The sequence below is a fragment of the Paenibacillus dauci genome, from assembly GCF_000971985.1.
Taxonomy (GTDB): Bacteria; Bacillota; Bacilli; order Paenibacillales; family Paenibacillaceae; genus Saccharibacillus; species Saccharibacillus dauci.
In genome coordinates this window covers 403,701-461,371 of record NZ_KQ040798.1, presented here as the reverse complement: position 1 = coordinate 461,371, position 57,671 = coordinate 403,701, and the positions used below count along the sequence as shown (strand labels likewise).

The following is a 57,671-nucleotide window of genomic DNA, read 5'->3' as shown; positions in this document are numbered from 1 at the left end:
AACGTCGCCTATACCGAAGAAGTCGCCATAAATTTTGATTTCGTGGATATGACCTTCTTTGATATTCATGCGGATATCAATAATGCCGGCCGGGAATTTTTTGGCGTGTTTGATATTGGATTCCGGTGACTGACCATAGTTCCAGTCCCAGTTCCGATAACGTTCTGCAGAGATTTCGTGGATTTTGGCCCAGTCTTCCTCGGTCAGTACGTATTGGGGAACATCCGCAGGTTCTACGCCGAAAATATGACGCAGAATATCATCACGGAATTGCTCCATCGTCATCGGCGCATTCAGGAATTCGGAGATATTGGCAACCCGGCTGCGTACCGACTTGGTACTCTTGGATTTGAATTTCTCCGGATTTACTTTGAGTGCAGACTGTACATTGTCCAGTTCGGAGTTGAACATCAACGTACCATGGCTGAACATACGGCCGCGTGTAGAGAACTGTGCATTGCCGGATATTTTCTGCTCACCTACCTGCAGATCATTACGACCGGACAGCTCGGCATTTACACCAAGCTGCTGCAGCGCTTCGACTACAGGCTGGGTGAATTTGCGGAAATTATGGAACGATTGTCCGTCATCTTTGGTCAGGAAGCTGAAGCTGAGATTGCCGAGATCATGATACACAGCTCCGCCACCGGACAGACGGCGTACGACGTGAATATTATTGGCTTTTACATATTCGGCGTTGATCTCTTCGATTGTATTTTGATGCTTGCCGATAATGATGGATGGCTCGTTGATATAGAACAGCAGATAGCTGTCATCCATCGGCAGATGCTTGAGCACGAATTCTTCAATAGCCAGATTGATCGTTGGATCGGTAATGCCTTTGTTATCGATAAAGAGCATGGTCTTTCCTCCATTTATGTTCACCTTACCGGCATGGTCTCTGCGGAGGCGAGTACAACTGCTGGCCGGCAAAACAGAGCCTTATCTGCTTGACCGGACAGTCCGCGGGACTGAAATGTCCGCAAATCTGCCTGCTTTCTTATTGTAAACCAAAGATATACCAAAACCAATTGAATTATGCAAAATGATAGTATTGTTCATCCATCTGATCGTAGTGACAGATTACTGGATCGATCCCTGATTATGCGTTTAGCTGCAAAAACAGACGGGTAATAGCTGGTAACGCTTGCTACAAGGAGGCATACAACGATGAGTGATCAAGCCAAAGATTTGCTGCAAAGTAAGCAGGAAAAAGACCAGCATAATCAAGACATGAAAAATTTCGTGGATGGTAAAGAGAAATCACCGGATATCGATCAAGGGGTGTCCGATCAAAGTCGTGTACCGGATGAGCAGCATCATATGAAAGATCAGGAGAACCGCAGAATATAACCATATAACCAAAGAATGGCCGCCGGGCTGCTTGACTATATAAGCGGCTCGGCGGTTTCTTCTGTGTATAAATGCTGAGCGCATAAACGATCAGCGACCAGGAATCCACATCTTAATTTTATTGAGATTGCTGTATCAGCTATAGTAATGTAAATACATATGCGCAGAATTGCAGCAGTATGCCTGCTGCCAGATCTAGACAGTGCGGGAAGGCATATGACGAGGATCAGGAGGGAAAGCAGCAGTATGATTGAAGTTTATGGACATGGAGGCGACCGTACGACAGCAGCAGAGCAGTTTGGCAGGCCGATAGCGGAAATGATGGATTACAGTGCCAATATGAATGCAGCGGGTCCACCCCCGGGTTTGCTCGATTATCTGGCAGAATGTCTGCCGCAAATCATTCATTATCCGGACCCGGTACATCGTCGGCTGCGAGGACTGCTCGCCGGGCGGAATCGATGCAGTAATGAGCAGCTGGTTATTGGCAATGGAGCAGCAGAATGTATGGCTTTGCTGTTGCTGGCACTGCGTCCGGCTGTTGTCGGACTGGTGGAACCGTGTTTCTCTGAATACGCGCAGCTATCCAGCCAGTATGGGAGTAAGATTATACGCATTTATGGTCGACAGGAATTGGATTACCGGGCAGATGTGGCAGAGATCTGTCAGCTGATTCCACAGGTGGATCTTCTTTTTCTCGGACAGCCGAATAATCCGAATGGTGTGCAGTATATACGCGAAGATCTGAAGCGCATCGCCGATACAGCGAGAACTCATGGAGTGACACTGGTAATCGACGAGGCTTTTACAGATTTTATTCCTGCTGGGCAGCGCATATCGCTGCAGAACGAGTTGGAGCAGTATCCGAATATGATTATTGTGCGCTCGATGACCAAGTTCTATGCAATTCCCGGTCTGCGTCTTGGTTATACAATCAGCTCGCTGGAGTTGGCTGCCCGTCTGCGTAGTCAGCAGGTAACCTGGAGTGTCAATACACTGGCACAGGCTGCCGGTGAATGGTGTCTGGAACACGCTGATGATACGGATTATGAACAGCAGACGATCTTGCATAATATCCAGCGACGGGAACATCTACGGGAGCAGCTTATACAAATGGGATGCAGGGTCTGTCCGGGAGAGGCGAATTATTTGCTGGTTGAGCTGCCTGAGCCATGGGAAGCAGAAACGTTCCAGATGGCCATGGGACACAAGGGAATCCTGATCCGCAGCTGTTCCATGTATCCGGGCCTTGGCAGTCGGCATATTCGCGTTGCGGTCAAGGATGAGAAACATAACGTACAGCTGCTTGCAGGTTGGAAGCAGATTATTACCGGTCAGCAGAAGAGTGAACAGCAGTGAGTCTGTTGTACTGGCAGTATGATGCTCTCTGGGCAGGCGGAATATGGATACCTATGGCTGCTTATCTACTGGACCGGATTATAGGCGATCCGCGCTGGCTACCGCATCCGGTGATCGGCATGGGGCAAGCCATTCACAGGGTAGAGCGTATGATTCGGCGATGGTCACTGCCTGAGCATCGATTGCGTGCAGCAGGAATTCTGCTGCCGCTGCTGATTGTAGGCGGAGCGTGGCTCATCACGTGGTTAGTTCTGCTGATGGCCCATTGGATTCATCCTTACCTTGGTGCAGGGCTGGAGATTCTGCTAATCGCTACCACCATAGCTTCCAAAGGGCTCAAGCAGGCAGGCATGGAGGTCTATCGGGAACTGATTCGGCAGGATTGGCAGGCTGCTCGGCGCTCACTCGGCATGATCGTGGGACGGGATACAGATCAGCTGGATGAACCGGAGATTATTCGCGGGACGGTAGAGACGATTGCCGAAAATATAGTGGATGCCGTCATTTCGCCGCTGATCTATGCACTGCTTGGCGGAGCACCGCTGGCGATGGCTTATCGCGCCGTGAATACACTGGATTCCATGGTCGGTTACAAAAATGATAAGTATCTGCATCTCGGCTGGGCTTCTGCCCGGCTGGATGATATCGCCAACTATATTCCTGCAAGGTTAACCGCTATCCTACTGATTGTACTAAGCGGATGCTTGCGATTAAATGCGGCCGGTGCATGGCAAACGGTAGTACGTGATGCTTCCGGTCATCCGAGTCCCAACAGCGGCTACCCGGAAGCTGCTGTCGCCGGCGCGCTGGGTATCCGTCTCGGAGGACAGAACCGTTATCATGGAGTACTGTCGCATCGAGCATATATGGGTGCAGCCCGGCGCCATATGGTGCCGGATGATATTGTTCAGACCGCCCGGCTAATGTACTGGACAGGCAGTGTGACTATAGTCTGTGCGACAGTGCTGGCGATAGGAATCAGGATAGGAGGCAGCGGATAAGGATGAGCGTACATATATTGCTGCTGCGCCATGGCACTACACAGTGGAACAGGGAGAAGAGGTATCTTGGACATACGGATGTGCCTTTGCTTACTGAATCTTATCAGGAATTGGAGCCTGTCCGGCGGGCACTATCTGCCTGGCAGTGGGATGAGATCTATTGCAGTGATCTTCTGCGCTGCCGGGAGTCGCTTGATTATGTACTCCCTGTAAAGAGGAGAAAGGGAGCGAAAATAACCTATGATCCAGCGCTTCGCGAGCTGGATTTTGGAGAGTGGGAAGGTTGTACCTACAGCGATTTGTGTGACCAGGCGATGTACAGGCGCTGGATTGATGATCCTGCGTCGATTTGTCCACCCCATGGAGAGTCCTTGCAGCATTTCAGCAGTCGGTTGAACCATTTTGCGTGTACATTATTACCTGAATTACAACCTAACCCTGCCGGATTATGTGCATCTTCGCTAGATGTGTCCCCGTCGGTCATAGCCGGACTTGATGCAGTTCAATCATTGGAAAAGAAAGCTGAGAAAACGCGGCAGATCCTGATCATGACGCATGGTGGAGTGATCCGGCAGCTGGTTACGCTATGGTGTCCGGAGATTCCATTCTGGGATCTGGTGATTCCGCCTGCTGGAGGCTATTTGCTCAAATGGGCTGAGGCCGATTGTGAGGTAATGTCTTTTCCCCTATAATCAGAAGGTTAATGTCAAAGATGCTTATAACAAAGGAGAACAAATAATGAATACGAACAGATACACTTCCAGATGGGCAATGTTCATCATGACCCTATCGCTTGCGCTACTGCTCGCTTCCTGCGCACCTGCTCAGGAAAAAGCTCCAACTGCAGTCCAGCAGCCGGCCGGCACTAACGAACAGAGCAGCACGGCTACCGGGCAGACAGTCTATCCACTGACTGTCCAAGATGCCACCGGCAAGTCATTTACCTTTGAGCAGGCGCCGCAGCGGATTGTGTCGATCTCTCCGGCAGAGACAGAAGCTTTGTTTGCTCTGGGGCTGGACCAGCAGATTGTCGGGGTCTCGGAATATGATGATTATCCCGAACAGATTAAGACCAAAGCCAAAATTGGCGGCATCACCGAGCCGAATGTAGAGACAATTATCGCCCAGAACCCGGATATTGTGTTCACGGGCATCTCTTCCAGTGAAGAGCTGGTACAGAAACTGCGTACAGCAGGTATTAACATTTTCAAAACGACTCCCAAAACGGTAAATGATGTTATGAGCAATATTGAACTGTATGGCAAAATTACCAATCGTCAGGCTGAAGCCAAAAAAGTAACGGATCATATGAAGCAGCAAGTACAGATGGTTAAGGATGCAGTTGCTTCGGTAACACCAGAGCAAAAGAAAAAAGTATATATCGAGTTCTCTCCGGGATGGACCGTCGGCAAAGGAGAATTCATGGATGAACTGATCACCCTCGCAGGCGGTATCAATATCGCCGGAGATACCGAAGGCTGGAATGAGATTAATGAAGAAAATATTGTCGCAGCGGATCCGGATGTAATTCTTTATTCCAAAGAAAGCGTCGACAACAAAACCAAGCAAACGCTGGATCAGATTATTCGTGCCCGCAGCGGCTGGAACAAAATCAAAGCTATTCAGAACGATCAGCTATTTGGTCTGAACGATGATCTTGTGAGTCGTCCAGGACCTCGTGTGACAGATGGATTGGTCGAGATTGCCCATGCGATCTATCCGGATCTGGTCAAGAAATGAGCCGCAAAGCGACACTGCCGGTACTGCTGTTTGTCGCTTTGCTGGTAATTAGTCTGGTACTGACGACCGGAATCGGTTCGGTCTATATTTCGGCAGGACAGATTATACGTATTCTGCTGTATCATCTACCTTTTATGCAGCACTGGATTGTACCGGATTGGAGTGGAGCCTCCGAGCAAATTATGCTGCGAATTCGTATGCCGCGTGTCGTGCTGGCTATGCTGGTGGGAGCAGCGCTGGGTGTTGCCGGCGCTGCTTTTCAGGGAGTGCTGCGCAATCCGCTGGCCGATCCGTTTACACTGGGGGTCTCGTCAGGGGCATCGGTAGGAGCAGCAGTGCTTATTTTTACAGGATATGAATACTCGCTGTTTGGTAGCTGGACGTTGCCGCTGGTTGCTTTTGTTACAGGGATGATCACGCTGTATGGGGTATTGATGCTGGCACGTGAACAGGGGAGGATTCCGACGAACAGCCTGATTTTGTCAGGCGTGGTGATGCAGTCTTTTCTCGGCGCGATTGTTTCCTTTCTGGCATCCATGTCCGAGGGAAGCGTGAATGAGATTATATTCTGGACGATGGGCAGTCTGAGCCTGCGCGGATGGCCGTATGTGGTCGTTATGCTGCCATATGTATTGATCGGTATTCTATTTCTGTGGACACAGTCGCGGGCGATGAATCTGCTGGCTCTCGGGGAAAAGGAAGCGGCCCATCTGGGCCTCACGGTAGATCGTACCAAAACGCTCGTATTGATTGTAGCTACATTGATCACGGCGGCAGCCGTCTCGGTATCCGGTGTGATTGCGTTTGTCGGACTGGTCGTGCCGCATATGATTCGTCTGCTGATTGGTTCCGATTATCGTCTGCTGATTCCGCTGTCAGCGCTGGGAGGAGGCATTTTCCTGATGTGGGCCGATACGGTTGCACGTACGGTGTTGTCACCGACCGAGATTCCGCTGGGTGTCGTAACGGCTTTTGTCGGGGCGCCATTTTTTGCCTATTTGCTGCATCGCTACAAAAAGCAGCGGACCGATTAATGGATACACAGCAATCTGTATGCCGGGGCATAAAGTAGCACATAGCCATAAGAGAGAGCATACTAGCAGACAGCGGAAAGGAAGATTCCAATGACACCGATGAGAACGCAGCAGGATCAACATATCCAGAATGCAGCCCCTGTTATAGAGCTTCGTCAGGCTGGGAAAGCTTATTCGCATAAGCCCGTACTCCAGGATATTAATTGGCAGGTGCAGACAGGGGAATACTGGGGGATTATCGGTCCCAATGGCAGCGGCAAAACAACGATGCTCCAGTTAATCTCCGGTATGGAGAGGACGGACACGGGTACGGTACTACTGGAAGGCAGGGATATTAGCAGCTACAGCAGGCGGCGTATTGCCCGGTTCACAGCTGTACTGGGTCAGGAAGGACTTGCTCCGCTGCATTACCCGGTACGCGAAGTATTAACTATGGGCAGATACCCGTATCAGAGCTGGCTGGGCCGGGATGAACTGGATACGGCCGATGAGCTGATTGATCAGATTATGGAGCGTCTGGATCTGCGTTCGCTGGCTGACCGTCCACTGGATCAGCTGAGTGGTGGACAGCGTCAGCGAGTTGCTTTTGGCAAAGTAATGGCACAGCAGCCCAAACTGCTGCTGCTGGATGAACCAACGACGTATCTGGATATCGCCTATCAGATTCATTTTATGGAATGGTTGGATGAATGGCGGCGTGAATCGGGGATTACTATTATTGCTGTACTGCACGATCTGAATCTGGCTGCGCGTTATTGTGATCGTCTGCTGGCGCTGAATGAAGGACGAATGATCCAGACAGGCACTCCGCAGCAGCTAATGCAGGAAGAGACAATTCGTAGTCTGTTTCAGGTAGAGCCGGCGATTGTTCATCACCCGGATATTCATGTACCGCAGCTGCTACTGAAGCGTCAATAGCAGGGCAGCCCGATCATTATTTTCATAAGTAATGTCATCTTATTATATCAATGTAAATATGAAAGTCTGCGGTATTTCTATGGACTGGGATACCAGTGAATCATTGAAATGAGAGCAAACACAAGCAGGAGGAGAAGCATCATGGAACAGTTTATTCGAGAAGTATCTGAACGTATCCAACCTGTCCGTCTGGAGGTGGGCCGGGCAGCACAGCTGCATTTGGATCAACTAACCAAGCCGCCCGGAAGCCTCGGAATGCTGGAGAATCTGGCGGTACAGCTGGCATGTATTACGGGAGATGTCAAATCGGTCATACAGCACAAGACCGTAATTGTGATGGCCGCGGATCATGGGGTATGCGAAGAGGGAGTCAGTGCTTTTCCGCAGGAGGTTACCCAGCAGATGCTGCTCAATATGCTGTCCGGTGGAGCTGCGATTAATGTACTGTCTCGTCAGGCGGGAGCCGATGTGCTATGTGTAGATATCGGGGTGAAAGGCAATGTAGAGCATCCCGAACTGCTTAACCACAAAATTCGCCAGGGCACCGGCAATATGGCGCGGGAACAGGTGATGACACGCGAACAAGCGGTGCAAGCGATCGTAACCGGAATGAATATCGCTATCGAAGCAGCAGATCGCGGCAGTCAGTTATTTGTTACTGGTGAAATGGGAATCGGCAATACAACAGCCAGCAGTGCGATGCTGTGTGCCTTATCCGGCTTATCACCGGAAGAAGTAACCGGCCGTGGAACCGGACTGACAGATAGCGGACTTAAACGCAAAGCCAGCATTATCAGAGACGCGCTAGCTCTGCATCAGCCGGATGGCAAGGATGCGATAGACGTATTGATCAAAGTGGGTGGTCTGGAGATTGCCGGCCTGGTGGGTGTCATTCTGGGAGCAGCTTCCCAGGGCTGTCCGGTAGTACTGGATGGCTTCATCTCTACAGTAGCTGCTGTAGCTGCCTATACGATGGCTCCGCAGGTCAAAGGTTATCTGATCGGCTCACATATGTCTGCGGAGAAAGGTCATCGTCTTGCTCTCAAAGTGCTGGGAATACGTCCGCTGCTACAGCTGGATATGCGGCTTGGAGAAGGAACCGGCGGTGTGATCGTGCTGCATATGATTGATGCAGTCAGTCATCTGATGAACGAGATGTCTACTTTCACCAGTGCAAGGGTGTCCGGCGGTTCCGGGAATATGTCCTGATGAGCATATATCGCCATAACAAAGTGCTCGTTACCGGTGGGGCCCGCAGCGGCAAAAGTACATTTGCAGAACGTCTATGCGCTGCCGAACATTCACAAGCATGGTATATTGCGACTGCACAGGCTGCCGATGATGAAATGCGGGAGCGTGTACGTCTTCATCGTCAGCAGCGGCAGGAGAGCGGATATGCCTGGGAAATAGATGAGGAACCGATGAATCTGGCTGGTCTGCTGCGCCGCCGGGCCGAAGAAGATAATGCACCTGCACTGCTGATCGATTGCCTGACTCTATGGCTCTCCAATGTGCTGCTGCATTATGAGCATGATCCTAATGTACAGGAACAGGTGATGCGGCAGGTCGATGAGCTGGTTACTGCGATCGAAGCCTATCCGGGAGCCATCATTCTGGTGACCAATGAGGTGGGCGACGGAATTGTGCCCGCCTATCCGCTAGGCCGCTTGTACCGGGATCTGGCAGGTATAGCCAATCGCCGGATCGCTGAGGTCTGCTCGCGTGTATTTCTGGTGACGGCAGGTATCCCTATAGAACTCAAAAGCAGGGAATACCGATTATGAACAGGGAATTGGAAGCTGTTGCAGCTGCTTTTCAGTTTCTATCGCGTATTCCGGTACGGCTGGAGCTGGATTTTGGCAATGAGCTGCTGCGACGTAGTGTAAAATACTTTCCACTCGTCGGTTTGGTGATTGGAATATGTACTGCTGCCGGGGCATTGCTGTTTCAGTGGCTTCTGCCGACGGCACCTGCTGCTGTGCTAACTCTTTGTCTATGGATTGGCTTAACAGGCGCACTGCATCTGGATGGCTGGATGGACAGTGCGGATGGATTACTTAGTCACCGTTCGAGAGAACGGATGTTGGAAATCATGAAAGACAGTCGGGTAGGAGCCATGGGTGTAATCGCCTGTATCCTGCTGCTTGCCCTGAAAGGATCACTGCTGTATGCGCTGATGGCTACCAGCAGTAAGGATTCTACATATACCGTTTATATCGTTATGATTCTGCCGATGATCTGGAGCCGCTGGTATATGGTTAAAGCAATAGCCAGCTGGCCTTCAGCCAGGCAGCAGGAAGGATTGGCAGCTCTGTTCTCGGGTACCGGCCGCATGGAACGCAATCATGCGAGCTGGATCGCGATTGGGTGTACAGCTGCCGTAGCTGTAATCCTGTGGATGATACTTTCTCCGTCAGGCGAATGGATAGTCGATAATCATCTATCCGTATATGATGCCCATATGCACCTTGTTTTGACCGCTTCACTGCTCAGCTGTCTGCTCAGTCCAATCTGTGCCTGGCTCACCGGTGAATGGATGGCTCGCCGTGCAGCCAGACGGCTCGGTGGGTTGACTGGCGATATTTATGGTGCATTAAATGAAGGTGTGGAACTGATCGTTCTGCTGTTGATCACTATGATCTGGTATCAGTTCGGACTGCTGGGATAATGGCAAATCAAAAGGAGGCTGCAGGATGCGAAGGTCAATTATTATGCTGCAGGGCACAGCATCAGATGTAGGGAAAAGTGTAATCACTACCGCGCTCTGCCGTATCTTTACACAGGATGGCTGGAATACGGCCCCTTTCAAATCGCAGAACATGGCGAACAATTCCTATGTGACCCCGGATGGGAGAGAAATTGGGCGCGCCCAGGGCGTACAGGCCGAAGCCTGCGGCAAATGCGCAACGACCGATATGAATCCAATTCTGATTAAGCCTGTCCGGGATATGCATTCGCAGATTGTGGTGCATGGACAGCCTTATGCCCAGATGAGTGCGTGGGACTACCGGCAGGACTTTTTGCCACAGGCTCGTCCGCTGGTGATGGAGGCGCTGAACCGGCTGCGGGATCAGCATGATATGGTTGTGATGGAGGGAGCTGGCAGTCCCGCCGAGATTAATCTAAAAGATCGAGATATCGTCAATATGAATCTGGCAGGCTGGGCAGATGCTCCGGTGCTGCTCGTAGCGGATATTGACCGCGGCGGTGTATTCGCTGCAATCGTCGGTACGCTCGAACTGTTGGAATCCCATGAACGTGAACGGGTCAAAGGATTCATTATCAATAAATTCCGGGGTGATCTGGCGTTGCTTCAGCCTGGACTTGATTGGCTTCAGCAGCGTACCGGGATTCCGGTGATTGGAGTGCTGCCATACGAAGAGAATCTTCATCTCGAAGCCGAAGATTCCGTAGCCCTCCAGCGCAAATCCAGTGTTCCTCTGCCGGATCGTGAACTCGATATCGTCATTATTCACTACCCGCGAATATCCAACTTTACAGATTTTGATCTGCTGGAAGCAGAACCCGATGTATCTGTACGTTACGTCGATCATCCCGATCAGCTGGGAACGCCTGATGTTATTATTTTGCCTGGAACCAAGGATACCCTTGGTGATCTGGAATTTCTGCAGAACCGCGGTCTGGCTAGTTGTATCAAAAAGCAGCACACCCGGCGCTCTGTACAGTTGGTCGGCATATGTGGTGGCTATCAAATGCTCGGTAGGCATCTGCATGATCCGGCTGGCCATGATTCACCCTCTCCTCGAATGGCCGAGGGACTGGGTCTGCTTCCGGTCTCGACCGTATTTGCCTCGGCCAAGACAACGGTACAGGCAGAAGGTCACCTGAATACGGAATCTCCATGGTTCCAGCAGATGAAGACGCTGGCACCACCACTTTCTGTCAAAGGATATGAAATCCACATGGGTACTACAACGGTAGAGAACGGAGCCGATGTGCAATCCATGTTCCATCTACACCGGTTATCCGGTAAAGAAGGTAACCCTGCCACGATTGAAGACGGATGTATCTTGTCCGATGGCTCTGCCTGGGGAACCTACCTGCATGGAGTATTCGATAATGATCAGCTGCGCCGCAGTTGGCTGAATTTTCTCCGCCAGCGTAAAGGACTGGAGCCGCTGATCCAAAGCATACACGGTCAGACTCGTCGCGAAGAAGCTTTTGACCGCTTGGCTGATACGGTGCGCAAACATCTGGATATGAAGCGCATTTATGAAATTGCATCCGGACAATAACAATTGCCTATACATCTAGGTGAAAAGAATGCCAAAACATAGAACGCCACAAAATAAGAGCAATGAACGATTACACAGAATAGATACAAAAAGCAGCCACTTCCTTGGGAGAAGGGCTGCTTTTTATATTGTAGTTATCCACAACGTTATGATCGATCTTATTTATTTCTGTAAAGGTACCTTAGCTTACTTTGAACTTGCTGACTGCTTCCTGCAGAGAAACTGCCTGTTCGTTTAGCTCCTGCATAACTGCTGCATAAGCGAACATCTCCGAAGACTGGCGTTCCGTATTTTTAGCAATGCCTTTAATATTACCGAGTGCTTTCTGGGTAATCTCGGCAGTCTCATCCACCGAAGCACTCACTTGTTCAGAACTTGCAGACATCTCCTGGGTAGCCGCAGATGTGGATTGAACCGTCATGTTAACCTGCTGCATCAGCTCAACGAGCTGATTGAATGCTTCACCTGCCTGATGCACTAGCTGTGTACCGGATTGTACTTCCTGGCTGACCCGGTTCATGGATTCGGTAGATTTCAGGGATTCTTCACGAATTGATTGCAGAGCGGATTCGATCTGCTGCGCTGCGCCGCGTGATTGGTCCGCCAGATTGCGTACTTCAGCAGCAACGACAGCGAATCCGCGTCCATGCTCACCCGCACGGGCTGCTTCAATCGACGCGTTCAGCGACAGCATTTGAATCTGTTTGGTGATCTCGCCGATCGAGAGCAGGATCTGGCTAATCGCTTCGGAGCTGTCGATCAGGGTCTGTACGGACTGGCGTGTATCGGTAACAACCTGCTCGACCGAGCTCATCTGCTGGATAGCATTCTGGGCCATATTATTCCCGGTAACTGCACTGTCCGAGGCCTGTCCGATCTGGTCGGAAATATCAGCGGTGGACGAAGCGATATGCTGGATGCCATTGGTTATCTCTTCCATGGCACGGGCATTTTCGGTAGAAGAAGTCGCGATCATCGTACTGCCGCCTTCTATAGTACTGATGGACTCCACCGAACTATCGACCATTCGGTGCATTTTATTAATACGGGATGTGAGAGCTTCTGTCCCCATGGATACTTTCTCCGAGCTGTCGAGCACATGATTGACCATAGCGCGCAGATTCTCGGTCATCAGTCGGAAGCCGCGTGCCAGTTGGGCGATCTCGTCGCTTCCGGTCATTTTGATATCCTGCTGCAGATTACCTTCCGCTACGAGCCGTGTATGACGAACGAGTCTGGCGAGCGGCAGGGTGATTTTACGGCTGAAGCGGTAGGCAATCCATAGACATACGGCGACCGATACAATTGCCATAAGCAGTGTCATCAGTACCAGATTACGGGTGATACTATCAACGAAGCTTGCATCCATACTGGCAGCCACAAGAATCGAACTGCCCGGTATATGATAGTAATAAGTCACATGAGAACCGGCATCGGTTGTATACAGATCTGTTAACAGTTTTCCGTCTTTCATTGCTTGCTGAATATTATCGCTTAATTCTACGCTCTGTTCTTTTTTGAAATTTTTGGAGGCATTGGACAGTGCAGTAACAACGGCTTTGTCTTTGTCGACCCGGAGTACGTACAGATTATCCAGCTCATAAGCTTTGAGCTGGGAATCCAGATACGTCTCCAGCTTCATTGTCTCGCCGCTGTTGCCCTGGGCAGACTGCATGACCTGTGTATTATCGAGTCCTTTTAGAATCCCGTCCATCGCAATATTAAGCACCTGACGGAACTGTGGAACGACATTGTTATTGACCACTCCCCGGGTCATAACATAAAAGAAAATACTCATAACCAGACACACTGCAATAATCAGCAGGGCAAAGGTCACCATAATTTTACGGCTGATCGATTGATTAATTCGAAACATGCTGAATCCCCTCTCCATACCTAACAAGTCTGCAATTCGATACTGAAATTCATTTTGGATAATTAATATCCCTGAATTGATCCCCCGACGTGATAATAACTAACGCGACTTTTTACGATACATACTCCTAAGAAGTATAAAGACAGGCTGCCATTCATATGTATGCTGTGTGAGTATCTAGTCCTGGTTTTATTTGACTCCTTTCGACAATATATTGAGCTTATAACGATAAGATATTCTATAAAACTATGAAAAATGAACATTATAAGCAGATTGAACTATGATAAAAGGCATAAATAATTTCTTATTCTATATCAATTGACCATAGTTTGAATAGGTATTTTTGCGTATAAGTATTCAAAAATCTAAAATAAATATCAAAATAAGCAAAAATAAGGCGAAAAATAAAGATTAGGTATCACAGAATTAACACTACTTGTTTACTCGGGATTATGTTAGAATAAAAACGAAAATAGACAGATAAAGGGGAGAACATAATGCATGTATTTCTAGTTATACTTAACGTACTCATTCTGGCAGTACTGATCGGCGTGCTGATCTGGATGCAGAAGAAACATATTTCCTTTACGAAACGGGTATTTACCGGTCTGCTGCTGGGTATCGTATTCGGTGCCTTTCTTCAATTGATCTATACACCGGATTCCGAAGTGGTGTCGGATTCGATGGAATGGTTTAGCCTGGTCGGTAACGGCTATGTAGGTCTGCTGCAAATGGTCGTTATTCCACTGATTATGGTCTCGATCATCATGGCTATTCTCAAGTTGAGCGGCCGTCAGAATCTGGGTAAAATCAGCGGCTCGATCCTGGCTGTACTGCTGCTGACGACAGCGATTGCTTCCGCAGTAGGCATCGCATCTGCACTCAGTTTCCATCTGACAGCAGAAGGTATGCCGATTGGTCAGGTAGAACAAGAACGCGGAGCAGCTCTTCAGGAGCGTCTCGGTGAAGTGCAGGATAAATCATTGCCGGCACAGCTGCTGGAATTTATCCCGACGAATCCATTTGAAGATATGACTGGAGCACGTCAATCCTCCACACTGGCTGTTGTTATTTTCTCGGCTTTTGTTGGTGTAGCGGCTCTTGGCTTTATGCGTAAAAACCCTGCTCAGGGTGAAATATTCCGTAATTTGATGGAATCCATCTATGGTGTAGTTATGCGTATGGTAACGCTGATTCTGCGTCTGACTCCTTATGGAATCCTGGCACTTATTACCAAAATGGTTGCAACGACAAGTGGTCATGATATTCTGAATCTGTTCAAATTCGTAGTCGCTTCTTATGTAGCGCTGATTGCGATGTTCGTGATTCATATGATCATTCTGGCTATTAATGGACTCAATCCGGTCCAGTATGTGAAGAAGATTATTCCTACGCTGACTTTTGCATTCACTTCTCGCTCCAGTGCAGCGACGATTCCACTAAACGTAGAGACACAGACCCGCAAACTGGGCGTATCCGAAGGGATTGCCAATCTATCTGCAAGCTTTGGTGCGACCATTGGACAAAATGGCTGCGCCGGGATCTATCCATCCATGCTGGCGATTATGATTGCACCAACAGTGGGCATTAATCCGCTGGATTGGCAGTTTATCCTGACGCTGATCGCAGTAGTCACAATCAGCTCGCTTGGTGTTGCAGGTGTCGGCGGTGGAGCTACGTTTGCTGCACTGATCGTTCTGTCCACGATGAATATGCCGGTAGCACTGGCAGGTCTGCTGATCTCCGTAGAACCGCTGATCGATATGGGACGTACTGCTCTGAATGTGAGCGGGTCCATGACAGCCGGTCTGGTGAGCAGCCGGGTACTCAAGGAACATGACAAAGACGTCTACAATCATGAAGATCGCGATCTGGATACAGCTGAAGCTTCCTGATTGCAGAATTGATCTTGCTTAAGATCCGGTAGAATACAAGGCAAAGCGGCAGGCTGATGTGCCTGTCAATTATTCCTTTGTTGAATACTGCATTGTACGCGCCAATGCTAAACCGAGCAGGCATGCCATACGCATCCGAGGATGCAGCAGGCATGCCTGTTTTTTATCATGATACAGGGTTGTTAAGTAGGGAAAATTAATGCAGAACCGGGCTATCTACAATGTTGTTCAAAGGAACTGTTTTCCATAATATGTTGGCAATGTCGTATTCCTGTGATAAAGTAGAACAGGTTTTCCACAAAATTCCGCGGTTCGTAACCATCCCGCGTTATCAAAACTAGGGGGAAAGAGTAGTGCTCAACAATATAGAGTGGGGTATTTTGTTTGTTATTGTGAATTATGCGTTATTTACGATCTGTTATCGATTGTTTGGGATCAAGGGATTATACGGATGGATAGCAATTGCTGCTATTCTGGCGAATATCCAGGTCGTCAAAACGATCGAGCTGCTGGGAATTGTTACTACACTGGGTAACACGATGTATGTCAGTATGTATCTGGCAAGCGATCTGCTGAATGAACGATTTGGACCACGTGTAGCACGCAAAGCAGTCTGGTTCGGATTTTTCACTCTGATTGTAACGACGATTGTTATGCGGATGGCTATTCATTTTGATCCGGCAGTGGGAGTGGATGTCTCCCAGGAAGCGCTGGAATTGATTTTTGGTCCTCTGTCAACGCTGTTGATTGCCAGTTTGACGGCTTATCTGGTCAGTCAGTTCCTCGATGTTCGATTGTATAAATGGCTGCGCCGCCGTTTCCCGGCTCCGCATCAGCTGTGGATTCGCAATAACGGCAGTACAATGATCAGTTCGTTTATTGATACACTGATCTTTTGCAGTATTGCCTTTTTGGGGATGTATGAATGGTCAGTCTGGATCGAGATTTTCCTGACAACTTATATACTCAAATTCCTGCTTACTGCTGCAGGAACGCCTTTCCTTTATCTGGCTCGCAGTTTCAAGGTGCATGAAGAAGATCTTCCGCAGCTGATCCAGCCGGGACATCCTGCTGCCGAGCAAGAATTACCCTCATCGACTTCCTGATCCATAGATTCAAAATAAAAGACACATGATTGCATATCATCCATGCAGTCATGTGTCTTTTTTGGGCTATGGTTATTCAGTGTATGATCCAGTATTCGTTCTGCACCAATTAGCCGATAACGGTTAATTCTTTGGGGAAAGAAGACAGTACATCGACACCGTCGGCAGTTACGATTACATCATCCTCGATCCGTACGCCGCAGTGTCCCGGTACATAGATACCCGGTTCTACCGTGAACAGTACGCCTTCTTCCAGCACATTCTCATTGCCACCATGAACCGAAGGGTATTCGTGGGTATCCATACCAAGTCCATGTCCAAGACGATGGATAAAGCGTGGACCGTAGCCAGCTTCAGTAATCACATCACGTGCAGCCTTGTCGATTGAGGCAAAAGTAACCCCCGGACGTGTTGCACGAATCGCTGCTTCATTCGCCGCCAGTACCGTATTGTAGATGCGTCTGGCTTCCTCATCCACTTCGCCAATAGCAAAAGTACGTGTGATATCGGAAGCATAACCATTATAGAAAAGTCCAAGGTCAAACATAACCAGCTCGCCTGCTGCCAGTTTGCGTGTCCCCGGTACACCATGCGGTAGAGCGGTATTCGGTCCGGACAATACCATCGTGTCAAAAGCAGGCTTTTCTGCGCCCAGCTTTTTCATCTGGTATTCGAGCTCGGCAACCAATTCAATCTCGGTAATGCCGATTTTCACGCTGGAAAGACCGCGGCGCAGTACTTCTTCGATCTTCAGAATAGATTCTCTCATCCGCTGTACTTCTTCCGGTGACTTGCGTGAACGCATGCTGTTCAGCATATTGCCTACATCGATATACGACGTAGCATTGAGCTCAGCAGACAGCTGTTCGAACCGTGCTACCGACAGATGTTCCTTTTCCAGACCAAGATTGCCTACATTGCCATTGATGCAGTGCTTAAGGCGAATATAGGGATTATCCGTATCCGTATGGGTCTCAATGCGTTCTACACTGGATACGCTGCGCGCCTTGTCTTCGTCCAGCGCAGGCAGCAGCATAAAAGCTTCCTCTCCATCTGGAATAAATAATCCCAGAAAACGTTCATGTGGATCGCTCGCAAAGCCGGTCAGGTAGTATACATGTTTGGGATCGGTAATTAGCAGGCTGTCTACGCCGGCTTCTCTCATTAATCCACGCAGGGTGGCGATTCTGTCATCCATAGGTGCAGCTCCTCGTCATTATGAAATAGTGTAAAAGTAGTGTGAATCCTGTTATATCATTACCCGTAGCGGGTTCTATCACTCTTTCTATTGTAGCGGTTAATCCGGCTCAGGAAAAGCAGGTGACCGGATTCGCTTGACTGTGAGCAGAGAATGGAATCAGGATTGTGCTATAATAACCCCGGATGAAATAGAGCCGGCGCAAGTAGAGAATACAGCCAGGTAAAAGGAGGAGCAAAGATGCGGCTAATTCCCGAAAAGGTCCCTTTCCGCATATCGACTACTGATCTTGAAGTGATATATACCGAATCGGGTGGTGCGGTCATTCGTCTGGATGTGCAGACGCTGGATGATACCATACATAATCATTATCGCGAAATTCAATTGAAATTCAGCACAGTCGCTGAACTGAGATGTATTACATTGAACTTGTTTGAACAGTATGCGGGCACTATTGATATATCGCTGCCGAAGGGAGAAGGGGTAACTTACTGGCAACAATATGGTTATCCTTCGGATTCAGGCTTGTATCAAGTCCTGCCGTCCACAATTTTGGAGGAAAAAGAAAAGCTTTTCGACCCTCACAGCAGATTGAATCTGCACCATTATCTAATTGCAGGCTACGACAGTTACATAGAAATTATCGCTTCCGGCTATACCCAAACATAGGGAGGTTTTCACACATGAATCAGTCTATTGTTCATATTGCTCTGGTCGTTCACGATTATGATGAAGCTATCGAGTTTTATACACAAAAATTAAATTTTACGCTTATCGAAGATATTTACCAGCCTGAGCAGGACAAGCGCTGGGTAGTTGTCGCTCCTCCCGGCTCTACAGGCACAACGATCCTGCTGGCGCGTGCGTCCAAACCTGAACAAGAGCCTTTTATTGGTAATCAGGCAGGCGGACGGGTGTTTCTGTTTTTGAATACAGATGATTTCTGGAGAGATTATCATGCCATGCTAGCCCAAGGGATCCATTTTGTGCGAGAACCCAAAGAGCAAGATTACGGAATGGTTGCCGTCTTCGAGGACCTCTACGGCAATCTATGGGATTTACTGCAATTAAACGAAGATCACCCTATCGCCAGACGATTGGGATAATGGCAGAATGCCGATATCATGTATCCGCGAAGCAGTAGATTGTTCGTATACGACAAACAGCCCACCTGTTGTGATATAAGGTGGGCTGTTTGCAGATTTGAAAATAAAGACAGTTGATCAATCGGCAGCAGTCAGCGCTGCATGGATTTCTTTCATTTGTTCCAGATGGCGCTGCTCGTGAAGACCGATAAATTCGTTCCATTCTTCAAGAGTCAAAGGACCAAATACCGGATGGTTCATCGTTTTATGATGGAGATCTTCACTGCTCGCAGTCTGGATAGTCTCTTCCAGACGAGTACGTGAGCGATCCAGGCGGGCGCGAAGTTCAGTGAGTGTCAAATGCTTGTCTGCCGGTACCATGGCAGGTGGTGCAGGGATATGACGTGAACGATCCAGGGTCAGATGGAAAGACGGAGTAGCTGTCGCACCGGAGACCGGAGCCGGTGTCGGCTCATCTTGCTGAATAGTATGTGCCAGCCGATCGGTAATGGCAGTCTCCATCAGGTACAGATGCTCCATAACCTGGGCGATGGTCCATTGGTCAGGACGGGCATGTTCATTCAGGATCGGCTCATCCAGTGAACCGGCAAAATTCCATATTTGTTCGCGAACTTTGATTGTATTGGGATGCAGCATAAGTGTAGCCTCCTTTGATAAATAAACGCGTTAGTATGGATGGCGGTACATATATCCTATCGTTCAAAATGGTATAGCGTCAGGGAGAAATCCTGTATTGAATACAGGATATGGAGCAGCTGAAGCCCAAATAATAATCGTCCCTGATCTTACATACTTGTACAAGCTGATTTTGCCTGAAACATGGTCATTATACAATGATAAAAATCGCCATGTCATTATTTATCAGCTACAATAATTCAGAATAGCTATCAAGCGGGTAATAATAGGCTAGCTACTATAATGGAGAAGCAGATTAACCGATTGAAAGGGGTAAAAGGATGAGACCAACTAATTCGAACCAACCAGACCCGGAGGAACAGCAGCGTCTTGAACAGGATTATGGATATGCCGCCATTTATACGGCCAAGCTGTTATACAAGCAAAAACCGGTGATTGACCGTGAAGCTCTTTATGCCAAAATACAGGAATATACTGGACCGCTCAATACAGCTGAAGATCTGGAGGGTCAGGAAGAGACACTGGCTGTCTGGGAAGCCAGAGAATCCGTCAATGATAATGGAGAATCACAGGAGCAGCTGGAAGATCATTATCACTTCTTTCATCTGAATCATACGCTTGAATATCAGGAAGGACCGATGCCTGTCCAGACGGTATTGATGCCTTCGGTAAATGGTGTACATCCCGAAGAATATGAGACAGCGCTTCAGCAATCCTGGCATTGGCCGGAAGTGGCCGAGACACTGGCTGGCTGTTCTTACGAGATGATTCTTACTGATATGATGGCTCGGGGGATGCCGCATCAGCGCAGACTTCCGCTATTCAATCATGTGCTGCGCGCGATTCTGGAAGTGGTTCCTTGTGACGCGGTGTATTACAACGAAAGTGACAAGCTGGTGGATCCGCAGGCACTGCTTCAGGCATTCAGCCAGGGGCATGAATTGTATGGTGCGCTGAATATTCGTCTGTACAATATCCAATCGGATAATGGACGCCGGGAAATGGTCATGGACAGCCGCGGACTGGCTGCATTGGGCGTACCGGATGTGCAGTGTCATTTCTATGATATCGAGCCTGCAGAAGTGGCGCAGTTCCTGATGAATACAGCCGAGTATCTCTATCATCAGGGCGACATCATTGCAGACGGCGAGACGATCGGTATGCATGAGAATCAGCGCTGGAAAGTAGAACATCAGTATTCCCTGGTCGGACCGCGCCGGGTAGTACTGGACGTTGATCCAGGCGAAGCCTATTATGCAGGAATGCATGAATCCAATCGATCGTCCCGCAGTCAGGGATAGGCAGTATCATGGAATACTATAGATTGCGTTTTGAGGAAAGTGATGAGAATTATTACTTTGAAATTGACGACGACCGTACCGTATTGCGTCAGGTAATCGAGGATGAGGAGCGCTGGGTCGTTTCCAGCCGTCCGGATGAGGAACTTCATTTCTGCCTGTATGATCAGGACTTTGACCAGAGCATGGACGGGGCGGATGGAGAAGATATTTCACAGGAAGAATTTGAACAGGTATGGACGCAGGCTATGAAGCCTTATCGCAAAGACTGGAACAGCATCAAAGCCCATTATAAGCCGGGTGACAAGGTAACCGGAGTGGTAGAGGTAAGCTATCCACAGGGAATTATTCTGAGTCTTCCCAATGATGCTTTCGGCATTGTAGCCGATGATGAATGTGCCCAGTTTGTTCCGGTAGAGCATCGCTATCCCGGACATATGCTCAAGACTGTGGTGATCGGTTTTGATGAAGTTAACGGTTGGGTGGAGCTGTCCTGTCGTCCAGGCTGAGTTCAAAAGGGGGATGTATATGCAAGAAACAGCGATTCATCATTTGCAGACTGTACTGCAAAACGGTTCGCTACTGTCTCCGGATATGTGGGAGCAGCTTGATATTGAGCGGTATCTGGAATACCGGGACAGTGCGGATTTTGATACCGCATGGATTCAGGCTTATCAGCAGCTGCGTCGGGAAGGGCTGAAGCCAGCAGAAGAAGAGCGGGTACGGGAGTGGAGCCGTCAGGCTTTTGATCAGGTTATTCGGGCATCCGGCAGCAGTGAGCTGGCAGCTTATGTCAGTGATGATATGGATCTGGTCTTCTGCGCTTATCTGCTTGGACTGGATCACGAATTTATCCGGGAGCTGGCAGGCCACTATGAACAGGGAGAACTTCCGGTCTAATTATCAGGATGCAAGTACTTGTATATTGGGCCATATCCAAGGACATATTACGTCTCAGACCAAATACGCCGTGCAGCCCCTTAACGGGCGGCACGGCGTATCATTTGATTGAACACTTCGGATAGTACAAGTCCCAACGCGATCGAACCGGAGATCATCGATGCCTGGGCAGCGAGCTCGGTTGCAGCCGTGTAATGATTTTCCACAAAGGATCGCATTGCATTATAAGCCAGTCCACCGGGAACCAGCGGAATGACTCCTGCCACACTAAAAATAATGACCGGTGTCTTGTAAATACGCGCAAATACCTGGCTGATTCCGCCCACAATAAAAGTAGCCATGAGGGTAGCTCCTACCGGATCAATATGCTTGTGCAGCATGACATAGACGATCCAGCCAAGCATGCCGGCTACACCGCACTGCAGCAGCGAACGCCTTGGCGCATTGAATATAATGCCAAAACCGGCGGTGGCGATAAAGCTGGTAATTAACTGAGCCAGCATAGTAGGCATAACTTCCTTTCCTGAATCTATCGATTTATCCCGGTCAGACGAATGTCAAAATAATGGCGACTCCTGCTCCGATCGCAAAAGCCGTAAGCAGTGCATCGGCACCTTTGGAGATGCCCGAAACGAGATGGCCTGCCATCAGATCACGTATCGCATTGGTAATCAGCAGCCCTGGAACGAGCGGCATAACAGATCCGATAATAATTTTATCCAGTTCATTTCCCCAGCCATAGCCAATAAACAGAGAAGCCAGCAGCCCGATAATAAAGGCGGCACACAGCTCCGCAAAAAACTTCACCTGCACCCATTTGTGCAAATAAAGCATGGTGGTATATCCTGCCAGGCCTGCAACGAGAGAAGGGATAAAATCTCCCCAGCTGCCCTGAAACATAATAGTAAAACAACCACTGGAAATCGCTGCAGCCATCATTTTCATCCAGGATGAATATTCTGCAGGACCGGCTTCAATCACCTTGAGCAGTGGATAGGCTTCTGCAGGTGTCAGCTGTCCGCTGCTGATTTGCCGTGAAATAGCGTTTACCTGGGCGATCTTGTGCAGATCGGTTGTGCGTTCGGCGATCCGTGCGAGCCGCGCGCTCTCGGCGCCGGTGATCGAGAACATAATAGCAGTAGGTGTCACATAGCTGTGCGCACCCGGCAGCCCGTAGGAAGTGGCTATACGGGTCATTGTATCTTCCACGCGGTAGGTTTCCGCGCCGCTTTGCAGCATAATCTGACCGGCCAGCATACAGGTATCCATAATTTCATTGATCGCCCTGCTGAGGGTTGTCGGTTCTTCCAAACTCGTTCTCCATCCTCTCTCTTGATGACTCATCTATCACATTATGCGCGATACCGGAAAATCATTCAATAACTGTTATACCCACATCATGCAAAATATTCTTTCTTTCTTCTTTTGTCGGAAAAAGGAGATTTAGCGCACGAAATAAACATAATAGATAGCCTGTTGTCGATTTCCAAAAATGAACAATATATTTTTACGAATATGTCATAAAAAAATGTTCCTTCTGCGTTGTAGAAGGGTATAATGATACTTAATCTACTATAAAGCGAGTGGCGTCATCTCAAATCATACGTAAATATCCGACGTTATTATACGCGATAGTTGGAGCGGCATACTGCCTAATGTGGTAGCACGGAGACTGTGAACAATGATTTACAGTCGATGAATTGCTGTTCTGCTGTGCAGATCTGCCTTGGTTACATGACATGTTGGCGTGGCATACTATCATACTGCTGAGGGAGGAAAGAAAGATGGACAAGGTTATGCATGAGAGTAAGGTACTGGAGGAAGTGTTCGGGGAAGGTGTTCACCTGGAACAGGTCAAATTCTGGAGAGGCCAGAGACGTAATCTTGCTTTTTATACCAAGTCTATCGGGGAGCTGCGCGTGACCACAGGCAAAATTGTGGCCGATGATCCATACAGCCTGATTGAATCTACCCCATTTGTGCAAGTGTTCCCCAAAGGATCTTTCCCTGTCGAGTTGTCAATTGCCCGCATTACCGATCCGGCTGTATACAAGGAAGGCCGGGAAGATATGGTGGATGAGCGTATTGCCTTCGTACGTGTAAGGTTCAGCGATGCTCCCGTAGCTCGCTGGGCAGGAGCAGAGCGCGAATTCAGCCCGGAAGCAGATCCGAATAATCTGTATGAACAAGCACGCTGGGGATATGCCGTTGATTCCGGAACCGGCAGTCTGCTGGATGCACAAGCTTATCAATGGTTATCCGAACAACAGGAAATGGACAACCCTGAAGTCGCTCAGGAGCTGATGGATGCGTGGGAATCGGCAGCGATCGAATCATTCCGTCCTTCACGCAGCTGGCTGGTTACGGAGCTTGAGACTGGAGATAACATTGCTTTGTTCTCCAGCGGATTTGGCAATGGCGTATACCACAGTTATATCGGATACGCTGAAGATGGAAGTCCGGTACAGCTGGTCACCGACTTTAACGTATATCCGGATTGATAATTTATGAGGACCGGTACTGGTTGCTGGTCTGTCCGAGCGATGTTTACTAAGAATACACCAATCATATAGACTGTTTTTAGCCGGATGAGCTGATTCATCCGGCTAAAGCTGTGTAATAACTAAACAGGCAGAGTTTTTCGACTATTTAAATGTAAAGGATGTGAGTACTGATGAGTAACCTGGAAAGAGCTATTATTCTGGCCACCCGTGCGCATTCCGGACAGGTTGACCGTTCGGGTCAACCGTATATTCTTCATCCGCTGCGTGTGATGCTCAAGGTGAGTTCCGAAGAAGCGCGTATTGTTGCTGTACTGCATGATGTACTGGAGGACACAGATGTTACTGCTCATGATCTGGCGGCCGAAGGATTCTCCGAAGAAATCGTAGAAGCTGTTCAGGCGATGAGCCGTCATGAAGATGAATCCTATGAAGACTTTGTTCTTCGTGCCAAGCAGAATTCCTTGGCTCGTACCGTAAAAATGGCGGACATCGAAGACAATATGGATCCTTCACGCAATGTGGAGCCTTCCGAAAAGGATATGGAACGCCTCAGTAAATACGGTAGAGCACTGGATGAGCTGATGACCGAGACAGAAAGCGCACGTTAAAGGAAAGAGAATTGCTTGAATAAAAGCAATTCTCTTTTTTATTTTCAAAAAAATCCCAATATGTATTGGAATACTATTCATTAATATACTTTATATCCGATATTAATAAGGTGGCTTATTAACTACATATCAAAAGGGGATATGAGAAATGAAATTGAAGATTAGTATGATTGCATTATTTACAGTAGTGATGTTAACTGCTTGTGGGCAAGAAAAGCAAGCAGCAACAACGCAGCCTGCAGCCAGTACGGAGACAGCAGCAACTACAACAGAAAGTACAACGACAACTACGGAAGCAGAAGAACAGCCAGCAGTAGAGCAAGCTGCAGAAACAGCACCAGAAACAGCACCTGAGCAAAATACGTTTGCTGATGCGATGGTAAATCTCGTTCCTTATATGACAGAGAATCAGGGAGAGATGTCTCAGCAGACGTACGATTACATTACTGCACATCCTAATCAGTTCCCTGCTACAACAAGTGCAGATAAACAGGAAGTCAAAAATGCAGTAGACTCCTCGGTCACTTCCCGTCATATGTTCAAAAATGTAGCTCCTTATCTGGATAAGATGGTTACCGTCAGCGGTAATGTAGTAGAAGTATCCGAAGAAGAAACAGAAATGGGAACAGTCGCGTTCGTTCATCTTGCGGATGAATACGATAACTCTGTAACTGGAGTATACCTGGGCTCTACAGGAGATTTGTTGGATGGTGACGATGTTACGGTCAGAGGCGTACCGGTTACTACCTATTCATTTGAAAATGTGGGCGGAGGAACAACGAATGCAGTTATGCTGGCGCTGTCCACTGTGCAAAAAGACAAGTAATTACTATTCATAAATCATAAATGTAATCAAAAAAGGAAGGCTACCCACTGAGGTGTAGTCTTCCTTTTGCATTCTGTAAAAAGAATAATGAACGCTGATTGGTTATTCATTTGCGGTCAGCCGGATAGACAAGTCCCAACTGCTTACGGGCTTCTTCCATAATCTCGGCTGTAATCAGGGAATGTTCCCATGAATTGATACTGGATTCCTGCCGACCTTCAGCGATAAGATCAAGGAATTCACGAATCTCGTAATACATTGGTGGTTCGTACTGGGTCACATGCAGCTCTTCTGTATAACCGCCGCGATATGTCATTACGATCTGGTTGGGTTCGCTGATCTTGTCGATCCGGATACTGCCCAACTCGCCCTGAATCTCGGATGGAAGGGAAGAATCGGTGATTTTGGAATACATCACTACTGCGTCCATATCATCATAAGAGACGACAATACTGCCTTCACCATCGACGCCTGATTCCAGCATAACGCCGGTTGCTTTGATCGTGTTGGGACGGCCGAATAAGGCGACCAGTGGATAGATACAATAGACGCCAAGATCCATCAATGCACCGTTGGAGAATTCAGGTTTGAAGGCATTCTGGATATTGCCTTCCTTATAGGCATCATAACGGGAAGAATACTGACAATAGTTGGAGAAATAGCGACGAACCTGTCCCAGTTTGGGCAGACTGTTACGCAGTGCGGTAAAGTTCGGCATCATCGTCGACTTCATCGCTTCCATCAAGACTACCTTGTTCCGTCGTGCTGCATCAATAATCGCCTGTGTCTCTGCAACATTGGAAGCCAGCGGTTTCTCGCAGAGCACATGTTTGCCATGATCCATACAGAGTACAGCCTGCTCTGCGTGCAAAGAGTTGGGACTGGCGATATAGACGGCATCGACCTGCCCACTGCCAAGCATCTCCTCCAGATCCGTGAACAGATGATGGATTGCATGTTTGCGACCGAACTGCTGAGCGCGTTCCGGTGTGCGCGAATACAGTGCAGTCAGTTCAAAATCATCATTGCGTTTAGCGGCTTCAATAAATCGTTCTGTAATAAAGTTAGTACCAATAATACCAAAGCGGACCATACCATCGTCCTTTCTATAAATGTAATCAATATATAATCTTGTCCAATCTGTTCCATTCATCATGGCGTACCGTCTAATTATACCCGACTTGAAGGGAACCTGACAAAGTGTTCTTCGTAATTGCGTGGGTTTTATAGATACGGCGATTCAGAACGTCTGCAAAAGCAATGCGTCCTGTTGGCAAATGTGGTGTAAATAAGGAATAAAAGCTGGTTTTTTGCCCTTATTCCAATTATTATTGGATGTAATCTGCACGTTAACTATTTCATTTCGTTTTGAGACCAATAGATGGAGTCACACTACAGGGAGAGAGGCATTTTTGAAACAGAATCATACAGAATTATTGCTGCAGCTGATTTCAGAAAGTGTTTTGCAGGATTCATTATTTACCAATTCACCGGATGGTATGCTGATTCTGGATCATGCCGGTGTGCTGGTTCGTGCGAATCCTGCTATTCGGCATATGACCGGTTATCACTTTGAAGAGCTGTATCTTTTTACAGAGAGTCATCTGCAGTCCTGTCGCACCATTCAGCCGCTGCAGACTTCAATCAGTCAGGCCTTGTCAGGCACAGCTTCAACGATAGAGCTGGAAGCACTTCACAAAAATCGCTCCAAAATCTGGATGCAAATGACATTTACTCCGATTCAGCATACGGGAGAGATGATAGGCATCTATGTGATTTGCCGGGATATTACTGCGCAAAAAAAGATGGAACAGCAGATCCGACAGAGTGAAAAAGATTTCCGGCTGATTTCCGAGCATTCCCTTGATTTTATTTCCAGACATATGGCCGACAGCAGCGCAACCTATCTGTATGCTTCACCTGCCTGCAAAACGATACTCGGTTATGAACCGGAAGACATCATTGGCAAAAGTGCATATGACTTTTTCCATCCCGATGATATCCATGTCGTGACCCGTTATCTGGAGCAGATTCTGCATACAGAAAGCTCGTATACCGTCTCTTACCGCATCCGTGCCAAAGAAGGTCATTACGTGTGGATCGAGAGTACAGGCCGCTATAGCTACAATGAGCAAACCGGTGAAATTGAAGAAATTATAGCGGTATCCCGTGATATCACCGATCGCAAAAAATCCGAGCGTCGGCTCAAGGAAAGCGAACAGCGTTACAAATCGCTGTTCGAGTACAATCCGGCGAGTGTATATTCGTTTGATCTGGAAGGGAATTATACATCGAGCAATGGCAACCTGGCGCTGCTGCTGGGTTATCCACTCGAGCAGATCATGGAGATGTCCTTTCATAACATTATCGTACCGGAAAAAGTGGAAGATACGAACCGGCATTTTGAAGCTGCGCGTAGTGGTATTCCGCAGAATTACGAGACAACCGTAGTACACAGTAGCGGCAAAGTTATCGATATCAGTGTGATTAACGTACCGATTATCGTCGATTCCGAGATTGTGGGTGTCTACGGAATAGCCAATGATGTAACCGAACGCAAAGAATATATTCGTAAACTGGAAAAGCTGGATTATGAACATGAGCTGATCCTCAGCTCTGTCTCGGAAGGCATATTTGGACTCAACAAAGAAGGCAAAGTCATGTTCACTAACCCGGCGACCCTGTCCATGCTGGGATTTTCCCAGAACGAATTCAATGGACATTACAGCCACCATATTATTAACCCGTCTGCACCAGGTGGAGTACCGTACTCCCCGGAAGAGTGCCCGATTTGTGCAACGATTCGGGATGGTATTCCTCGTTCCATCAAAGAAGGAATCTTCTGGAAAAAGAATGGTTCCAGCTGTCTCGTGGAATATAACGTGAATCCGATTATTGATAAAGACCAGATTCAGGGCGCCGTCATTGTATTCCGCGATATTACCAATGAGCGCGAAGTACTCCGTCAAAAAGAACTGGCTGAACAGGCAGCTTCGGCCAAATCCGACTTTTTGGCCATGATGAGCCATGAGATTCGTACACCCATGAATGGTGTACTTGGAATGACCAATCTGCTGCTGGATACCGAGCTGACAGAGACTCAGCAGGATTATGCCGAGATTATACGAAGTAGCGGGACGTCGCTGATGCGGATTCTGAATGATGTTCTGGATTTTAGCAAAATCGAAGCAGGAAAATTCTCACTCGAACCCGAAGAGTTTGAACTGGAGGCGCTGGTTGAACATGTTGCCGAACTCTTCACCCCTAGCGCCATGGAGAAAAAGCTTGATCTGTCCTGGTACGTAGCACCTGGACTGCCGCGCAGAGTGGTGGCTGATCCGGATCGGCTCCGCCAGATTCTGAGTAATCTGGTCGGCAATGCCATCAAGTTTACGGATAAAGGAACGATTGGTATTATTGTGGACAAACTCTATGAAGACAGCGACAAAAAGCAGTTGATGCTGGAATTCATCGTAGAAGATACGGGTGTAGGAGTAGCAGAAGACAAGAAAAATCTGTTGTTCCAATCCTTTTCCCAGCTGCATCCGGCGTTAAACCGTAAATACGGAGGAACCGGGCTGGGTCTGTCCATATGCAAAAAGCTGATTGAGCTAATGGGTGGCACGATTCAGGTCGAGAGCCGCGAAAATGTAGGTTCGATTTTCCGCTTTATCCTGCCCTGCAGCTGGCTGGGTGCAGAACATTCCAACAAAGTGGAAGCAGAACAGACGTCGGATCTAGATCTGGAATGGATCAGTCATGATCAGGTAGATGTATCCGATCTGTCTATCCTGATCGCTGAAGATCATCCGGTGAATCAGCAATTGATGGAAGATATTATCCGCAAATTTGGCTGCCGTGTAGATACTGTCAGTAATGGGGTAGAAGCTTATGCCGCTATTGTACGACATCATTACGATCTGGTGTTCATGGATATACAGATGCCCATGATGGATGGCATCGCGGTCTCCAATCTGATTCAGCAGCTGCTGCCACTGGAAGCCAGACCATCGATTGTAGCTGTGACGGCCAATGTCGGCAGTGATATTCAGGCAGCATGTCTGCGCAGCGGTATGATTGATTTTATTATCAAGCCGATTCATCCATCCGAGATTCACAGAGTACTGGTAGAGCAGCAGAATAGACAGCAAGCTCCAACTGCACAAAATGATCATATGCACTAATAAAGCATGTATACCACCTAATGCGCCTGTCGCTGGTTTTTGAGAGGAAAGATGTTCTATTCGGGGAAAACGGGTAAGTAACATACAGAAAGACCAGGCAGTGATTATGGGAGGGATCGGGATGAATACAGTATCATGGGATGAGCCTCTACGCAGAATTATGGAACAGCTTGCCAGATCGGAGCCTACCCCGGGAGGCGGCAGTGTATCCTCGATTGTCGCAGCACTTGGTGCAGCGATGACTTCGATGACAGCCAACTTTTCACAGGGAGAAGGATATGAACAGATTGAACAGCATGTCGCTCAGGCACTGCAGGATATGGAGTACATATCTTCTGCTTGCGAATGGTTGATGGCCAAGGATATCGAAGCGTTTGGCCAGTATATCGAAGCCCTGCGGATGCCGCATCGTACGCCTGAACAACAAGAGCAGCGCCAGGAGACTGTATATGATACGAAAATTCAGGCGATCGATACTCCTTTGCAGTTGATGGAGTGTTGTCTATACGGGCTGTATAGTGCAGCTCCGCTGATTGAAGTATGCAATCATACTGTGTTATCCGATATCGGAATTGGCATTATCCTGTTTGAAGCGGCTGCACGGGCCTCGATGCTGACGGTGCAGATTAATCTGGTTACCCTGCAAAATGCAGAGCAACGAGCAATTTATGAACAGCAATGTACCGAACTGATGGACAAGGTCAATGAACGACGGATGGCGCTTCTGGAACAAGTGCAATCCCGGATTCTGGCACGTGTTATCTAATCGGTTGGCAAATGATCTTTTTGCAGCTATACTATAGAAAATAAATGATTCGGAACTGGAAGCACCAGACTCCTCGCTATGGGGATTCTGGTGCTTTTTTGTTGTGGAAGGAGTTAGTATCATGCATTATCGTTACCCTCTGCTAAAGCCAATATTGCTGTGTACCGGTGCTCTATTTCTGATAGCGGTGATGGGGCTATATATTTATTTCGGTATGGGACAGCAGGAGAAGTCTCTGGAAATGTCTGTAGTCTCGGTACTTGCGGATGGGAATACTTACAGTATTCGTACCCATGGAGATACAGTCGGTGATGTCCTTCGTCAGCAGCATATCGAGCTGGCAGCGGATGATTTGCTGCAGCCGCAGGCAGATACACCGCTGCATAACCGGATGACGATCCGTATTACGAGAGTCGCACATCAGAAGACTGCTGCACTGCAATCTGTTCCTTATGAAACGGTATATTATCAGGATGCCAGTTTGGATCAAGGACAGCAGCAGATAATCCAGACAGGCCAAAATGGTACAATCCGAATCATCCGGTTGGCAGGTAGGAATGATGGAATGACCGTATCCGAGCGGATAATTGACCAGCAGATGATACAACCATACACTGCGCAGGTTATTGCTATAGGAACCAGATTACCTGCGAAGAACAAACCAATTATACCGATGCAGACAGATACTCCAGCGAATCCAGCGGATCAAGTGGATCAAGTAGATCAAGCGAATCCAGTGGAACAAGAGCGCAGCCGTTCGGATCGATCGGAATCTTCCGTATCGACAGCCCATCTGCAGGCTTTGTCAGGTGAAGGGAATTATCCAGTCAACCCGGTGAAATCGTATCGATACGAGCTGGCAGCTGAACTGACAGCATATACAGCCGGTGTAGAAAGTACAGGCAAGCAGCCGGGAGAAAGCGGATATGGTGTAACAGCTTCCGGAGCCATTGTGAAGGAAGGACAGACTGTATCGGTAGATCCAACAGTGATCCCTATGGGTTGGTGGATGTATATCGAGGGCGTAGGCTACCGTAAGGCAGAAGATACGGGCAGTGCTATCAAAGGAAGCAAAATAGACATTTATATGGACAAGCTGGATGCAGCGCGTTCATTTGGACGAAAATCAGGTATCAAGGTGTATGTGATTGGACCCTACAAGCCTGATGTATAAAATTCTATAAAGCTGCTGGATTAGCGAATAACAGGATAGTAACCAAAGCTTCTTTATAAAGTGGTTATCCTATTAGGAACACGTCAAAATGGACACCGCTTGAAGTTGGTGTCCATGAGGGGAAAGTAATGAAGTCTCTGTGTCCATCAGGAGCACAGAGACTTTGCACTGGAACAAGGTAGAGAAGAATTGTGCTTCACGATAATCTTCGTGATTTTGCACATCAGTCACTATAGGCTGATGCCTTCTTACTCATCCTTATCATCCATATTTTTGGCGTAATAGATCTCATCCATTTCGCGGGTCAATCGTTTGGTGATCTGTTCCTGTTCTTCTTGCGACAAAGATTCTTTGGTATAGCCAAACAGATAGTTATCCAGATCGAATTTTTTGAGTTTACATTTGGTATGGAAAATATTTTCCTGGTATACGTTCACATCAATCATGTGATACATATCCTGTACTTCATCCGGAATGAAATTCTGAATGGAGCTGATATCATGATCGATAAACAGCTTGTGACCTTCTATATCACGCGTAAAGCCGCGTACCCGGTAATCCATCGTCATAATATCCGTGTCAAAGGAATGGATCATAAAGTTCAATGCTTTGAGCGGGGAAATCTCACCACACGTCGATACATCAATATCCGCACGGAAAGTACTGATACCTTCATCCGGGTGATACTCAGGATACGTATGCACGGTAATATGGCTCTTGTCCAGATGCATCAGCACATGTTCCGGCAGTGGACCCGGAGATTCTTCAAATGAAGCATTCGGCGCTGTCTCGACCGGTCCTTCGGAGATCAGCATCGTTACGCTGGCACCCTGAGGTACATAATCCTGCTTGGCTACATTCAGTACGTGAGCTCCGATAATATCCGATACGTTGGTCAGAATTTTGCTCAGACGATCGGCATTGTACTGCTCGTCAATATATTCCAGATAAGCTTCCCGCTCCTCTTTGGTACGGGTATAGCAGATATCGTACATATTGAAGCTGAGTGATTTGGTCAGGTTATTAAAGTTGTGAAGTTGGATACGTTCTTGCTTGGTTAACCCCATATTTGGTTACCCCCTGTTGTCAATGAGTGTGGGTGTATGGATATCGTTGATGTCGTAGATGAGAGGTATGGATTGGATGTACAGCCATCAACTTAGCCAGTCAGCATAACTGAATATGCGCCCAGGTTGAAACACTGTTAATTTACCCAATCTACTCATTCAAAAACAGAAGTTGGTTCTGCCGCATCTTCCCGTGAAGATTCTGGAGCTTCGAGGGAGTCTGTTGATCGCATACGCACCCATGATAACAGATGACGTACAGGATATCCATAGCAGGTCAGTGATCTTCTATGTACTTGGCTTATGCTGCGGCAACGAAACAACAGGGCATATTCATACGCTTTTTATTCAGCATCATTTGCCCATAGCGGCAGAAGAATCTGATAAAATGGCGATTCAGCCCGTAGGCAGACAGGCGGCTGCGTCAGTTTCAAGCTGATCATAACCGTCTGTCTGCCGGACTGAAAAGAAATCATAAAACGGATTATAAAACAGATCGGGAATAATAATGAAATAGAAAGATCAGGCTGCATCTACTATTCAAATTGGTGTTCTCCAACTGCCGATACCGGATTGAGACTTATTCATGGCTGAAATCGACTTGTCATTTACGATAAGAAACGTATCCGGCGACGTCTGCACAATAACTCGTTCCCGGGTACCATAGGGACATTTGATCAATGCTGGATGTTCATCGGGAATAAAAACATCAGGATCAATAGCGACATGGACGGCCTCACCGAGAGGGATCTCAATCTTGGACTGCTGCCAACCAATGACCAACTGTTCTTCATCACGGGCAACTCGGATACCAGACATCGTAATTCCTCCTTTTCCATGTAATAGAGACACTGTATAAACATATAGAGACTATCTAATCAATGAATGACACCAAATGTCCCAGCAATGATCATACAGCCTCTATACCATTAGATTACCCAATCCTGCCGTGGTGTCAAGCAACTTTATACCGTAGAAGCGGGGTCTGTCCGATAATGGATCAGGGTGAAGCGAGCACCTCCCATTGGCGAAGTAGCGTATACCAATTCAGCATTCAGCCGGGAAGCAATCTGACTGCTGATCGCCAGCCCCAGACCGGTCACTCCGTTGGTCCCGGCATAATACCGCTGGAAAATATACTCCTGTTCTTCGGCTGCAATCCCTGACCCGTCATCATCTACATGAATCATCCAGTCTATCTGCTGCTGCTCCGGTTGTTCCAGAGAAAGCATGACATGCCCGGCAGTATGCCGGACCGCATTTTGCAGCAGATTCAACAGCACCTGAAATAACTGCTCTGCCGCGATATCAACAGTTAACGATTCTCCCTGTACCTGCAGCTCGATCTGCTGTTGCTGGGCGCCTGGCTGTAGCAAATATGCCGCTTCTTCAAGCATGCTGCGCAGATCAACCCGAGTAACCGGCCATTCTTCATCAACGCTCTCCAGTCGGGACAGCTGCAGCAATTTACTCACCATATCGATCAGGCGCTGGGACTGGGTAGAGATAATATGAAGTCCTTGCTCTGTCGGCAGTACCTGATCCTGTATAGCATACACATACCCCTGGATAGACATCAGCGGAGTCTTCAATTCATGGGATACATTCTGCAGAAATTCCAGTTGGTGCCGATGATGAAGCTGCAGCCGATCAGCCATCAGTTGAAAAGTGCTGATCAGTTCACCAATCTCGGTATGATCGGCCTGCAAAAAAGGCTCTTTGGTCATGCGATGGGGCTCATAGGTGCTTACCGCTTCCTTTAACCGGTTCAGCGGTTGTACCATACGCCACACTGCGAACAAACCGATCAGCAAAATAACAATAAAACTGGCGGCTATCGACAGCAGTGTGGTACGCAGGAGTGGAATATACAGCGCTCGCAGGGAAGAAAGAGGTGAATACAGAATCACCCGAAAAGGCTGATGAATCAGCCGGGCTTCACTGTACAGTACCTTGGTGTTATGGAGCTGCATAATGCCTTCCCGATTGGCCGAAAAACCATTCATTTGAGTACCCACTTCCTCGGCATTACTGGAAGCTACCACTTTATTCTGCGTATCCAGCACAAAATAATCGGCATAAAAGAGTGTATCTTTGATAAAAAAGCGGAAGCTGTCGCTATCCAGACTATCGATGTCATTGGTATTCAGCAAATGAACGGCTTTGATCGTCTGTTCATTGAGCTGATGCTTGACCTGATTCAGCAGCAAATCATCAATCAATCGGATAAATAACAGCACGGTAATCGCGACAGTCACCAGCATGCCTGCACACAGTGCCAGCAGCATTTTGCTGCGGATCGTTTTCATGATTCATGTACAGCTGCTTTGTAGCCGAATCCCCATACGGTATCGATTGTGAGCGTAGAATGATGCTGTACCAGCTTTTTGCGGATTCGTTTGACCAGATCATCGACAACACGCACTTCACCGAAAAAGTCATAGTTCCATACTTGCTGGATTAACTGTTCTCGGCTAAACGGACGCTGCAGATGATTGGCAAGAAACAGCAGCAGTTCAAATTCTCGTGCTGTCAGGGATAATTCATGTCCCTGTACCGTTACCTGCCGGAATTCTTCGGAAATCTGCAAATTGCCGGCATGAATAGAAGTAGAGGCCTGCTGAGGCGCAAATTGATCTGAACGACTGCCAGCGTCCACATGTTCCGAAGAAGAGAGAACGGCTGCTTCAGCAGCCAGTTTGCTGCTCTGAATGAGCCGTAGCATACTTTTGACCCGTGCAACCAGCTCCCGGGGGTTGAATGGCTTGCTTAGAAAGTCATTACAGCCCAGTTCAAGTCCATTCAGCCGATCGACTTCTTCTCCCCGTGCCGAGATCATAATAATAGGAATTTCGCTAAAAGTACGCAGTTCGGTCAACAGGGTAAGTCCATCGATGCCAGGCATCATAATGTCCAGAATCAGACAATCCGGCTGAAGGGCACGTACATGCTCCAGCAGTTCCCGGCCATGTGCGAACGAAGATACTTCATATTGTTCTTTTATTAAATAGCTGCTAATTAGCTGAAGGATGTAAGGATCATCATCCACAACAAATATACGGGTCATACCAAGCCCACCTTTACAAATAAATAAACCAATGATGCAGAGCCACTACTATGTAAATGTTAATGTAACAGATGAACAGAATACATTTCAAAGTTAGCAGATTTTTCCTGATTATAGACCGTATTTGATGCCAAAAAGACGGAAACTCTTCAAGAGAGCATTCCGTCTTTTTGCAGCGGGTTATTAGTTAACATACAGACATCCATTGAGAACCGATTATGAACATTGAGAATCAATCATGAATCATGGAGAGTAAGTGTGTGAGCGTGACGCAATTGGATTGCGATTGTTTTTATTTATGTGCTGCTGGTTGAGTAGTTGTTTTGTGTGCAGCTGCAGAACCGGTTGTTTTGGAAACAGGTGCTTTGTGGGTTACTGGTGCTGCTTTTTGTGTTTTGTGAGTCAGATGTGTAGCTTGTTTAGCTTTATGGGCTGCTGTTTTGTGAGTGGTGCGTGCTTTGTGAGCCGCTTGTTTAGCGTGATGAGCAGCCATTTTGTGAGTTGTTCTTGCTTTATGGGCAACATGTTTGGCTTTGTGGGCTGCTTTTTTGTGTACTCTTACTTTGTGAGCTGCCGATTTACCAGCTTTCGTTTTGTGTGTTTTAGTAGCATGAGTTGCTTTTTTCGCTGTGGAATGAGCAGCTTTTTTGGAAGATGGTGCTTTCTTGGTTACCGGTGCTTTGTGACTGGAAGTTTTAGAAGTTACCGGCGCTTTTACAGCTGCTGCTGGTTTTGCGGATTCTACTTTTTTGGCAGGTGTTGCTGGAGTAGCGACAGGGGTAGCGGCGAATACGCTGCTTGCTCCTCCCAGGACAGTTACGGCTGTTAACAATGCTGCTGCGTTTTTGGACCATTTTTTCATTACAGTCACCTCATTAGTAAGATATAAGCAATCGGTCATTTGAAGCGAAGGAGCAGGCGCTTGGATGAAGATACGATACTGTATCCGCGCCCGTCTGCCTCACTTCAAATGGCTGGCTGCTGATTTAAGTTCATCTTACCAGTGGATTATGTGAGAACCGTGGGAAAGATGTGTGAAAAGTATATGAAAATCAATCGCATGACGGAACAGCTATTGAGCGCCTGCGCATAATCAGCAGAAAAGCTGCAGCGATCATGCAAGGATACAGAATCGCCCAGCCGGAAAAAGGAAAAATCACAGCTGTTGAGATAAACGATATCCAGCTGATAATTACGCCCAAGCGATATCCACGTAGTAGCCGTATACCTGCTGCACAGCCTGCCAGATAAGTGAGAATGAATGCAGCATTGGGCAGCTGGATCAGCACGGATAACGATAGAATATGAGTACTGTACAGCAGCAGTATGATAACAAAGCATACAGCCAGGAAAAGCAGCCCGCCTGCAGGTGTCTGATACCGACTGGACAATCTGCTCATCCACCGCGGAGCATAACCTTGCCGTGACATGGCATATGCTACCCGAGAAGCAGCTCCTACATACGCGATAATAGTAGCTGTACAGATAAATAACCCGGTTACACCTGCCAGTACGGCGCCCCATGAACCGAGTGTCTGGCTGATCATCCATACCAGGGATGTGTCCGATCCTCCATGCAGATAGCTCTGTGTACCGACAGCTGCCAGAGCCGTCAGAAAGTACAGAATGCCTACCACGATAGCCGCAATTGTAATCCCCCGGACTGCCGCCTGCCGGGGATCACGGAATTCTTCCGACATATGGGACACAGCTTCCCAGCCGATAAAGCACCAGAACAGCATCGCTGCCGCTTGACCGACAGGCAGCCAGCCATGCGGCAGGAATGGAGTAAAATGTACCGGCTGCATATGCGGCATCGCCGCCGCAATAGCAAAAACAAGTACAGCTATAATAGAAAGGACAACAGCAATCTGAAGACGTCCTGCCAGCTGCATACCGATCCAGTTGGTTACTAGTCCGACAGCAAGGATCAGTGCAGCCAGTCCAATCCGTACCGTATCGCTCCAGCCCATCGCGGCTGTCATATAGCCAGCTCCTGTCAGTGCAGCAACTGGCGCACCAATCGGCACCGACATCAGGAAAAACCACCCTGCCAGTGCCCCGGCCCGTGGGCCAAAAGCCAGCGTGACAAAATGCGAGACACCGCCTGCGTTAGGGAAACGAGCAGATAGAAGTCCCATTGACAAAGCCATAGGTAAAATCAGCAGTGTCATAAATCCCCAGGCGAGTAGTGAAGCAGGGCCAGCCATCTCGGCAGCCAGCCCCGGAGCAATCAGTATACCGGAACCGAGTACTGCACCAATATAAAGTGCCACTGCCTGAGACAGACCAATAGTAGGACGAAGCTGATGCTTGGGTTCTACGGTATGTTGGGCAGAAGATGAATGAGGCAATGTATGATTAGGTAGAGATGACATATAAGTTCCTGCTTTCCTTGTTATTTTCTACAGAGTAGCAGATAATAGTTCCATCGAAAAAACAGAATATTTGAATGATATCCATCGGTATAATCGATAGATGATAAAAAAGGAGCGGAAATATGGAGTCCAGGCACTTATTTACTTTTCTGACGGTGGTAGAGACCGGGAGCTTTACACGTGCAGCACAGAAGCTTGATTATGCTCAATCCAGCATTACTGCACAGATTCAGACCTTAGAGCAGGAATTAAATACGCCTTTATTTGACCGGATCAACAAAAAGATCCTGCTGACGGATGCAGGACGAAGACTGCTGCCCTATGCCCAGGACATTGCACGGATGCATGATATGGCAAAGGAGATTGTCCGTTCTTCGGATGAACCAGGCGGAACACTGAATATTGGTGCACCGGAGTCGCTAGCTGCTTCACGACTACCAGGCATTATTCGCGAATTCCGTAATCGTTATCCGAATGTACGCATGATTCTCAGACCGGGTAATTGCCTGGAGCTCAAGGAGATGGTGCGCCGGGGGGAATTGGATATTGTATTTACCCTGCTGCCCGAAGAACAACAACAGGATCTGCATATGGAGATGCTGGTAGAAGAGCGAATGACCCTGATCGCGCCTGTGGAGCATCCGCTTGTTCAGAAGCAGACCGTGCAGCCGGAAGATCTGCGGCAGGAGACGATTCTGCATACGGAGACAGGCTGCCTGTATCGTGCGCTGTTCGAGCAGCATCTGAATCGGCATGGCATATTTACAGATCCGAGTCTGGAATTCTGGAGTATTGAAGCGATCAAGCAGTGTGTAATGGCAGGTCTGGGATTGAGTTTTTTGCCGCTGATGACTGTCCGCAGTGAACTCGAGGAGGGCAAGCTGGCTGCACTCGCCTGGAATGACGAGAATCAGCGTGTCTGTACACAAATGGTCTACCATCTCAAAAAGTGGCAGTCGCCATCCTTTACAGCTTTTGTGGAATTGGCACGTGCCCATGCTATCGGGTGGCGCGAAGAACTTACTGCTATCAGATAAGAAGCATAGGCGGATGAAAAACAGCATATACACTGAAAAGAAAAGGCATTTAAAAAGCTGCTATCTCGTAGATAGCAGCTTGTAGTCGATACAGGTTAGTGGATTAACGGGCAAATCCGCCTTCCGAATGTATAATCTGTCCGGTAATCCACTGCGCTTCCTCACTGGCCAGAAAAGCAATAATCTGTGCTGCATCGTCCGGTGTGCCGATACGACCCATCGGAAATTGCGGCAACAGAAAGCTTCGGATATCGTCAGTCATCCATGTCGAGTCAGTGGGACCCGGGTTCACAGCATTGACAGTAATATGCAGTGGCGCAAGCTCACGTGACAAAGATCGGGTAAAAGCCGAAATAGCGCCTTTGGTTGCTGCATAGGCCAACTCCCCAGGCATCGGAGCCAGATCCTGACCGGACGTCATATTGATAATTCTGCCCCATGTTAGATCGGACTGCTCCAGACCGCGGGCAAACTCTGTACAGAGCAGGAATGTGGAGCGCATATTCACGGCATAATGATCATCCAGTGTCTGCGCGTTCAGGGTCATGTAATTATCATTGGTTGAATACGCTGCATTATTGATCAGAACAGTAGGAATTCCCAGTGTGCGCCGTATCTCCTCATAGACTTGGCCTGCTGCATCAGTAGCGGATAGATCGATGCAGTAGGAGCTGCAGCGTACGCCTATTTCGGTGATCTCCTGTTCCAATGTAGGCGGCCAGCCTTCGTCTGCCTGCCAGTAGGTAAAAAAGATATCCATTCCTTGCGTAGCCAGTTTACGGCAGATCGCTGTGCCCATATCTCTCGGGCTGCTTGCTCCTGTCACGAGGGCGATCGGTCTATTGGTTTCATGCATTATATAGTCCTCCTTTATTTAAAAGCACGATCCAAAGCCATGATGGATAAACATCATTTCCATATGTATCCTAAAATTCATATTAAATCCTAATGAGGTAGAAAACAAATCATGTGTTTCATCCCTTAATCTATAACCAAATTTGCTGTGACTCCAGAGAATTCTGGGTTGTATATCCATGATTTGACCATATATAATCGCTCATCTTCCATTATATTAGTCAGCATTTCCTTATTTTATTATTGTAAGCGTTTACAAAAATTCTTAGAATAAGCATGTAATCTGCTACATGCTATCTATTCGATACACATAGGAGGATGAATGTATGGAGAAGATCACCCGATTCTCGTATAAGCTGCTGTTGACGGGTCTGGGTCTGCTGCTGGTATTGACCGGCTGGGGAACTGGAAGTTCACATGCCGAGGCGGCCAGTTCTACCATTACCAATGGAACCGATTGGAAAGATACCTCGGGCAACCCCATCCAAGCCAACAGCGGCAATATTCTCAAAGTCGGTTCTACATATTACTGGTACGGAGAGCATGCAGTCAGCGGCAAGTTCGACAAAGTAAATGTGTATACGTCGACTGATCTCAAAAACTGGACGTTCGGTCACAGTATTCTGACGAAAAGTTCTGCTGCCGAGCTGGCTTCCAGCAAAATCGAGCGTCCCAAGGTTATTTACAACAAAGCCACCGGCAAATACGTAATGTGGGCGCATTATGAGAATGGAAGCGATTATTCGCTTGCACGTGTTGCCGTAGCGACCAGCGATACACCGGATGGAGACTTTACTTATATGGGCAGTTTTCGTCCGCTGGATTATGAATCCCGGGATATGACAGTATTCGTCGACACGGACAATCAGGCGTATCTGATTACGGCTTCCCGTCAGAACAATGGGGGTGCCAACAACTCGATGGCGATATTCAAGCTGAACAGTGAGTACACCGCCGTAAGTTCCTTTGTAGGCTGGGTATTTGAAGGAGCATACCGGGAAGCTCCTGCTGTAGTAAAAAAAGGTAGCACCTACTATCTGTTCACTTCCCAGGCATCTGGCTGGTATCCGAATCAGGGCAGTTATGCGACCGCTTCGTCAATGACAGGCAGCTGGTCAGCACTGTCGCCATTCGGTGATCCGTCTGCCTATGCGACACAGATTCACTCTATCGCGACGATCTCCGGCAGCACAGGCACCAGCTATATCTATATGGGAGACCGGTGGAATCCGCTGAATCTGAGTGATCACAAGTTTATTTGGCTGCCTCTGACGCTCAATGACAGTGCCCGAACCGCTTCACTGAATTGGTACAGCAGCTGGAATATAGATTCAGCAACGGGTCAGGTGACGCTACCGGCATTGACCAATCATGCGCTGGGCAAACCGGCAACCGCTGTCTCGGCAGCAGGATCGTCTCCTGCCTCCAATGCCAATGATGGGAATGCCCAATCTTCCTGGGCAGCCAGTTCAGCATCATGGTCTGCCTGGTGGCAGGTAGATCTGGGCGCATCCAAAAAAATCAGCGAGGTCAATATCTCCTGGTTTATGTATAAAGGGTCGGAAGCTTACTACAAATACAAAATCGAATACAGCAATGATGGTGTTAATTATACGACTATTGATCGTACCAGCAACACGACTTATGGCTTTACATCGGATGCAGTATCGTTCACAGCTCGTTATGTACGCATCAATATGGTGAATGCCGTACTGCATAATAATCCGAACAACTGGTATACACCAACCCTGCATGAAGTGAGGTTGATGGGGAATTAATACGTAATCCCTGCGCAAAGTAGCACGGTTTAATAAAGAATCGATTAAGAGCAGCTGCAAACGGATACAACATACAGGCATATACAGTAGAAGATTTTGATCAAAACCCGATCAGCAAAATGATTGAACCATTTCCTATCTTACAAGTACAGAAATTATAAACATCCAAAACAGCCAGTAGAGTCACACCAGCAGACTAAAGGTATGCCAAAGCGGTGTGATTTCTCTGGTTGTTTTTCGTGTTAACCGTTATAGAAGAACAGCTAATAGAACGATTGTAAAAATTAATTTTGAAAAAAGCTTGCCATTCAGTAGAAGAGGAGTTATATTATATATATCTTAAAGTTAAGATTTATTAAATAAAGATTATGAAGGAGTCAGTAATAATGACGGTTCACCATTTCCTGTAGATTGATTTCTTTAATAAATGAGCCAGGTATATCGTAAGTACATCAGCAGCACTGGAAGTACAACAGAAGAATAAATTTTTTTAAATAAATATCTTAATTTAAAGACAATTGAAAAAACAATTTAAACAAATGGAGGAAAAGAAAATGTTGAGTATGGGATTATTGTTAATACGTGTAGTGATCGGGGTTATCTTTGCAGCACATGGTGCACAGAAATTATTTGGCTGGTTTGGCGGATTCGGTCCAAAAGGAACCGGTGGTTGGATGGAATCGCTCGGAATCAAGCCTGGTGTTGCAGCAGCTGTAGCAGCCGGATTGGTCGAACTGCTAGGCGGGCTGGCTTTTGCCGCCGGATTATTTACTCCAATCGCTGCCGTACTGCTTTCACTGACTATGATAATGGCGATCGTCAAAGTACACGCACCAAACGGCTTCTGGAACACGGCAGGCGGATATGAATTTAACCTGATTCTGATCGTAGTATTGATCGGTGTGGCTCTGACTGGTGCAGGCAGCTATTCCCTGGATGCTTTGCTCTGATTGCTATAAGCAAGACAATTATTACGCATATTCTTATAAAATATACAAAAGGCAGCCAGCGATGATGCGGGCTGCCTTTTGTATATTTTGGTTTACAAATCAGCTGGAATCATCTAAAATACGTTCACAATAAGCAGATAGCTGACAGCATTTTCTGCTGATTACAGAACAGAGATCCGATCGCTCTGTGAAGAAGGACTTTTTGACAGTAATAACTTTATTGCATGAAAGGGGTAAAGCATGAATTCAATTCAATCCATATTGGAACAATACGGAGTTATGATCCTGGACGGAGCCATGGCTACCGAACTGGAACGCAGCGGAGCAGACCTTAATGACAGTTTGTGGTCAGCACGACTGCTGAAGGAGGATCCGGAAGCGATTCGGCAGGTACATTATCGGTATTTTGAAGCAGGAGCCGACTGTGCGATAACAGCCAGTTACCAAGCGACCATACCAGGCTTTGTGCAGCGTGGCTGGAGTGAGCAGGAGGCCAAGGAACTGATTCGCCGATCTGTACAGATAGCGATTGAAGCAAGGGATACTTTCTGGACGGATTATACAAACTCCGAAAATAATAACTTTGCCGCGCAGAAATTCCCGAATCAATTGGATAACGAATCTGCTCGGGCTACGTCACGTCCACGTCCGCTTGTAGCAGCATCTGTCGGTCCTTATGGGGCTTACCTGGCGGATGGTTCGGAATATCGCGGTGATTACAAGCTGAATGAACAACAGCTGGTGGAGTTCCATGCACCGCGTATTCGTGAGCTGATCGAAGCAGGAGCAGATATACTGGCCTGCGAGACGATCCCCTGTCTGATAGAGGCAAAAGCTATCGTGACCGTGCTGCAGCAGTTCCCGGGTGTTCAGGCCTGGTTCAGTTTCAGTGGCAAAGACAATGAGCATATCAGCAGTGGAGAGCGTGCAGCCGACTGTACAGCATGGCTGGATTCATATGAGCAGGTGGCTGCGATAGGTATCAACTGTACGGCTCTGGAGTATATTCCTGCTCTGATCAGCACAATGCATGCGCAGACGACCAAGCCGATTCTGGTCTATCCAAACTCCAGCGAACAGTATGATCCGGCAACGAAAACCTGGCATGGATCTTCATGTACACAGGATTACGGACAGCAGGCACAGGATTGGTATGCGCGCGGAGCACGATTGATCGGCGGATGCTGTCGTACGACACCTGCAGATATTGCCAGTGTTCGCCAAGTATTACGGACAAAGTGATGCAGTAAATGGAAAAGATGGATGAGTGAAAGGTAGGAATATCATGTCAGCACAACAGGAACCGCTCCACCCGGAAGCCGAATCCGGGCAATTTCAACGTAAAATGAAGAGCCGTCATCTGGTTATGCTTTCTCTTGGAGGGGTGATCGGCACCGGTCTTTTTCTCAGCTCAGGCTATACCATTAATCAGGCAGGACCGCTGGGTACGATCCTGGCTTATCTGGTAGGAGCGGTAATTGTCTACCTCGTCATGCTCTGTCTGGGTGAGCTGTCTGTGCATATGCCGGTAACGGGAGCTTTTCACGCTTATGCAGCCAAGTTTATCGGCCCGGGAACCGGCTATATGATCGCCTGGATGTACTGGCTGACCTGGGCAGTTGCCCTGGGATCGGAATTTACGGCAGCCGGACTGCTGATGCAGCGCTGGTTCCCCGATACATCGGTCTGGATGTGGAGCGCGATTTTTGCCATACTGGTCTTTTTGTTAAATGCCTTCTCGGTACGTTCTTTTGCCGAAGCGGAATTCTGGTTTTCCGGTATCAAGGTTGCGGTTATTTTGCTGTTTATCATCCTTGGGGGAGCAGCTGTCTTTGGACTACTGCCAATGAATGATACAGCATCCGCACCGCTGCTCAGTAATTTTACGAGTGATGGTGGATGGTTTCCAAATGGTGTTTTCCCGATCTTTATGGCAATGCTTTCTGTGAACTTTGCTTTTTCCGGTACAGAACTGATCGGTATTGCTGCCGGAGAGAGTGTCGAGCCGGAGAAGACGATCCCGCGTGCAATCAAGGCAACCGTCGGTCGCCTGATTATCTTTTTTGTCGGAACGATTTTTGTGCTGTCGGCGCTGATTCCATGGCGGCAGGCAGGTGTGATCGAGAGCCCGTTTGTCGTTGTATTTGACCGGATCGGGATCCCTTATGCCGCAGATTTGATGAACTTTGTGATTATTACGGCGCTATTGTCTGCTGCCAATTCGGGGCTATATGCGTGTTCGCGGATGCTCTGGTCGCTCTCTTCCGAGCGTCTGCTGCCGCCGCTGTTTGCCAGATTGACCCGTGCCGGTATTCCGCTGAATGCAATGATCGTCAGTATGCTTGGCGGCGGATTGGCGCTTCTGTCGAGTGTGCTGGCGCCGGATACCGTATATATTTTCCTCGTCTCGGTATCGGGGTTTGCCGTTGTCGTAGTCTGGATGGGAATCACGGCATCACAGTTTATGTTCCGCAGGCAGTATATTCGCGAAGGCAATGATATCCGTGATCTCAAATACCGGACACCGCTGTATCCGCTAGTGCCAATTGCCGCTTTTGTACTTTGTCTGGCTTCTTGTATCGGTATTGCTTTTGATCCGAATCAAAGTCTGGCCTTTTACTGCGGCATTGCCTTTATGGTGCTGTGTTATGTGGTGTATTATATTCAGAGTAAAATCGGCAGATCGTCCCATTAGTCAACTTTCTGCTGTTATAAGTTGTTGAAAAAATCGTGTATATCATGGGAAAAGAATCCTAAATAAGCTATAATGAAATACAGGAAGCAGACCAGGCAGGCTACGTATCCTTACGGGTCTGCTTTTTGCCGTCTGCCACATACAGCATACATTCACAGACGTACTCTGATAAAATAAAGATAGAGTATAATCTTGAGAAATTCTGTCTGCTGTCAATTGCTAATGGGCAAACCATACGATAAGCCAATACTATATGATATAAAGTTACATTTTATTTAGATAGGAGTTTTGTACATGAGCGTGCAGGCGCCTGCCATGCAGCAGGCACAGGAGCTGTTGCAGAAGTATTTTGGATATGAGGATTTTCGGGAAGGGCAGCGCAAGATTGTATCGAGTCTGTTAGAGAGGCACGATACACTGGGCATTATGCCGACTGGTGGCGGTAAGTCGATCTGTTATCAGATTCCGGCACTTGTTCATGAAGGTGTGACTCTGGTCATTTCACCGCTGATTTCCCTGATGAAGGATCAGGTAGATGCATTGACGGCGGCGGGAGTACCTGCTGCATATATCAACAGTACCCTGTCCGGCAAAGAAGTGAATGATCGCATTCGTGCCGCCCGGCGCGGTGATCTGAAGCTGCTGTATGTAGCCCCCGAGCGTTTGGAGCTGGACTGGTTCCGCGACGAGATGAATGGAATGCAGATTACCTGTATTGCGGTTGATGAAGCACACTGTGTCTCCCAGTGGGGACACGATTTCCGGACAAGCTATCTGGAGATTGCACCATTTGTAGAGCAGATGCCAGAGCGTCCAATGGTCGCTGCTTTTACTGCTACGGCGACACCGGAAGTCCGCAGCGATATTTTGCGGTTGCTGCGCCTGGATCAGCCGGAAGTATTTATTACCGGACTGGGTCGTGACAATCTATCTATGTCGGTACTTCGTGGTACCCAGCGCAAGGAGTTTGTGATCGATTATGCCCGTTCCCACGAGAATGAATCGGGTATTGTATATGCCGCTACACGCAAGGATGTGGATGATCTATATAGCCGTCTGCTCAGCAGCGGCGTGAGTGCTGGTCGTTATCATGCAGGGATGAGTGATGATGAGCGCGATCAGAGCCAGGAAGCTTTCCTGTATGACGATGTACGTGTTATTGTAGCGACCAATGCGTTTGGTATGGGGATCGATAAATCCAACGTACGCTATGTTATTCATTATAATATGCCCAAAAATATGGAAGCCTACATTCAGGAGGCTGGTCGCGCCGGTCGTGACGGTGATCCGAGTGAATGTATTCTGCTGTTCAGTCCGCAGGATATCATGACCCAGAAGTTCCTGCTGGAACAGAATATGAATGAAGGCGACCGCAAGCATAACGATTACCGCAAAATGCAGCAGATGATTGACTACTGCTATACAACCAAATGTCTGCGCAATGCGATGCTGGATTATTTTGGTGAAGAGCATTCCGGAGAGCCCTGCGGACAATGCAGTTCCTGCCGGGATAATCGGGAGCTGGTGGATACAACCATTGAAGCGCAAAAAATCTTTTCCTGTATCTACCGCCTGCGTGAACGGTTTGGCGTATCGGTCGTTGCCCAGGTTCTCAAAGGCTCACGCAACAAAAAGATCGTACAATACAAATTCGATGAACTGCCTACCCACGGTCTGCTGTCGCATCTGACGGAAAAGGAAATCTCCGAGCGGATCAACGTGCTGGCTGCGGAAGGCTATCTGCTGCTCACCGAGGGACAGTATCCGGTCGTGAAGCTGCAGCCGCTGGCAGGCGAAGTACTAAAAGGCCAGCATAAAGTCATGCAGAGAGCACCACTGCCAGCTGCTGCGGCAGCAGGACGCGTATCCTCTTCGCGCAGTCGTTCCGGCAGCCGCGGCGAAGAACTGTCTGCGGTGAATGAGACGATCTTCGAACAGCTGCGTCTGATCCGTCGTGAACTGGCTTCACTCGAAGGGGTGCCTTCATACATTATTTTCAATGATGCGACACTGCGCGAGATGAGTGTAGTAGAGCCGCAAAGTGAAGGCGAGATGTTGACGATCAAAGGGGTCGGCGAAGTGAAATACCGGAAATACGGCGAGCCTTTCCTGGCATTTTTCCAGAAAAAAACGATGGAAGAAGAAAGTATATATGGAGATGAACTGTAAACGATATATGCAGCATGCTGCCATTGTTCTATCGGATATCATCGAATAAGCATCAAAAAGCGCGGTACCCTGACAGGTATCGCGCTTTTTGATTTTATAATGAATTACGGTTTATGAGATATATGACATGCTCTATATATTCTAGTATTAGCGGCGGCTCGATCTGCGACCAAATAGCAGATGATCCAGTGACCAAAGGGTCCGATCGGCTACGGCCAGATAAAGAGCAATGACAATATAAGCCAGATCCAGCTCATATCCGGCCATCTGACCATTACCGAGCAGTCCGAGAGACAGCTTGGCTGTAAAAATAGCACCAAGTAAAATCACGATCAGTACAATAGATACATAACGGGTCAACAAGCCTACGATTAACAGAATCCCGCCTACCAATTCGATCGGTGCAACAAGATAAGCCATAAATCCGGGAATGCCGATACTCTGGAAATATCCAGCTACACCGTCCAGTCCCATTTGAAATTTACTGATACCATGGGCCAAAAATAGAATACCCAGTACTACTCTCATAATAGTGGTAACAACTGAAATCTTCATAACAAAAACCCCCTTTTAAATTAATGATAAATAACTAACTAAAAGTAATTTATAATATTTTTATCAGCAGGTCAACAAAAATATTTAGGGATTAGAAAGGATCTTGAAGAATATCGGAGAGAACGTCGCCACGATAACGAACGCAGTGTATACTGGACAGAGCTGGAAGTTTAGCCCATACCAAGATGCAATTTACCAATTATGTGGTAGGATACAAAATAATAAAAGAAGTGAAGGAAGGTAGATATGCCTTTATTTCAGAAATATATCGGTATTGATTATTCAGGAGCAGAGCGTCCTGATTCGCGTATTCGTGGACTGGCGGTAGCAGGAGCGAGTGGGGACGGAAGTTGTCATTTGCTGATTTGTCCACAGTATAAGTCTGACCGGAATCTGTCTATTCCTGATAGCAAATCCCATCTGTGGTCCAGGCGGAATATCTATATATGGCTGCGTGATCAGCTGCTGACCAGCAGTGAACGGATGATTGTCGGACTGGATTACGGACTATCTTATCCACTCACTGCACTGGATCGGCTGCAATTGACCGATTGGGATTCTTTTCTGAGTTGGAGCCGTCGCACCTGGAAAACAACCCGCCTCACGATGAAGGACAGCAAGCAGCAGGTCGATTACCTTAACTCGACAGAAAAAAGACTGGTTGAACGGGAATTCGTTCCCAGTACCAAAAGTGTGATGGATCTGGACCGGGTCTCCGGCATGCAGGGTGCTGTCTCTTACTCTACCCATACCGGACTCCCCTGGATTGGCAGGCTGCGCAGATACCAGCAGCACTATGGAATGAAGGTACATTTCTGGCCGTACGATGGGGTGAATATTCCTGATGATCATCATGTGATTGTCGAAGGTTATCCGTCATTATACCGAAGACGAATGCAGCAGGAGGATTGGAGCGATACGATGAGTGAGCATGAGCGGGATGCCTGTTATATTGCTCGCTGGATGCAGGAACGCGATCAGGCCGATACACTGCTTGCCTACCTGGCTCTACCTACACTGAGCGCTGATGAACACCGAATGATCCGTCGTGAGGGCTGGGTACTGGGCTGTCTATAGCTACTTCTGTCAGATATACACTTAATCAGTAACCCTATTTCCATATAGATACGATCTATGCACCATCAATCTCCGGCATTGATGCCGGCACACCATTTCACTGGAGAGAGGAAGGATATTCTATGCTACACAATAGTCTGAATTCTCGCAAAATCCGTTTGTTTGCTTTTGCCTATGCAGGTGGCAGCAGCAATATATTTAACAGCTGGAAAAAACAGCTGCATCCCGATATCGAGCTGATACCCGTTGAACTTCCCGGACATGGAAGCCGGATGAGCGAGCCTCTGCTGGAACGGATGGAGCAGGTGATTGAGAGCGCATGGCAGGATATGCAGGCTCATCTCCAGGATGACCGTGAATTTGCTTTTATCGGTCATAGTATGGGCAGTATGCTGGCTTTTGAAATGATACATAAAGTGCATCGTGAGACGGGACGCTATCCGATCTGCAGCTTCTTTGCCGGCCGGGTACCGCCGCATATTAGCCGCGATCATCAGTGGGGAGCCCTGCCAGACGACCAGTTCATGGAAAAGGTCCGTACACTCGGCGGTCTGCCGGATGCTGTGTTGGAGCATGAAGAATTGCTGCAGCTCTTCCTCCCAATCCTGCGCGCCGATTTCCGATTGGTTGAAGATTATCGATATGACGGTCAATATCCGTCGCTACCGCTGCCGATCTTCGTCATGACCGGAGAGCAGGACAATAGGACGAATGAGGATATCCAGGGATGGAGCAGCTATTCTGCTGTCTCCTGCCGCTATTTTACTTATCCCGATGGACACTTCTTCATCAATACCTGTGTGGATCAGGTTATCCGGGACGTCAACAATACCTTTACTGAAATGATCAACAGCCGGAGTACTCTACACCGATCATAAGCCGTTACAGACAGAAAGATGTGCAGATCTCAAAGCGAATACTGCCGTATTGTTGTACAGCCACTGTTATTGTATTGCAATTATTGCATCGTTTTTAGTGCCCAGCTTTAACGACTGTTAGCATGACATCTTTTTGCGATAGACATTTCTTTGAATATATAGGGGTTGCTATTTACAGGTTGTACTTATAAATGTTTACCAAGACCGCGAGCACAACGTATCCAGCACGCAGCTATCTCAATATACCTACCCTGTATTCATTTCGTGAGTTGCTTCAGCACCATGCATCTCCACGGAGCGGAGAAAAGAGAATTCTGCCAACGTCCGACATTTAAAAATGGAAGTCGACTGCTGCAGGCAGTCATTCAGGATTTTCATTCTTAACCGGAGGAAGTTGCAGAATCTCTTTTCGCAGCGGTAGCCCATTCAACACACCCAGCAGCACTTGAATACATGAAGCCTAGTGTCTGACCCACCTACCAATGCTTGACACCCGAGCCACTTCAGTATGAACATCCCGAAGGGAGCGATTTTATGAAAGTCGTACTGTCCACCCTGAATGCCAAGTACATTCATACCTCTCTGGCGATACGCTGTCTCAAAGCTTATAGCGAAAAGGAATTTGATATCGAGCTTGCCGAGTATACGATCAAAGATCCCGTGATGAATATCGTCTCCGATCTGTATCAGCGTCGCCCGGATGTGATCGGATTCTCCTGTTATATCTGGAATATTGAAGAGACGATCAAAGTGATCGATGTACTGCGGAAAGTGCTGCCGCAAGTAAAAATCATTCTTGGCGGACCGGAAGTATCCTATGATACCGAGCACTGGATGAACCGGCTGTCCAATGTGGATTTTATTGTGATTGGCGAAGGGGAAGAGACGTTCCATCAGCTGCTGCAGGAGATTGAAGGGGCTGGTAAATATCATTTCATCTACGGAGTTGCCTATCGCAAGGGAGAAGAAGTAATCGTGATGCCCGGTCGTCCCAAACAGGATCTGAATGAGCTGCCAAGTCCACATCGTTTTGCTGAGGATATTCCGAGTCTGGGCAAGCGGGTCGTTTATTTTGAGACCAGCCGCGGCTGTCCGTTCAGCTGCCAGTTCTGCTTGTCGAGTATAGAAGTAGGCGTGCGGTATTTCGATATTGAACGAACCAAAAGCGATATTTTGTATCTGATCGAGAACGGAGCCAAGCTGATCAAATTTGTGGATCGTACGTTTAATATCAAGCGGGATTATGCACTGGAGATGTTCCGGTTTCTAATCGAGAATCATAATGGATGTACATTCCAGTTTGAGATTACAGCGGATATTATGCGGCCGGAAGTGCTGGATTATCTGGCTGAGCATGCTCCACCGGGAGTATTCCGTTTTGAGATCGGTGTACAATCGACCAACGATCCGACTAATGAACTGGTCAAGCGCCGGCAGAATTTCACGAAATTGAGCCGTACTGTAACCAAGATCAGAGAATCCGGCAAAATCGATCAGCATCTCGATCTAATCGCCGGTCTGCCGATGGAGGACTATAATACGTTTCGCAGAACATTCAACGATGTATTCGCGCTTGGACCGGAAGAGCTGCAGCTGGGTTTCCTCAAAATGCTGCGCGGCACAGGGCTGCGGATCGACGCGGACAAATACGAGTATACGTATATGGATCAGGCACCCTATGAGATTCTGAGCAGTCATATGCTGTCGTTTGACGATATTGTACGTCTCAAGCGGCTGGAAGATGTACTGGAAAAGTACTGGAACGCCCATCGTATGGATTATACCCTGCATTATCTGATGAAAGACGAATTCAACTCGCCGTTCGACTTCTTCCAGGAGTTCGGTAACTACTGGGAAGCACAGGGCTGGCAAAAGATCGGCCACCAGCTGGAAGATTTGTTTGTCCGGCTGCAATCTTTCCTGGAAGATCGGGACACCGGACGAATGGATGTTATTCTGGGATTGATGAAGCTGGATTATTTCCTCAATCACAAATACAAGCCTCGTAAAATCTGGTGGGAGCCAACGGTAGATAAGTCTCGTCTGAACCAGCATATCCAGCGCGTTATCCGGAAGCCGGAGGCTATTTCGGCAGAATTTGCACAGCTGGGCCTGGATGACAAAGATATGCATAAGCACATGGTAATGGAAGAACTGCCTTTCCGCCTCGATCAGCTGTTGGCTGGTGTGCCGATTAGTGGTGCCCAGGGAAGAAGCCTATTGATGGTAGCTTATCAGCAGAATGAGCAGCAGAAGCCGTTGTTTTTTGTAGCGGCACTGACGTCCGAGAGTGCAGTGATGTAATTTATCCGCATAACAGATACCGTATCAGATCGAAGCATTCACCTGTCAGGAGCAGCCGCTTTTGTCATAGGAGCAAGAAGTTCCGTCTCCCATCATGCTGACCAACAGCTGTCTGAACAGGCCGCCGTACATAGCGCGGTCTATTTTCTTTTATACCAATGTGCAGCGATGGGGCATGTTCAGATGGGGGATGTGTATCGAATATGATTAATTGTAAAAGAATCTTTCATACGTATGAAGATGAATCAAGCCGAATCAAGACGGTAAAAATATACACTATAAAAGGAGGCTGCAGGCATGAGCTACAGTTGGGTAGGCAGCAGATATATGTTTTTGGATGAGATCTCAGTCTCCGAGCAAAAAGGCATACATATCGGACGATATGGCGGACATACACTTAGTGGAGCGAATAAGAACGAAGATGGATTGATGGTGCTTCAGAGTGAGACAGGACAGTGGAAGCTGGCGGTACTGATGGATGCTCATCAGACAGCAGAAAGTGCGACACTGGTGATTGATTACTTGCTGAGTCAGCAGGAAGAACTGAACCGGGTACTGAACAGCAGCGATACGTTTGAGCGTCTGGATTATTATTTCAGTGCACTATTCAGCAGCAGAGAATTCCGCGAAGCTTGTCAGACCGTGCAGGGAGAGACAGCCTGTCTAATTCTGTATCAGCGTGAGCAGTATCTGTGGTGGTTCTCGGTTGGAGATTGTGCGGCCTATCTGCTGCATCCCGAACTGGCCAAATGGGATCAGTATCTACTGAATCAGAGGCAATTTTACGAATGGATCGGTAGGGTGAATACATTTGATCTGCCAGTGCCTTGTTATAGCTCCGGGCGCCGGGAGCTGCGCAGTGGGCGTAATGTGATTGTGATGCTGACAGATGGCGTGCTGGATGGAGCGGAGGCCTTTTATAATACGCCATCTAATCTGTATCAAGCGCTCTATAACAATAACAGCATGAGCCATAATCTGCATCATATTCTGAACCAGCTGCATACCCATCAGGCGTATGATAGTGCGACACTGATCTGCTGGGAAGTGAATAATGCCTGCGAAGCAGCGATACCTTCGAATATGAAATAAGGAAGCATTTATCCCGCCAGCCAGCTATTTTGACAATATGTTTCTTTCTTCTTTATAATAATATGTAAATAATAACATGTATTTATTTACATTATAAGGAGAGATACTATGCAGCAACCAACACTTCAATTAATAGCTTCCTTGACGATTCAGGTAGATACACCGATTGATGTAGGTGTTACTCCTCTGGGACGCCGTCGCCTGATTCCGATTCTATCCGGTCGGGTAACCGGCAAGATTGAAGGTAATCTGCTGCCGGGCGGCGTTGATTCGCAGATTATTCGTCCGGACGGCAAAACGGATTTATCAGCGAGATACGTTATTCGCACGCAGGACAATGAATTAATTTATATCGAAAATAACGGAATTCGTCAGGTCAGTGAGCCTTACCGCGAGCAGGCAGCAGCCGGAGAGATTATTGCGCCGGAGCATGTCTATTTCCGCACAGTACCGGTATTTGAGACGAGTAGTCTACGGTATAGCTGGCTGCAGGAACGGATATTCATCGGAGCGGCTACTCGTCTGCCGGACGCGGTATTGCTGGATATTTACGAGGTTCTATAGACAATGCGGCATGATCATGCTCATTTCGTGTGATCGAGCTTTATAATAGGGAAACAACTAAAACGACTGCCTCTGCTATACTAAGGAGGACAGTCGTTTTGTTATAAATAGAGAACAGTTCATGTACGAGATTATCCTATATTATAAATTTGTCCAATGAATGAGATGGAGGGTGACAATGAATCGACGCGGAGCAGGAATCGGATTATTAGGAATTGGTGCCGTATTATATACAGGTAGATACATAGGCGCGGCTATTATTGCACAGGGAATGAATATTTGGGCGGGTTCTTTTGGAGATGCGCTGGATATTGTAGGATCAGCTCCACTGTATCTGAGTATTGCTGCAGCAGCTGCAGGTGTCATCTATCTCATTAGCGCAGAAATGCAGCTTTATATGCATAAGACAGCTGGATCTGGAGCCCGGCACGAGAAGGAGTTAGAAACAGAACATACACCTGATATTTAAGAATGAAAAAGGCAGCTATATAAAAGCTGCTGTATCTCACATTGCTCTGTATAATGGTATGGTGTTCGAACAGGCTGTACTTTTCAAATCAAGAATGGCTTATCTCTATGTAAGTAACGATATGTGACTAATGAATAGAGGTATTCTCCATAAAGAAAGTAATCCCCAAAATATCAGGCTATTCTGGTAAAAGGAAAGGAATATTCCCATGACAACATCCAATAATCAGCAGTTAGATCAGCTGCAATATTCAAAAGCAAATCCGTTATCAACAAACCATTCCGAATCCCAACCAGGCGATCTTCCGCAAAGGTCTGCCAGCAGACAGCAGATGCTGGAGGAGACCGAAGCATTTGTCCGAACCGAGCTAAGTGGTGAGACAAGTGGACATGACTGGTGGCATATTCACCGTGTGGTGCAGATGGCCCGGCGCCTGGCTGCTGCCGAACAGGCTGACTTGTTTATCTGCACGATGGCTGCACTGCTGCACGATATCGCAGACGAGAAGCTGAATCCATCCAAGGAAGCAGGAATGCAGCGTCTAAATGGCTGGTTGGATCAGCAGCCGCTGGACCCGCAGGAGCGCGAACATATTTTGGAGATTATCGCCAATATGTCTTACAATGGCGGGAATAATCCACCGATGCGTACGATCGAGGGAAAAGTCGTACAAGATGCCGATCGGCTCGATGCCATCGGAGCAATTGCAATTGCGCGCTGCTTTGTGTATGCCGGCCATGTGGGTGATCTGATGTATGATCCTGAAGTACCGGTGAGAGAACAGATGACAGCCGAAGAATACCGCAATGGACAGAGCACTGCAATTAATCATTTCCATGAGAAACTCCTGAAGCTCAAAGACCGGATCAACACTCCAGCCGCTCGTGAGATTGCCGAGGAACGCCATCAGTATATGCAGGACTATGTAGACCGGTTTTACCGGGAATGGAATGGCATGTAAAATAAGCAAGGCAGCAGAGATCCAATGATCCTGCTGCCTTTTTGATATTAGAATAAAATGGGCATAAATGGTTAGAATAATCATCGATCTTCAAATGTTGGTTATGGAGCAGCAGCAATATAGCTGTCATACAACTTTATATCCCCACCACGCGTATAGATGGAGATTCGCTCGCATGTCTTATCCGGGAAAATAAGGCTGGTGATCGAATACAGCCCGTCATTGACGAATACTTCCACTGATGAAGCATCCAGTACAATCCGCAGACCAAAGTGACTGCTGGATGGAATATGAATCTGCTGCGGACGATTGAACATTGGCGCATATTCGCTATCTTCGCTCGATTCCCGCTTCACACTCAGCAATTCACTGCTTGAGTTGTAGGATACGCTGGTCTGCTGGTCGGCTGTGTGATGAATAACAACGCCGAATTCTTCAATGCCGTCATGCTGCAGATGCAGATTAATATCAGCAATACTCGCCGGTAGATCGACTTCATAGGTCTGACCATCGGTTATGGAGAGACTTCTTAGTTTGGTCTTGGAAGTGAAACTGCGATCCAGCTCTGCGACCGGACGCTGGCAGAGTACCATTTTGTCCTTGATCGATCGAAGGGAGAGAACGCGTGGCAGTGTCATCGAACCGCGCCAATTGCCGGTTGGCAGCTGATGGGCATACCGCCAGTTATTCATCCAGGCCATATAGATCCGGCGGCCATCCGACTGGGGAATGTCCGAGAAGCTAACCCCCGCATAATTATCCCGTCCGTAATCGAGCCACTGGATTTTGGAGTGATCCGGCATAAACTGTCGTCCGTCAAAGGATCCGGTAAAATACTGCGTACGCGAACCGTGATACAGCTCCGGACTGTCGCCGATACTGACTAGCAGTACCCATTTACTCGCTTCGGTTCCTTCTACCGGGAGTCGGAACAGATCCGGACATTCCCATACGCCTTCATGACAGCCGATGCCCGCTCCGAATTCGCTGACCAGCTTCCAGTCCAGCAGATTGGAGGAGGTATAGAACGAAATACTCTGTCCGGTCGCCAGCGCCATGACCCAGTAACCTTTGGGACGATACCAGAATACCTTGGGATCACGAAAATCAGGCTTGTCGGTGCTGGATAATACCGGGTTATGCTCATACTTGGTCCATGTTCTGCCCCGATCATGGCTGTAGGCAATGCACTGTGACTGTACATAGGGTGCATCGATATCCGGCGAATCTGCTGTATCCAGATGAGTCGTATAGATAGCGACCATACCTGGCTCATCCGGGAATAGACCGGACGTATTATTCCAATCAATCACGGCACTGCCGGAGAAGATCGTCCCCTGTTCATCCGGGTAGAGAGCAATATCCAACTCTTCCCAGTGAATCAGATCGGTACTGACAGCATGACCCCAGTGCATCGGTCCCCATACTGTAGAATGCGGATGATGTTGATAGAACAGATGATATTCACCTTCAAAATAAACGAGTCCATTCGGATCATTAATCCAGTTCTGCTGCGGTGCGAAGTGCAGATGCGGTCTATAGCTTTTGAGAAAAGAGGATTCCATCGAATGACCACCTTTGCAGGAATTTGGCAGTGCCTGATACTTATTTTATGATAACGTTTTCAATAAACAGCAGTAGCAGATCGAACGACTGCTTCTATTTCCTATTTTATACAATTCAAGCGAGATGTTCTATCTTTTCATGGCTGAAATAGAAGATTAATTTCATCAAAAAAGACTGTCATCACAATATCTTGCGATAACAGTCTGCTGATTGGATCAACATCCTATAATGATGAATTAGTATAGACTAGATAATATCGGATACTTTACGTGCCTGGTTATCCAGCTGCTGGGCTGATGAGGCAATCGTAGAGAATTCCTCTATGGCTACCTGAATCTGCTGCTGGCTATCTTCCACATCGCTTTGTACACCCGTAGTTCCGTCCGAGATTTTATTGATCTCCTGGGTGATCGAATCTACACTGTTTTTGACTTCAATAATAGATTTCTCGACCATACCGGATAACTTGCG

The 57,671-nt window shown here is 47.8% G+C and carries 54 protein-coding genes (2 of these 54 cut by a window edge); 37 read left to right on the top strand and 17 right to left on the bottom strand.

Annotation, left to right across the window (positions count from 1 at the left end; all coding sequences use genetic code 11):
* Positions 1-861 carry the 5' portion of a lipoate--protein ligase gene (locus WH46_RS02035; protein ID WP_017811469.1) on the bottom strand. It extends 141 nt beyond the left edge of the window, so the window shows 861 of its 1,002 coding nt (coding positions 1-861); the start codon lies at positions 859-861; the stop codon falls past the left edge of the window.
* Between the two features lie 309 nt (positions 862-1,170).
* Here WH46_RS02035 and WH46_RS02030 point away from each other — a divergent pair, with 309 nt between their 5' ends.
* The 11 genes from WH46_RS02030 to WH46_RS01980 all read left to right on the top strand — a co-directional run bounded on the left by WH46_RS02030 (position 1,171) and on the right by WH46_RS01980 (position 11,661).
* Complete coding sequence (locus tag WH46_RS02030) at positions 1,171-1,353, top strand: hypothetical protein (protein ID WP_017811468.1); 183 nt, start codon at positions 1,171-1,173, stop codon at positions 1,351-1,353.
* Between the two features lie 246 nt (positions 1,354-1,599).
* Entirely contained in the window at positions 1,600-2,712 is a 1,113-nt protein-coding gene (locus WH46_RS02025) for a pyridoxal phosphate-dependent aminotransferase (RefSeq protein WP_046225511.1), read from the top strand.
* Positions 2,713-2,765: 53 nt separating this feature from the next.
* Positions 2,766-3,713, top strand: a complete 948-nt coding sequence (gene cbiB / locus WH46_RS02020; protein WP_046225731.1) for an adenosylcobinamide-phosphate synthase CbiB — start codon at positions 2,766-2,768, stop codon at positions 3,711-3,713.
* Positions 3,714-3,715: 2 nt separating this feature from the next.
* Positions 3,716-4,405: a histidine phosphatase family protein gene (locus tag WH46_RS02015; RefSeq protein ID WP_052714079.1), complete on the top strand. Its 690-nt coding sequence runs from the start codon at positions 3,716-3,718 to the stop codon at positions 4,403-4,405.
* 46 nt (positions 4,406-4,451) lie between these two features.
* Positions 4,452-5,453, top strand: coding sequence for an ABC transporter substrate-binding protein (locus tag WH46_RS02010; protein WP_046225510.1), 1,002 nt, complete (start codon positions 4,452-4,454; stop codon positions 5,451-5,453).
* Positions 5,450-6,487 (top strand): FecCD family ABC transporter permease, encoded by a 1,038-nt coding sequence (locus tag WH46_RS02005; RefSeq protein ID WP_046225509.1) that lies wholly within the window; start codon positions 5,450-5,452, stop codon positions 6,485-6,487. Before WH46_RS02010 ends, WH46_RS02005 begins: the two co-directional genes overlap by 4 nt.
* 90 nt (positions 6,488-6,577) lie before the next feature.
* Entirely contained in the window at positions 6,578-7,405 is an 828-nt protein-coding gene (locus WH46_RS02000; protein WP_046225508.1) for an ABC transporter ATP-binding protein, read from the top strand.
* 141 nt (positions 7,406-7,546) lie between these two features.
* Entirely contained in the window at positions 7,547-8,614 is a 1,068-nt protein-coding gene (gene cobT, locus WH46_RS01995) for a nicotinate-nucleotide--dimethylbenzimidazole phosphoribosyltransferase (RefSeq protein WP_046225507.1), read from the top strand.
* Positions 8,614-9,189, top strand: coding sequence for a bifunctional adenosylcobinamide kinase/adenosylcobinamide-phosphate guanylyltransferase (cobU, locus tag WH46_RS01990; RefSeq protein WP_046225506.1), 576 nt, complete (start codon positions 8,614-8,616; stop codon positions 9,187-9,189). The genes cobT and cobU overlap by 1 nt, the downstream gene beginning before the upstream one ends.
* Positions 9,186-10,073: an adenosylcobinamide-GDP ribazoletransferase gene (gene cobS / locus WH46_RS01985; RefSeq protein ID WP_046225505.1), complete on the top strand. Its 888-nt coding sequence runs from the start codon at positions 9,186-9,188 to the stop codon at positions 10,071-10,073. Before cobU ends, cobS begins: the two co-directional genes overlap by 4 nt.
* Positions 10,074-10,098: 25 nt before the next feature.
* Positions 10,099-11,661: a cobyric acid synthase gene (locus WH46_RS01980; protein ID WP_046225504.1), complete on the top strand. Its 1,563-nt coding sequence runs from the start codon at positions 10,099-10,101 to the stop codon at positions 11,659-11,661.
* A 181-nt stretch (positions 11,662-11,842) separates the two neighbouring features.
* Here WH46_RS01980 and WH46_RS01975 read toward each other — a convergent pair whose 3' ends face one another.
* Positions 11,843-13,537, bottom strand: a complete 1,695-nt coding sequence (locus WH46_RS01975; RefSeq protein WP_017811457.1) for a methyl-accepting chemotaxis protein — start codon at positions 13,535-13,537, stop codon at positions 11,843-11,845.
* A 497-nt stretch (positions 13,538-14,034) separates the two neighbouring features.
* Here WH46_RS01975 and WH46_RS01970 point away from each other — a divergent pair, with 497 nt between their 5' ends.
* Together WH46_RS01970 and WH46_RS01965 are read left to right on the top strand one after the other, a co-directional pair.
* Positions 14,035-15,432 (top strand): L-cystine transporter, encoded by a 1,398-nt coding sequence (locus WH46_RS01970; protein WP_017811456.1) that lies wholly within the window; start codon positions 14,035-14,037, stop codon positions 15,430-15,432.
* A gap of 353 nt (positions 15,433-15,785) precedes the next feature.
* Complete coding sequence (locus WH46_RS01965) at positions 15,786-16,538, top strand: queuosine precursor transporter (protein WP_017811455.1); 753 nt, start codon at positions 15,786-15,788, stop codon at positions 16,536-16,538.
* A gap of 109 nt (positions 16,539-16,647) precedes the next feature.
* Here WH46_RS01965 and WH46_RS01960 read toward each other — a convergent pair whose 3' ends face one another.
* Positions 16,648-17,736, bottom strand: a complete 1,089-nt coding sequence (locus WH46_RS01960) for a M24 family metallopeptidase (protein ID WP_017811454.1) — start codon at positions 17,734-17,736, stop codon at positions 16,648-16,650.
* A 240-nt stretch (positions 17,737-17,976) separates the two neighbouring features.
* Here WH46_RS01960 and WH46_RS01955 point away from each other — a divergent pair, with 240 nt between their 5' ends.
* Both WH46_RS01955 and WH46_RS01950 read left to right on the top strand, forming a co-directional pair.
* Positions 17,977-18,405, top strand: coding sequence for a hypothetical protein (locus WH46_RS01955; RefSeq protein WP_046225503.1), 429 nt, complete (start codon positions 17,977-17,979; stop codon positions 18,403-18,405).
* 14 nt (positions 18,406-18,419) lie between these two features.
* Positions 18,420-18,842 carry a VOC family protein gene (locus WH46_RS01950; protein ID WP_017811452.1) on the top strand — a complete coding sequence of 141 codons (423 nt, stop codon included), beginning with the start codon at positions 18,420-18,422 and terminating at the stop codon, positions 18,840-18,842.
* A 117-nt stretch (positions 18,843-18,959) separates the two neighbouring features.
* Here WH46_RS01950 and WH46_RS01945 read toward each other — a convergent pair whose 3' ends face one another.
* Positions 18,960-19,478, bottom strand: coding sequence for a DinB family protein (locus WH46_RS01945; RefSeq protein ID WP_017811451.1), 519 nt, complete (start codon positions 19,476-19,478; stop codon positions 18,960-18,962).
* 320 nt (positions 19,479-19,798) lie between these two features.
* Here WH46_RS01945 and WH46_RS01940 point away from each other — a divergent pair, with 320 nt between their 5' ends.
* Genes WH46_RS01940 through WH46_RS01930 form a run of 3 tightly spaced genes read left to right on the top strand, consistent with a single transcriptional unit; the run spans position 19,799 to position 21,676 of the window.
* On the top strand, positions 19,799-20,779 hold the full coding sequence (locus WH46_RS01940; RefSeq protein WP_046225502.1) for a DUF4261 domain-containing protein: 981 nt from the start codon (positions 19,799-19,801) through the stop codon (positions 20,777-20,779).
* Between the two features lie 8 nt (positions 20,780-20,787).
* Positions 20,788-21,285: a hypothetical protein gene (locus tag WH46_RS01935; protein WP_046225501.1), complete on the top strand. Its 498-nt coding sequence runs from the start codon at positions 20,788-20,790 to the stop codon at positions 21,283-21,285.
* A gap of 19 nt (positions 21,286-21,304) precedes the next feature.
* Positions 21,305-21,676 carry a hypothetical protein gene (locus tag WH46_RS01930; protein WP_046225500.1) on the top strand — a complete coding sequence of 124 codons (372 nt, stop codon included), beginning with the start codon at positions 21,305-21,307 and terminating at the stop codon, positions 21,674-21,676.
* A gap of 80 nt (positions 21,677-21,756) precedes the next feature.
* On the opposite strand, the gene WH46_RS01925 is transcribed toward WH46_RS01930, so the two are convergent.
* The gene (locus WH46_RS01925; protein WP_269430591.1) at positions 21,757-22,209 is read right to left on the bottom strand and encodes a threonine/serine exporter family protein; all 453 of its coding nucleotides are present in this window, start codon (positions 22,207-22,209) and stop codon (positions 21,757-21,759) included.
* Positions 22,210-22,222: 13 nt separating this feature from the next.
* Positions 22,223-22,945 (bottom strand): threonine/serine exporter family protein, encoded by a 723-nt coding sequence (locus WH46_RS01920; protein ID WP_046225729.1) that lies wholly within the window; start codon positions 22,943-22,945, stop codon positions 22,223-22,225.
* A gap of 515 nt (positions 22,946-23,460) precedes the next feature.
* Between WH46_RS01920 and WH46_RS01915 the strand changes: the two genes are divergently transcribed.
* From WH46_RS01915 to WH46_RS01905, 3 genes are all read left to right on the top strand, one after another.
* Positions 23,461-24,177 (top strand): DUF4241 domain-containing protein, encoded by a 717-nt coding sequence (locus WH46_RS01915; RefSeq protein ID WP_017811445.1) that lies wholly within the window; start codon positions 23,461-23,463, stop codon positions 24,175-24,177.
* Between the two features lie 173 nt (positions 24,178-24,350).
* A complete protein-coding gene (locus tag WH46_RS01910; RefSeq protein WP_046225499.1) occupies positions 24,351-24,788 on the top strand; it encodes an HD domain-containing protein in 438 nt (145 codons plus the stop codon).
* Positions 24,789-24,936: 148 nt separating this feature from the next.
* The gene (locus WH46_RS01905; protein WP_046225498.1) at positions 24,937-25,614 is read left to right on the top strand and encodes a hypothetical protein; all 678 of its coding nucleotides are present in this window, start codon (positions 24,937-24,939) and stop codon (positions 25,612-25,614) included.
* 106 nt (positions 25,615-25,720) lie between these two features.
* On the opposite strand, the gene WH46_RS01900 is transcribed toward WH46_RS01905, so the two are convergent.
* Positions 25,721-26,707: a Gfo/Idh/MocA family protein gene (locus WH46_RS01900; protein ID WP_046225497.1), complete on the bottom strand. Its 987-nt coding sequence runs from the start codon at positions 26,705-26,707 to the stop codon at positions 25,721-25,723.
* A gap of 319 nt (positions 26,708-27,026) precedes the next feature.
* Here WH46_RS01900 and WH46_RS01895 point away from each other — a divergent pair, with 319 nt between their 5' ends.
* The 3 genes from WH46_RS01895 to WH46_RS23225 all read left to right on the top strand — a co-directional run bounded on the left by WH46_RS01895 (position 27,027) and on the right by WH46_RS23225 (position 31,738).
* Positions 27,027-29,798, top strand: coding sequence for a PAS domain-containing hybrid sensor histidine kinase/response regulator (locus tag WH46_RS01895; protein WP_046225496.1), 2,772 nt, complete (start codon positions 27,027-27,029; stop codon positions 29,796-29,798).
* Between the two features lie 121 nt (positions 29,799-29,919).
* On the top strand, positions 29,920-30,564 hold the full coding sequence (locus WH46_RS01890) for a cyclodeaminase/cyclohydrolase family protein (protein ID WP_046225495.1): 645 nt from the start codon (positions 29,920-29,922) through the stop codon (positions 30,562-30,564).
* 121 nt (positions 30,565-30,685) lie between these two features.
* Positions 30,686-31,738 carry a G5 and 3D domain-containing protein gene (locus WH46_RS23225; protein ID WP_052714078.1) on the top strand — a complete coding sequence of 351 codons (1,053 nt, stop codon included), beginning with the start codon at positions 30,686-30,688 and terminating at the stop codon, positions 31,736-31,738.
* A gap of 248 nt (positions 31,739-31,986) precedes the next feature.
* Here the strand turns inward: WH46_RS23225 and speD are convergent, their stop codons facing one another.
* The 6 genes from speD to WH46_RS01850 all read right to left on the bottom strand — a co-directional run bounded on the left by speD (position 31,987) and on the right by WH46_RS01850 (position 38,250).
* Positions 31,987-32,805 (bottom strand): adenosylmethionine decarboxylase, encoded by an 819-nt coding sequence (speD, locus tag WH46_RS01880; protein ID WP_017811438.1) that lies wholly within the window; start codon positions 32,803-32,805, stop codon positions 31,987-31,989.
* A gap of 540 nt (positions 32,806-33,345) precedes the next feature.
* Positions 33,346-33,624 (bottom strand): SunI/YnzG family protein, encoded by a 279-nt coding sequence (locus tag WH46_RS01870; RefSeq protein WP_046225493.1) that lies wholly within the window; start codon positions 33,622-33,624, stop codon positions 33,346-33,348.
* A gap of 146 nt (positions 33,625-33,770) precedes the next feature.
* Positions 33,771-35,114, bottom strand: a complete 1,344-nt coding sequence (locus WH46_RS01865) for a sensor histidine kinase (RefSeq protein WP_046225492.1) — start codon at positions 35,112-35,114, stop codon at positions 33,771-33,773.
* The gene (locus WH46_RS01860) at positions 35,111-35,872 is read right to left on the bottom strand and encodes a response regulator transcription factor (RefSeq protein WP_046225491.1); all 762 of its coding nucleotides are present in this window, start codon (positions 35,870-35,872) and stop codon (positions 35,111-35,113) included. Before WH46_RS01860 ends, WH46_RS01865 begins: the two co-directional genes overlap by 4 nt.
* Before the next feature lie 292 nt (positions 35,873-36,164).
* The gene (locus WH46_RS01855; protein WP_017811433.1) at positions 36,165-36,734 is read right to left on the bottom strand and encodes a hypothetical protein; all 570 of its coding nucleotides are present in this window, start codon (positions 36,732-36,734) and stop codon (positions 36,165-36,167) included.
* Between the two features lie 190 nt (positions 36,735-36,924).
* Complete coding sequence (locus WH46_RS01850) at positions 36,925-38,250, bottom strand: APC family permease (protein ID WP_156172211.1); 1,326 nt, start codon at positions 38,248-38,250, stop codon at positions 36,925-36,927.
* Between the two features lie 122 nt (positions 38,251-38,372).
* On the opposite strand from WH46_RS01850, the gene WH46_RS01845 reads away from it, so the two are divergent.
* On the top strand, positions 38,373-39,287 hold the full coding sequence (locus WH46_RS01845) for a LysR family transcriptional regulator (protein ID WP_046225490.1): 915 nt from the start codon (positions 38,373-38,375) through the stop codon (positions 39,285-39,287).
* A 103-nt stretch (positions 39,288-39,390) separates the two neighbouring features.
* On the opposite strand, the gene WH46_RS01840 is transcribed toward WH46_RS01845, so the two are convergent.
* A complete protein-coding gene (locus WH46_RS01840) occupies positions 39,391-40,143 on the bottom strand; it encodes an SDR family oxidoreductase (RefSeq protein ID WP_046225489.1) in 753 nt (250 codons plus the stop codon).
* A 325-nt stretch (positions 40,144-40,468) separates the two neighbouring features.
* Here WH46_RS01840 and WH46_RS01835 point away from each other — a divergent pair, with 325 nt between their 5' ends.
* The 5 genes from WH46_RS01835 (at position 40,469) to recQ (ending at position 47,734) form a co-directional block, all read left to right on the top strand.
* A complete protein-coding gene (locus WH46_RS01835; RefSeq protein ID WP_046225488.1) occupies positions 40,469-41,920 on the top strand; it encodes a family 43 glycosylhydrolase in 1,452 nt (483 codons plus the stop codon).
* A 554-nt stretch (positions 41,921-42,474) separates the two neighbouring features.
* Positions 42,475-42,870 carry a DoxX family protein gene (locus WH46_RS01830; RefSeq protein WP_046225487.1) on the top strand — a complete coding sequence of 132 codons (396 nt, stop codon included), beginning with the start codon at positions 42,475-42,477 and terminating at the stop codon, positions 42,868-42,870.
* Between the two features lie 240 nt (positions 42,871-43,110).
* Positions 43,111-44,112: a homocysteine S-methyltransferase gene (gene mmuM / locus WH46_RS01825; protein ID WP_046225486.1), complete on the top strand. Its 1,002-nt coding sequence runs from the start codon at positions 43,111-43,113 to the stop codon at positions 44,110-44,112.
* A 43-nt stretch (positions 44,113-44,155) separates the two neighbouring features.
* Positions 44,156-45,565, top strand: coding sequence for an amino acid permease (locus WH46_RS01820; RefSeq protein WP_017811426.1), 1,410 nt, complete (start codon positions 44,156-44,158; stop codon positions 45,563-45,565).
* Between the two features lie 294 nt (positions 45,566-45,859).
* Positions 45,860-47,734 (top strand): DNA helicase RecQ, encoded by a 1,875-nt coding sequence (recQ, locus tag WH46_RS01815; protein ID WP_046225485.1) that lies wholly within the window; start codon positions 45,860-45,862, stop codon positions 47,732-47,734.
* 147 nt (positions 47,735-47,881) lie between these two features.
* On the opposite strand, the gene WH46_RS01810 is transcribed toward recQ, so the two are convergent.
* Complete coding sequence (locus WH46_RS01810) at positions 47,882-48,289, bottom strand: DoxX family protein (protein WP_046225484.1); 408 nt, start codon at positions 48,287-48,289, stop codon at positions 47,882-47,884.
* Between the two features lie 246 nt (positions 48,290-48,535).
* Between WH46_RS01810 and WH46_RS01805 the strand changes: the two genes are divergently transcribed.
* The 7 genes from WH46_RS01805 to WH46_RS01775 all read left to right on the top strand — a co-directional run bounded on the left by WH46_RS01805 (position 48,536) and on the right by WH46_RS01775 (position 55,634).
* Positions 48,536-49,366, top strand: coding sequence for a hypothetical protein (locus tag WH46_RS01805; protein ID WP_046225483.1), 831 nt, complete (start codon positions 48,536-48,538; stop codon positions 49,364-49,366).
* Between the two features lie 122 nt (positions 49,367-49,488).
* Positions 49,489-50,244, top strand: coding sequence for a thioesterase II family protein (locus WH46_RS01800; RefSeq protein WP_046225482.1), 756 nt, complete (start codon positions 49,489-49,491; stop codon positions 50,242-50,244).
* 534 nt (positions 50,245-50,778) lie between these two features.
* The gene (locus tag WH46_RS01795) at positions 50,779-52,548 is read left to right on the top strand and encodes a B12-binding domain-containing radical SAM protein (RefSeq protein WP_046225481.1); all 1,770 of its coding nucleotides are present in this window, start codon (positions 50,779-50,781) and stop codon (positions 52,546-52,548) included.
* 297 nt (positions 52,549-52,845) lie between these two features.
* Positions 52,846-53,640: a PP2C family serine/threonine-protein phosphatase gene (locus WH46_RS01790; RefSeq protein ID WP_046225480.1), complete on the top strand. Its 795-nt coding sequence runs from the start codon at positions 52,846-52,848 to the stop codon at positions 53,638-53,640.
* 108 nt (positions 53,641-53,748) lie between these two features.
* Positions 53,749-54,204: a DUF3237 domain-containing protein gene (locus WH46_RS01785; protein ID WP_046225479.1), complete on the top strand. Its 456-nt coding sequence runs from the start codon at positions 53,749-53,751 to the stop codon at positions 54,202-54,204.
* 178 nt (positions 54,205-54,382) lie between these two features.
* A complete protein-coding gene (locus WH46_RS01780) occupies positions 54,383-54,673 on the top strand; it encodes a hypothetical protein (protein WP_046225478.1) in 291 nt (96 codons plus the stop codon).
* Positions 54,674-54,881: 208 nt separating this feature from the next.
* A complete protein-coding gene (locus tag WH46_RS01775; RefSeq protein ID WP_082208279.1) occupies positions 54,882-55,634 on the top strand; it encodes an HD domain-containing protein in 753 nt (250 codons plus the stop codon).
* 101 nt (positions 55,635-55,735) lie between these two features.
* Here WH46_RS01775 and WH46_RS01770 read toward each other — a convergent pair whose 3' ends face one another.
* Complete coding sequence (locus WH46_RS01770; RefSeq protein WP_046225477.1) at positions 55,736-57,199, bottom strand: glycoside hydrolase family 32 protein; 1,464 nt, start codon at positions 57,197-57,199, stop codon at positions 55,736-55,738.
* 247 nt (positions 57,200-57,446) lie between these two features.
* On the bottom strand, positions 57,447-57,671 hold the final stretch of the coding sequence (locus WH46_RS01765) for a methyl-accepting chemotaxis protein (RefSeq protein WP_046225476.1). It continues 690 nt past the right edge of the window; only the last 225 of its 915 coding nucleotides appear in the window; its start codon lies beyond the right edge, outside the window — the gene reads right to left on this strand; the stop codon is at positions 57,447-57,449.

Excerpts from the sequence above, each read along its gene's own strand:
- WH46_RS02030 (WP_017811468.1), top strand. The coding sequence starts at position 1,171 with ATGAGTGATCAAGCCAAAGATTTGCTGCAAAGTAAGCAGGAAAAAGAC.
- WH46_RS02025 (WP_046225511.1), top strand. The coding sequence starts at position 1,600 with ATGATTGAAGTTTATGGACATGGAGGCGACCGTACGACAGCAGCAGAG.
- cbiB (WP_046225731.1), top strand. The coding sequence starts at position 2,766 with ATGGCTGCTTATCTACTGGACCGGATTATAGGCGATCCGCGCTGGCTA.
- WH46_RS02015 (WP_052714079.1), top strand. The coding sequence starts at position 3,716 with ATGAGCGTACATATATTGCTGCTGCGCCATGGCACTACACAGTGGAAC.
- WH46_RS02010 (WP_046225510.1), top strand. The coding sequence starts at position 4,452 with ATGAATACGAACAGATACACTTCCAGATGGGCAATGTTCATCATGACC.
- WH46_RS02005 (WP_046225509.1), top strand. The coding sequence starts at position 5,450 with ATGAGCCGCAAAGCGACACTGCCGGTACTGCTGTTTGTCGCTTTGCTG.
- WH46_RS02000 (WP_046225508.1), top strand. The coding sequence starts at position 6,578 with ATGACACCGATGAGAACGCAGCAGGATCAACATATCCAGAATGCAGCC.
- cobT (WP_046225507.1), top strand. The coding sequence starts at position 7,547 with ATGGAACAGTTTATTCGAGAAGTATCTGAACGTATCCAACCTGTCCGT.
- cobU (WP_046225506.1), top strand. The coding sequence starts at position 8,614 with ATGAGCATATATCGCCATAACAAAGTGCTCGTTACCGGTGGGGCCCGC.
- cobS (WP_046225505.1), top strand. The coding sequence starts at position 9,186 with ATGAACAGGGAATTGGAAGCTGTTGCAGCTGCTTTTCAGTTTCTATCG.
- WH46_RS01980 (WP_046225504.1), top strand. The coding sequence starts at position 10,099 with ATGCGAAGGTCAATTATTATGCTGCAGGGCACAGCATCAGATGTAGGG.
- WH46_RS01975 (WP_017811457.1), bottom strand. The coding sequence starts at position 13,537 with ATGTTTCGAATTAATCAATCGATCAGCCGTAAAATTATGGTGACCTTT.
- WH46_RS01970 (WP_017811456.1), top strand. The coding sequence starts at position 14,035 with ATGCATGTATTTCTAGTTATACTTAACGTACTCATTCTGGCAGTACTG.
- WH46_RS01960 (WP_017811454.1), bottom strand. The coding sequence starts at position 17,736 with ATGGATGACAGAATCGCCACCCTGCGTGGATTAATGAGAGAAGCCGGC.
- WH46_RS01955 (WP_046225503.1), top strand. The coding sequence starts at position 17,977 with ATGCGGCTAATTCCCGAAAAGGTCCCTTTCCGCATATCGACTACTGAT.
- WH46_RS01950 (WP_017811452.1), top strand. The coding sequence starts at position 18,420 with ATGAATCAGTCTATTGTTCATATTGCTCTGGTCGTTCACGATTATGAT.
- WH46_RS01945 (WP_017811451.1), bottom strand. The coding sequence starts at position 19,478 with ATGCTGCATCCCAATACAATCAAAGTTCGCGAACAAATATGGAATTTT.
- WH46_RS01940 (WP_046225502.1), top strand. The coding sequence starts at position 19,799 with ATGAGACCAACTAATTCGAACCAACCAGACCCGGAGGAACAGCAGCGT.
- WH46_RS01935 (WP_046225501.1), top strand. The coding sequence starts at position 20,788 with ATGGAATACTATAGATTGCGTTTTGAGGAAAGTGATGAGAATTATTAC.
- WH46_RS01930 (WP_046225500.1), top strand. The coding sequence starts at position 21,305 with ATGCAAGAAACAGCGATTCATCATTTGCAGACTGTACTGCAAAACGGT.
- WH46_RS01920 (WP_046225729.1), bottom strand. The coding sequence starts at position 22,945 with ATGGATACCTGTATGCTGGCCGGTCAGATTATGCTGCAAAGCGGCGCG.
- WH46_RS01915 (WP_017811445.1), top strand. The coding sequence starts at position 23,461 with ATGGACAAGGTTATGCATGAGAGTAAGGTACTGGAGGAAGTGTTCGGG.
- WH46_RS01910 (WP_046225499.1), top strand. The coding sequence starts at position 24,351 with ATGAGTAACCTGGAAAGAGCTATTATTCTGGCCACCCGTGCGCATTCC.
- WH46_RS01905 (WP_046225498.1), top strand. The coding sequence starts at position 24,937 with ATGAAATTGAAGATTAGTATGATTGCATTATTTACAGTAGTGATGTTA.
- WH46_RS01900 (WP_046225497.1), bottom strand. The coding sequence starts at position 26,707 with ATGGTCCGCTTTGGTATTATTGGTACTAACTTTATTACAGAACGATTT.
- WH46_RS01890 (WP_046225495.1), top strand. The coding sequence starts at position 29,920 with ATGAATACAGTATCATGGGATGAGCCTCTACGCAGAATTATGGAACAG.
- WH46_RS23225 (WP_052714078.1), top strand. The coding sequence starts at position 30,686 with ATGCATTATCGTTACCCTCTGCTAAAGCCAATATTGCTGTGTACCGGT.
- speD (WP_017811438.1), bottom strand. The coding sequence starts at position 32,805 with ATGGGGTTAACCAAGCAAGAACGTATCCAACTTCACAACTTTAATAAC.
- WH46_RS01870 (WP_046225493.1), bottom strand. The coding sequence starts at position 33,624 with ATGTCTGGTATCCGAGTTGCCCGTGATGAAGAACAGTTGGTCATTGGT.
- WH46_RS01865 (WP_046225492.1), bottom strand. The coding sequence starts at position 35,114 with ATGAAAACGATCCGCAGCAAAATGCTGCTGGCACTGTGTGCAGGCATG.
- WH46_RS01860 (WP_046225491.1), bottom strand. The coding sequence starts at position 35,872 with ATGACCCGTATATTTGTTGTGGATGATGATCCTTACATCCTTCAGCTA.
- WH46_RS01855 (WP_017811433.1), bottom strand. The coding sequence starts at position 36,734 with ATGAAAAAATGGTCCAAAAACGCAGCAGCATTGTTAACAGCCGTAACT.
- WH46_RS01850 (WP_156172211.1), bottom strand. The coding sequence starts at position 38,250 with ATGTCATCTCTACCTAATCATACATTGCCTCATTCATCTTCTGCCCAA.
- WH46_RS01845 (WP_046225490.1), top strand. The coding sequence starts at position 38,373 with ATGGAGTCCAGGCACTTATTTACTTTTCTGACGGTGGTAGAGACCGGG.
- WH46_RS01840 (WP_046225489.1), bottom strand. The coding sequence starts at position 40,143 with ATGCATGAAACCAATAGACCGATCGCCCTCGTGACAGGAGCAAGCAGC.
- WH46_RS01835 (WP_046225488.1), top strand. The coding sequence starts at position 40,469 with ATGGAGAAGATCACCCGATTCTCGTATAAGCTGCTGTTGACGGGTCTG.
- WH46_RS01830 (WP_046225487.1), top strand. The coding sequence starts at position 42,475 with ATGTTGAGTATGGGATTATTGTTAATACGTGTAGTGATCGGGGTTATC.
- mmuM (WP_046225486.1), top strand. The coding sequence starts at position 43,111 with ATGAATTCAATTCAATCCATATTGGAACAATACGGAGTTATGATCCTG.
- WH46_RS01820 (WP_017811426.1), top strand. The coding sequence starts at position 44,156 with ATGTCAGCACAACAGGAACCGCTCCACCCGGAAGCCGAATCCGGGCAA.
- recQ (WP_046225485.1), top strand. The coding sequence starts at position 45,860 with ATGAGCGTGCAGGCGCCTGCCATGCAGCAGGCACAGGAGCTGTTGCAG.
- WH46_RS01810 (WP_046225484.1), bottom strand. The coding sequence starts at position 48,289 with ATGAAGATTTCAGTTGTTACCACTATTATGAGAGTAGTACTGGGTATT.
- WH46_RS01805 (WP_046225483.1), top strand. The coding sequence starts at position 48,536 with ATGCCTTTATTTCAGAAATATATCGGTATTGATTATTCAGGAGCAGAG.
- WH46_RS01800 (WP_046225482.1), top strand. The coding sequence starts at position 49,489 with ATGCTACACAATAGTCTGAATTCTCGCAAAATCCGTTTGTTTGCTTTT.
- WH46_RS01795 (WP_046225481.1), top strand. The coding sequence starts at position 50,779 with ATGAAAGTCGTACTGTCCACCCTGAATGCCAAGTACATTCATACCTCT.
- WH46_RS01790 (WP_046225480.1), top strand. The coding sequence starts at position 52,846 with ATGAGCTACAGTTGGGTAGGCAGCAGATATATGTTTTTGGATGAGATC.
- WH46_RS01785 (WP_046225479.1), top strand. The coding sequence starts at position 53,749 with ATGCAGCAACCAACACTTCAATTAATAGCTTCCTTGACGATTCAGGTA.
- WH46_RS01780 (WP_046225478.1), top strand. The coding sequence starts at position 54,383 with ATGAATCGACGCGGAGCAGGAATCGGATTATTAGGAATTGGTGCCGTA.
- WH46_RS01775 (WP_082208279.1), top strand. The coding sequence starts at position 54,882 with ATGACAACATCCAATAATCAGCAGTTAGATCAGCTGCAATATTCAAAA.
- WH46_RS01770 (WP_046225477.1), bottom strand. The coding sequence starts at position 57,199 with ATGGAATCCTCTTTTCTCAAAAGCTATAGACCGCATCTGCACTTCGCA.